Below are 57,339 nucleotides of genomic sequence, written 5' to 3' on the forward strand. Positions count from 1 at the left end.
CTGCGACCACGGGTGGACGGGTTGTGCCCGGTGCCACGCCGTCCGGTGGCCGAAGTGCGCCGGCCGGTGCCGCGACGGGCGGGCACCCGGTACCGGGAGGCACGCCCGCCGGCGCCACGACCGGGAGCCGGGGCGTGCCCGCCGGTGCGACGACCGGTGGACGCGCGGTCCCGGGTGCACCGGGGGAGCACGCCCAGGAGCCCGTACCGACGCCGACCGGTGAGTTCCGTGTCGTCGGTGCGGTGACCGCGACCGGTGGCATCGAGACTTCGCGCAGCCAGACCAGCGCGACCGGCGCGCAGCCGACACTGATCATCCGCCCGCCCGCGGCCGCGCCGGGGCAGCCCGAGACCACCGGGTTCCATCGCGTCCCGGTCGAGGGCTCCGGCGAGATCTCCATCCCCGCGGTGATCCAGCCGACCGGCCCCGCCGAGATCCGCCCGGCCGACACCCATTTCACCCCGCTCCCGACGGCGGACGAGCCCGCCGCTCCCGAGCCCCCACCCGCCTACACCCCGGACCAGGGCCTGCCCAAGATGCGCCCGTTCCCGGACGCGCATCTCTACGGCGATGCCCAGCCCGGCGGTACCTCCGGCCCGGTGCCTGCCCCGCCGTTCCCCCCACCCACCGGTTTCGTCCCGCCCGACGCCGACCGCCCGGCTCCGCCGCCGCGTCTCGACGCGCCCTCGGGGCCGGTCCCGCAACGCGCCGCCCCGACCCAGCGGTTCGTCGGCGATGCCCCCGCGACGGAACACCACGGCCCGTCGAACCCGAACCCCCGGTTCGCCCCGGCCCCGGACGATCGATTCGGCCCGTCGGCAGACCTTGTCGACGACAGCCACGCGAATCCCGGTGCCCGACCGGGTGGTCCCGCCCTGCCCGGTCCCGGCCGCGCGCCCGCCGGTTTCGTCGGCCCGGACGCTCGATTCGATACTCCGGCAGGACCTTTCGACGACAGGCGACCCACTTCGGCACCTCGGTCCGCGCCGACGCAGAAGTTCGACGGCGATCAGTTCGGCCCGGACGCCCGGTTCGGTGGTCCGGCCGACGACACCGATCCGCCCGCCCGCTTCGCTGCCCCGACCGAACAGTTCGGCGGCGCCCCGGACCGTTTCGGCCCGCCGACCGAGCAGTACGACCCGGCGAACCAGCCCTTCGGTGGTGCTCCGAACGACCGGTTCGGACCGCCGATCGAGCCCGCCGACCCGCAGCGGTCGGCGCCGACGCAGCACTTCGGCGGCGCTCCGGACGACCGGTTCGGTCCCGCCACCGAGCAGTACGATCCCCTGCGACCCCTTGCCGCCCCGTCGGGCCCGGACGATCACTTCGGCCCGGCCACCGAGCACTACGATCCGCAGCGGGCGCCCGCGGGCCGGCCTTTCAGTGGTGCGCCGGAGGATCCGTTCGGTCCGGCCACCGAGCAGTACGACCCGCTGCGGTCGGCCGCGACGCAGCACTTCGGCGGCGCCCCCGATGACCGGTTCGGCCCGGCCACCGAGCAGTACGATCCGCAGCGATCCGCCGCGACCCAGCACTTCGGCGGCGCCCCCGACGCCCGGTTCCCCGCGACCGAGCAGTTCGACCCCGCGGATATCGACGCGCAGCGGTCCGCGCCGACCCAGCACTACCAGGGCGGTGGCGAAGGATTCGGTGCGGCGAACGAGCCGGATCCGCAACGCGCACAGGCGACCAGGCAATATAGGGGTGGCGCGGCACCGTTCCCCGCGCACCAGGCGCCCGACGATCCGGCGCGCGCGGCCGCGACCCAGCACTACGCCGGGGCCGCGCCGGACGCCTACTCCCAGTACGACGATCCGCACGACGCCTATGGCGACCACGCCTACCGCGACCCGGCCGATCCGTACGGCCCCGACCCGGGCTACGCGCCGGATCCGGCCTGGCAGCAGCGCGATTCGCGCCCCCGGCGCTCCCTGCTGCTGCCGATCCTCGTCGGCGTGCTCGCCGTGGTGGTGCTCGCCATCGGCGGCGCGATCGGCTGGCGGCTGATGTCGTCGGCGGACTCGTCGGAGACGACCGGCGCGGCGCCGAGCTCGGCAGCGCCGGCCGGCACCGGCGGTGCTCCCGGGACCACCGCACCGCGGGCGACCACCGCCGCGCCGACCACCTCGGCCGGTCCGGTGACCTTGCCCGCGGGCGCCCAGCCCTGCGAATCCGATAGCGCCGGCGGTGCGTTCGGCAAGGCGGCGGTCGGAACCGCGGTCACCAGTTGCGGTTTCGCCGAAGCGGTGCGGGCGGCCTACGCCAGCGGTGGCACCGCACCGGGTCCGCGACCGGTGGTGGCGGCCAGTCCGGTGACCGGCCGCACCTACACGATGACGTGCACGCCCGAGGGCAAGCTCGTCACCTGCACCGGCGGCGAGAACGCCGTGGTCTACGTCTACTGACCCACGCCGCGGCCGCGGCCCGGACCACGGGCCGCGACCTCCGCCGGGTCAGCTCGCCGACGACGCGACGGCCACCACGGTGTCCCCGAGCCGGGTGACCGTGGCCGGATCACTCCACGACCCGGTGATCGACACACCGTCGGCGACCACCTCGGCGCCCGCCCGGCGCAACCGATCCGCCAGGTTCTGGTTGACCACCTCACCGGGGCCCGCCGTGATCACCGCGACGGGTTTGCCCTCGATCGCCGGCGCCGGGCCCGAACCCGGGTGCGCCAGCCAGGCGATCACGTTCTCGGCCTGCGCGGGCACCTCCGTGCCCTCGTCGGCGAACAGCAGCACGCCGTCGGCTTCCAGCGCCGAGCGCCGCAGCTGATTGGCGATCAGCGGCCGCGCGTCCTCGGTGTCGAGGTCGTGGGTGTAGCCGGGCAGGGTGTCGAGTTCGGCCAGCGTCACCACGTCGACATCGTTGCGGACCGCGACCCGCTGGGCCTCGGTCGCCAGTTGCGCCGCGAGGGAATCCGCACCGGGTGTGGCGACGAGCGCGAGCAGATAGGCCACCGTCGATCCCTCCTACCTGCCCTGCCGGGCGATCTGCTGCGCCGCGGCCTCGATCGCCGCGTCGTCGGCCGCGCTGAGATCGATGACGCCGATCCCGGTGATCCGGTCGGCCAGCGCGTGATTCTTCTCCTGCAGCCGCAGCGCGAAATCCTCGGCGACATCGGACTTCCCGGTGCCGTGCCCGAGCAGCACGAACGACTCGGTGCCGATCTCCGCGAGCAGCGCGACGGCGAGATCGTCGAAGTAGCGCAGGTACACCTGGTGATCGTCGTGCCCGGTGTGCCGCTCGACCGTGCGCAGATGCCGGGCGACGGTGTCGTGGTTGCGCACGTCGCGCTCGGTGTCGCTGACGCCGGTGGTGTCCAGGTCGAAGTGCAGGATCCGGGCGGTCTCGGCGTCCATCGCGACGGCGAACAGCGACCCGGTGCCCTTCACTTCGGGATGGTCGGCCAGCAGCTGCCGCGCGTGCTCGATGTCGCCGATGGCGACCCGGCCGTCGTGCGGCCGGTGGAAGACCTCGCGGTGCCCGTTCATCCGCACCGCGAGCCGATCACCGGATTCCTGCTCGACCTCGTCGGCGAGGTCCTCCCACAGCGAGACGAACCGGGTCCATTCCAGGTCGCGGGGCGCCGGATGTCCGGTGATCGCCGCCAGCGTCTTGCGGGTATGCGCGTTCACAGTGTTCTCCTCGGCCGGTCAACTCGACGGTGTGACAGTGACTTTCACGCTCTTCATCAGGGGTTGATCGCTCTCGGTGCTGAAATCGCCGATCGCGCACAGCACGTTCATCTCCGGCATGTACCCGGCCGCGCAGCCCGGCGGGATGTCGTAGGGGACCACCTTGTACCGGTGCAGCGAGCGGGTCGACCCGTCGCGGGCGGTGCTGGTGATGTCGACGTCGTCGAACTCCGTCAGCCCGCGCTCGCGCATGTCCTGCTCGTTCATGAAGATCAGCGTGCGCAGGTTCTTCACGCCGCGATAGCGGTCGTTGTCGGAGTAGATACTGGTGTTCCACTGGTCGTGGGAACGCTGGGTGGCCAGGGTGAGCACCCCGGGCGGATTGATGGTGTCGGGCAGTGTCACGGTGGCGAATTCGGCCTTGCCCGAGGGGGTCAGGAAGATCAGTTCGCGCGCGGGCTGGCGGATGCGGAAACCCAGCGGCAGGCGGACGCGGCGGTTGTAGTCCTCGAAGCCGGGCAGCACCTTCGACATCACGTCGCGGATGCGGTCGTAGTCCTCGATGTAGTACTCCCACGGCGTCTCGGTCCGCGGCAGCGCGGCTTTGGCGATGCCGGCCAGGATCGCGGGCTCCGACATCAGGTGCGGGGACGCGGGCTTCTTCATGCCCCGCGACATGTGCACCACCGCCATGCCGTTCTCCATCGAGGTGATCTGCGGCCCGCTGCGCTGGTGGTCGCGTTCCGTGCGGCCGATGCAGGGCAGGATCAGCGCGCGTTTGCCGTGGATGACATGGCTGCGATTGAGCTTGGTGCTGACATTGACGGTGAAGCCGCACTTCTGGAACGCCGCGAAGGTGTAGGCGGCATCCGGCGCGGCAGCGACGAAATTGCCGCCCATGCTGAGGAAGAACTCGAGCTTGCCCGCCTGCATCGCCTGGATCGTGGACACCACGTCGTAGCCGTTGGCGCGCGGCGGATCGATCTTGCACACCTGCGCCAGCCGGTCCAGGAACTCCGCGCTCGGATTGTTGTCGATGCCGCAGGTGCGGTTGCCCTGCACATTGCTGTGCCCGCGCACCGGCGACGGACCGGCGCCCTCCCGGCCCAGATTGCCGCGCATGAGCAGCACATTGACGATCTCGCGGATCGTGTCGACACCGTGCTCGTGCTGGGTGATGCCCAGACACCAGCTCATGACGGTGCGGTCGGCGTCGCAGTAGATGCCGGCGGCCTTGCGGATGTCGCTCTCGCTCAGACCCGATTGCCGCTGGATCTCGGCCCAGGTGGTGTCCTTCACCTCGCGCACGTAGTCGTCGAAGCCGACGGTGTAGCGCTCGATGAACTCGTGGTCGAGGGCCTTGGGGTCGGTCTCGGCTTCCTCCAGCACGTGTTTGGCGATGCCGCGCAGCAGCGCGAAGTCGCCGCCGATGCGGACCTGCAGATTCAGGGTGCTGGTCTTGGTGGGGTGGAAGGTGGCCATCGCGGCGAAGTCGTGCGGGATGATCGTGTTGCGCGCGCCCGCCTCGATCAGCGGGTTGACGTGCACGATCTGCGCGCCGCGCTTGTGTGCCTCGGCCAGCGCGGTCAGCATGCGCGGCGCGTTGGAGGCCGCGTTGATGCCCATCACGAACAGCGCGTCGGCCTTGTCCCAGTCCTCGATGTCGCAGGTGCCCTTGCCGGTGCCCAGGGCCGCGTTGAGCGCGCGGCCGCTGGCCTCGTGGCACATGTTGGAGCAGTCGGGCAGGTTGTTGGTGCCGAATTCGCGCACCATCAGCTGGTAGAGGAAGGTGGCCTCGTTGCCGAGCCTGCCCGAGGTGTAGAACGACGCCAGATTCGGGTCGGGCAGTTCGCGCAGCGTCTTGCCGACCATCTCGAACGCGTCCGGCCAGCTGATCGGGACGTAGTGGTCGGTCGCGGCGTCGTAGACCATCGGATGGGTGAGCCTGCCCTGGTCCTCGAGGTCGTAGTCGCTCCAGGTGGCGAGCTCGCTGACGGTGTGCGCGGCGAAGAACTCCGGGGTGCACCGCTTGTGCGTCATCTCCCAGGTGACGTGCTTGATGCCGTTCTCGCAGACGTCGAGCTTGAGGCCGTCGGTCGCGTCGGGCCAGGCACAGCCGGGGCAGTCGAAGCCGTGCGAGGCGTGGTTCATCTTGAGAATGGCCTTGGTACCGATCAGCGGTTCGTGCTCCTTGAGCACCATGAACTTGCCGACGGCCAGCGCGGCGCCCCACCCCGCGGCCGGATGGTGATAGGGCTTCACCGACGGAACGGCGTCGCGATCGGCGGGGCCGCTCGGTCCGTTGTCGGGGTCATACGCGGTGTACGGACCGTCAGCCATGACGTGTTCCCTTCGATCGAAAGTGTTCGAAGCCTGTCGGTACCCGGTTGGGATTCTCTACCGCCGAGATCACGGATGGGCGTAGGCCGGGTACCGGCCCACCGACATCGAGCGTGTCGCGCGCGGTTCGAGTGTGTGCCCGCCGGTCCGGTCGCGTCCAAGACAGACTTCCGAGCACCCGATAGGCGCCGCTTATCACTGCCGGTAGAGTCCCGAAAACCGCGTCTCACCTGCGTTTCGACGGTTTGACGCGCGCCGCGCGGGTCGGTGACGATGGTCCATCGGCCCAGGGGAGACCGCCCCGTGACCGACTTTCGGAGGAACCCCTTGCGCACCATCTCGACCCAGGCGCGCCCGGTGATTCGACGGTTCACCACCGACATCGATCATCTGCCCGCTGCCCGGGTGTTCGCCGGCCTGGCCGTGCCCGGCCTGCTGCTCGTCGCGGCGGGCCGCACCGACCTGCTCATCTACGCGGTGTTCGGGTCCTTCACCGGCATGTACGGCTTCGCGGAAGCGCCGCGGCAGCGGCTGGTCCATCAGTGCGAGGCGGCGGTGCTGCTGGTCGGCGCGGTCGGCGCGGGCATCCTGCTCGCCCGGCTGCACGCCCCGCCCGCCGTGCTGGTCGCGGCGGTGGCGGTGTTCGCCGCGGTCGCCTCGCCGATCACCGACCGGCTCGGCCTGCGGCCGGAGGGCCCGTTCTTCGGCATCTTCGCCTTCGGCGCCGTCGCGATGGTCGCGGGTGGCCGGCGTGATCCGCTGTCCGCGCTGGCGGTCTGCGCGCTCACCGCGGCGTTGTGCGTGGTGGTCGGCTATCTCGAGTCGACGCGGCGGGTGCGTCGCGACGACACCCGCGCTGTCCCGGTGACGATTCCGCCGCATCGCACCGGCCGGATCTCGCTGGTGCAGGCGGGCCGCTACGCGCTGGCGATCTCCATCGCGGGCGGCATCGGCCTGCTGCTCGGTGTCGGCCACGCCAACTGGGCGATGGCGGGCGCGGCGGTGCCGTTGGCGGCCGCCGACTCGCGCGGGCGGATCACCCGCGGGCTGCACCGCGTCGTCGGGACCTTCCTGGGTCTCGCGGTCACGGCCCCGCTGCTGATCCCCGGTCCCAGCCCGGCGATGCTGGGACTGGCGATCATCGCGCTGCTGTACCCGACCGAACTGTTCCTGGCCCGCCACTACGCGGTCGCGCTCGGGTTCTTCACCCCGCTGATCATGTCGATGACCGAACTGGCCGACCCCACCGATCCGCTGACCATGCTCACCGATCGCGCCGTCGACACGGTGATCGGTGTCGCGGTGGGCGTCGCGGTGGCCCTGCTGATCCGCGAACCGGCGCTCGGCACGGCCCCGACCTCCCCGCCGAAGGCATGCGAACCGATGCATACTGTCGACATGGCTGACGACAACCAGTGGTACTACTGCATCAAGCACCATCAGGCCGAACAGGGCAAGACCTGCTGGTACGGCGACCGGATGGGTCCCTACCCGGACCAGGCCACCGCCGAACGAGCACTCGAGATCGCCAAGGCCCGCAACAAGGCCGCCGACGCCGAGGACGACTGAGCTGCTGTTCCGCCAACTCGAGTACTTCGTCGCCCTCGCCCGCGAACGGCACTTCGCCCGCGCGGCCGCGGCCTGCTACGTCTCCCAGCCCGCCCTGTCCGAGGCGCTACGCAAACTCGAACACGAGCTGGGGGTTCCGCTGGTCCGGCGCGGGCGCACGTTCGAGGGACTGACCCCCGAGGGCGAACGACTCGTGTTGTGGGCCAGGCGGATCCTGGCCGACCGCGACGCGCTCGCGCACGAGGTGCACGCGTTGCGGACCGGCCTCACCGGTGACCTGCGGATCGGGGCGATCCCGGCCGCCTCGGGCACCGTCGCCCTGCTGACCGACCCGTTCTGCACCGCGCACCCGCTGGTGCGGATCCGGGTGGAGACCAGCCTGCGTTCGGGCGATATCGTCGAGCGGCTGCGGCGTTTCGAACTCGACGCGGGCATCGTCTACGGCGACGGCGTCGACACCGCGGGCCTCACCCGGACCCCGCTCTACGCCGAACGGCAGGTCCTGCTGGCGGGCACCGATCTGCTGGCGGGCCGGTCCGGGGCGATCAGCTGGGCCGAGGCGCTCGAGATGCCGATGTGCTTGCTGCACAAGGGCATGCGCGGCCGCGATCTGATCGACGACGCCCTGGTCCCCACCGGTCTGGTGCCGTCGCCGCAGGTGGAGACCGATTCGGTGGTGTCGCTGCTCGCGCATGTGAGCACCGGCCGCTGGGCCTGTGTGGTGCCGCAGCCGTGGCTGACGATCTTCCCGCCGCCCGCGGGCGTACGGACCCTGCGCCTGGACGACCCGGCCGTGACCGCCGGGATCGTGCTCGTCACCCCGGCCGTCGAGCCGGGGTCGGTGCTGGTCAAAGCGCTCATCGAGACCGCGCGCACGGCCGGTATCGACGACACCCTGCGGCGCTCGGCGCAGCGGCGCGAGAGCTGAGATCGACATCGGCTATGAGTGTGCGCACCTTCGGTACTGTCGATCGATATGAGGAACCACCTGGTGGTGCCCGCAGTCAATCGCCTGGTCGGTTCGATCCTGATCGGGGCGCTGATCGGGGTCCTCGTCGGCCTCGGACTCGGGCGGGGCGTAGCGCTGGGTGGCCTGATCGGCATCGCGGCGATGGCCACGGTCTTCGTCGTCGCGGGCTGGCTGGTGCTGTGGCCGATGGACGCCGCGCAGACCAAGGCGAATGTGCGGCGCGAGGACTTCCAGCCGTTCGTCCAGGAGATCTCGGTGGTGTCCTCGGCGGCGGGCGGGATCATCGGCATCGTGGCGATCCTGGTGTTCGGCCGATCGGAGGAGGGGCACGTCGCGGCGGCGACGGCGCTGGCCGGCGTCTTCGCGGCCTGGGCGGCGGTGCACCTGATGTACGCGGCGCGATATGCCTTCCACTACTACGAATCACCCACGGGCGGGATCGATTTCAACTCCGAGGAGCCGCCCTCGTACCGCGACTTCCTCTATTTCAGCTACAACCTCGGGATGACCTATCAGGTCTCCGACACCAATGTCACCAGTCCGGTGGTGCGGGCCATCGTGCTCCGGCACTGCCTGCTGTCCTACGCTTTCGGCACGGTCATCCTGGCGACGACGATCAATCTCGTCGTCGGCATCGCGACCGGCTGAGCGAACCCACCGCAACCCGACCGATGGGCACCTCCTGATGAGCAGAGTCACCGCACGGCGCAAGACGATCCGGCTGTCGCCGACCGGACGGATCCAGCGCCCGGACACCCTGGCGGTGGAGGAACCGCTCGAGATCCGCGTGGACGGGCAGTCGCTCACCGTCACCATGCGCACCCCGGGCAACGACATCGACCTGGTGCACGGTTTCCTCTTCGGCGAGGACATCATCGGCTCGGCGGACGACATCGTCACCGCCCGCTACTGCGCGGGCACCGACGAGCAGGGCCGCAACACCTACAACGTGCTCGACCTGCGCCTGCGCACCCCGGTGCCGCTGCACACCCGCAACTTCCTCACCACCGGCGCGTGTGGCCTCTGCGGCAAGTCCGCGCTCGACGAGGTGCGCACGCACACCCGCTACCCGATCCCGCGCGACACCGCGACGGTGTCGACCGAGGTCCTGTCCGGCCTGCCCAAGCAGCTGCGCGCCGGTCAGAAGCTCTTCGACGCCACCGGCGGCCTGCACGCGGCGGGCCTGTTCAGCACCGACGGCACGTTGCTGGCGGTCCGCGAGGACATCGGCAGGCACAACGCCGTCGACAAGGTGATCGGCTGGGCGTTGCGGGAGAACCGGATTCCCGCGCCGGATCTGATCCTGGTGGTGAGCAGCCGCGCGTCCTTCGAACTGGCGCAGAAGGCGGTGATGGCCGGCATCCCGATCCTGGCCGCGGTGTCGGCGCCGAGCTCACTGGCCGTGGACCTGGCGGCCGAGTCGGAGCTGACGCTGGTGGGCTTCCTGCGCGGCGAGACGATGAATATCTACACGGGTGAACATCGTCTGACCTGAGCGTTTCACGGTCGAAGTGGGCGTTCGGCCATACTGCCCAGTACGGTGTCGGGACTGCTACCCCGGCATCGAAGCCCGGGGGGAGTTTAGAAACGAAGATGTTTTACATGATGACGAAAGATCGGCGCCCCGTCCGGATGGTGCTCACCGCGCTGCTCGGGGCCGTCGTGGTGCTCACCGGCGGATGCGGCATCGGATCCGAGCCCGCGACCCCGCCGCGCACGACGACGAGTATCGCCGCCATCGATCCCGGCGCGGGCGGCGCCGGCAACGTCTCGATCGCGGTGCCCGGCAGTCTGGCCGCCGACTTCAACGCAGTACAGCAGGGTTTCCGCGGCAGCGTGGGACTGGCGATCATGCCGGTGGGCGGGGACAAGATGGTCACCTTCGGCACCTGGACCTCGGGCCCGGCCTGGTCGACGATCAAGGTGCCGCTGGCCATCGCGGCGCTGCGCAACAACGCCTCCTACGTCACCACCGCGACCTCGGCCATCACCGCCTCCGACAACGGCGCCGCCGACACCCTGTGGCAGTCGCTGGGTTCCGGCGCCGCCGCGGCCACGGCCGTGGAGAACGTGCTGCGCGAGGGCGGCGACACCACGACTACGGTGCCCACCACCCGCACCAGGGCCGACGCGTCGGTCTACGGCCAGGCCGAATGGACGCTGGCCGAGCAGGTGCGTTTCGCCGCGCACCTGCCCTGCATTCCGCAGAGCCAGCGCGTGGTCGGGCTCATGCAGCAGATCATCCCGAGTCATCGCTGGGGACTGGGCGCCTTCGGCAGCGCCGAGTTCAAGGGCGGCTGGGGCCCGGACCTGTCCGGCAAATACCTGGTCCGCCAGTTCGGGCTCATCGATTCGCCCTCGGGCCGGATCGCGATCGCCTTCGCCGCGCAACCGGATTCGGGCTCCTTCAACGACGGCATGACCATGCTGGACAAGATGGCGACGCTGATCTCGGGTCATCTCGGCGAGCTGGCCGGAGGTCACTGCCCCTGATCGCCGCCGGTGCGGCAAGATGAACGCCATGCGCATCGGAGTCTTGACCGGAGGCGGAGACTGTCCAGGGCTGAACGCGGTGATCCGGGCTGTCGTCCGCACCGCGAACGGCCGCTACGGCGACTCGATTGTCGGGTTCGAGGACGGCTGGCGCGGCCTCCTAGAGGACCGCAAGATCCGTATCCACAACGACGACCGCACCGACCGGCTGCTCACCAAGGGCGGCACCATGCTCGGCACCGCGCGCACCAATCCGGATGTGCTGCGCGCCGGGCTCGGCCGGATCAAGCAGACCCTCGACGACAACGGCATCGAAGCCCTGATCCCGATCGGCGGCGAGGGCACGCTCACCGCCGCGAGCTGGCTCTCCGACGAGGGGGTGCCGGTGGTCGGCGTCCCCAAGACCATCGACAACGACATCGATTGCACCGACGTCACGTTCGGCCACGACACCGCCCTCTCGATCGCCACCGAGGCCATCGACCGTCTGCACACCACCGCCGAATCCCATCAGCGGGTGATGCTGGTGGAGGTGATGGGCAGGCACGCGGGCTGGATCGCGCTCAACTCCGGCATCGCGGCCGGCGCGCATCTGACCCTGGTGCCCGAGGAGCCCTTCGACGTGGCGCAGGTGTGCGCGATGATCAAGAGCCGTTTCCAGCGCGGGGACAAGCACTTCATCTGCGTGGTCGCCGAAGGCGCGCACCCCGCACCGGATTCCGGCTTCGCGCTGCGCGAGGGCGGTATCGACGAGTTCGGTCACGAGCGGTTCACCGGCGTCGCCCAGCAGCTCGGCTCGGAGATCGAGCGCCGGATCGGCAAGGAGGTCCGCACCACCGTGCTCGGCCACGTCCAGCGCGGTGGCAGCCCGACCCCCTACGACCGCATCCTGGCGACCCGCTTCGGCGTGCACGCCGCCGAAGCGGTACACGCCGGACACTTCGGGCAGATGGTCGCCCTGCACGGCACCACCATCGGGTTGGTTCCGCTGTCGGAGGCCACCAAGCAGCTCAAGCGGGTTCCGCCGGAACGACTCGGCGAGGCGCGGGCCTTCTTCGGCTGACCCGCAGCGGTCCTCGACTTTTCGGTGCGCGTCGGTACCGTTGCCGTATGCGCACCGGTCGAGTGATCGTTTCGGTACTGTTCGTCGTCGCCGCGCTGGTGACGGGCTGTTCCTCGGACGAGGACGCCGGACCCGCCGTCCAGGGGCCGTGGCACGGTGACATCGAGGTGCCGGGTGCGCCGATCGCGATCGGCGTGACCTTCGCCGAGAACGGTTCGGCCACCATCGACATCCCGGCACAGGGCGTGCGCGCCGCGGCGCTGAAGGACGTGCGCACCGAGCCGGACCGGGTCGAGTTCACGGTTCCCGACGCACCGGGCGACCCGGGTTTCCGCGGCAAGCTCGACGGCGAGCAGATCACCGGCGACTGGGCGCAGTCCGGCCAGACGGTGCCGCTGGTGCTGCGCCGCGGCCCGGTCGAGAGCGTGGCCAGGCCGCAGGACCCGAAACCGCCGTACCCGTACCGCAGCGAGGACGTCACCTATCGCAGCGGTGACATCACCATCGCGGGCACGCTCACCGAACCCGAAGGCAGCGGCCCGTTCCCGGCGATGCTGCTGATCACCGGCAGCGGACCGCAGGACCGCAACGAGGACCTGATGGGTCACCGCCCGTTCCTGCTGCTGGCCGACACCTTCACCCGCGCCGGCTACGCCGTGCTGCGCACCGACGACCGCGGCGTCGGCGGCACCGGCGGCAACCTCGACGTCGCCACCTACCCCGACCTCGCCGCCGACGCGGCCGCGGGCGTCGCGTTCCTGCGCGCCCGGCCCGAGATCGATCCGGCGAAGGTCGGCCTGTTCGGGCACAGCGAGGGCGGCTACCTCGCCCCGCTCGTCGCCGCCCGGCCCGACAGCAACGTCGCGTTCGCGGTGCTCATGGCCGGCCCGGCGGTGGTCGGCGCGGACGTGCTGATCGAGCAGAACAAGGTGATCATGGCCGGCGCGGGCGCGCCGCAGAACGAGATCGACGCGCAGGTCGACTACGTCACCCGGTGGTCGGCCCTGCTGCGCGCGGGCGATACCGCCGGCGCCGCGGCCTACGCCCAGCAGCACAACGATTCGCTGCCGCCCGAGCAGCGCGCGCCCCAGGCGACCCTCGACTCGTTCAACACCCCGTACATGGCCTCGTTCATCACCTACGACCCGAAGCCCGCGCTGGAGGCCCTGCGGGTGCCGGTGCTGGCCTTCTTCGGCGACAAGGACCAGCAGGTGCTCGCCACGCAGAACGACCCGCCGATGCGGGCGAACCTGGCGGGCGACCCCGACGCCACCGTGCACACCTTTCCCGGCCTCAACCACCTGATGCAGCCCACCGACACGGGCAAACCCAGCGAATATTCCACCATCGAGACCACCATCGACCCGGCGGTGCTCACCTACGTCACCGACTGGCTCACCCAGCGCGTCCCGCCCCGCTAGAGCTTCCTAAGATAGACAGTTATGAGCGCACCCACGGTCGAGTTGATGGACTACGCCGATGTCATCTCCCGGTACGAGCCGGTGCTCGGCATGGAGGTCCACGTCGAGTTGTCCACGGCGACCAAGATGTTCTGCGGTTGCCCCACCGAGTTCGGCGCCGAACCCAATACCCAGGTGTGCCCGGTCTGCCTCGGCCTGCCCGGCTCGCTGCCGGTGGTCAACGAGAAGGCCGTCGAGTCGGCCATCCGGATCGGTCTCGCGCTGAACTGTTCGATCACCCCGTGGGGCCGGTTCGCGCGCAAGAACTACTTCTACCCGGATCAGCCGAAGAACTACCAGATCAGCCAGTACGACGAGCCGATCGCCACCGACGGCTTCCTCGATGTCGTGCTCGACGACGGGTCCACCTTCCGGGTCGACATCGAGCGCGCCCACATGGAGGAGGACACCGGCAAGTCGCTGCACGTGGGCGGCGCGACCGGTCGAATCCACGGCGCCAGTCACTCGCTGCTCGACTTCAACCGCGCGGGCGTGCCGCTGATCGAGATCGTCACCAAGCCGATCACCGGTGCCGGTGAGCGCGCGCCCGAGGTCGCCCGCGCCTACGTCACCGCGCTGCGCGAGGTGCTGCGCTCGCTGAACGTCTCCGACGTGAAGATGGAGCAGGGCTCGCTGCGCTGCGACGCCAACGTGTCGCTGATGCCGGTGGGCGCGAAGGAATTCGGCACCCGCACCGAGACCAAGAACGTGAACTCGCTCAAGAGCGTCGAGGTTGCGGTGCGCTACGAGATGCGCCGGCAGGCGGCCGTGCTCACCGACGGCGGCGAGATCGTCCAGGAGACCCGGCACTTCAACGAGGCCGACGGCTCCACGTCCGCGGGTCGCCGCAAGGAGACCGCCGAGGACTACCGCTACTTCCCGGAGCCGGACCTCGAGCCCGTCGCCCCGGCCGCCGAGTGGGTCGAACAACTGCGCGCCACCATTCCGGAGTACCCGTGGCTGGTACGCGCCCGGATCCAGGCCGACTGGGGCCTGTCCGACGAGGTCATGCGCGACCTCGTCAACGCGGGCGCGCTCGACCTGATCATCGCCACCGTCGAGGCGGGCGCCCCCGCGAACGAGGCGCGCTCGTGGTGGGTCGCCTATCTGACCGAGAAGGCCAAGGAGCGCGAGGTCGCCCTGGCCGACCTGCCGATCACCCCGGCGCAGGTGGCGGCGGTGATCGCGCTGGTCGAGGCCAAGACCGTCAACAACAAGGTCGCCAAGCAGGTCGTCGACTTCGTCCTCGCGGGCGAGGGCGAGCCCGCCGCGATCGTCGAGGCCAAGGGCCTGGGCATGGTCAGCGACGACTCCGCCCTGCAGGTCGAGGTCGAGAAGGCGCTGGCCGCCAACCCTGATATCGCCGAGAAGATCCGCGCCGGCAAGGTCCAGGCGGCGGGCAAGATCGTCGGCGACGTGATGAAGGCCACCCGCGGCCAGGCCGACGCGGCCAAGGTCCGCGAGCTGGTCCTCGCCGCCTGCGCGTAGACGCTCGACAACCACCGCCCCCCACCGGATTCCGGTGGGGGCGGTGGTGTTCTAGTCGGGGCCGCCTGCCCCGCCCTGCGGCGGCGGGATGCGCACGACGCGATCGTCGAACTCGCCCGGCGTGCCGTCGGCCTTGTTGGTCGTGGTCACCCAGACGCTGCCGTCGGGCGAGGCCGTCGCGCCGAGGAGCTTGCCGTACTTGTCCTGGGCGATCAGGGCGGGCGCGGTGGTGACGGCGAAGGTATTGGGGTCGGCGGCCACGGCGGCCAGCGCCTTGCCCTCGCCCAGGGCCACGGCGACACCGTCACCGGTGGCCGTGCAACCACCGACGCCGGGTCGATCGGGCCAGGTCCACGAGACGGTCAGGGCGCCGTCGGTGCCCAGATGCTGGAGCCGGTCCTCGGCGGCGGTGCGGTCGGTGACCCACATGCCGTCCTTGCCGTCGCGGCAGATGTCGCCCGCCGTGCCGATGCCCGAGGCCACCACCTGCGGCGTGTTCACCCCCGAGGACGGCGACTCCAGGCGCAGCACTTTCCCGCCGAGCGAGCCGGGATCGGCCGCCGAGCCGGGGTTGCCCGCGTCGCCGGTGAGGACGAGCAGCTGGGTGGGCGTCGCCCATTCGATGGCGCCGCGATTCCCGCTGGCGCCCTTCGGGATTCCGGTCAGGATCTCCTTGGGCGCCCCGCCGTTGCGGGACAGCCGGACCACCCGGTTGTCGCTGCCGGTGGTGATGTAGGCGTACATCAGCCCGTCCTCGCCGAAGGTGGGCGAGAGCACGATGTCGGAGATGCCGCCGTCGCCGGAACCGTCGACCGGCACGCGCGCGACCTCGACCGCCGGCTCCTGCGGCGTGCTCGCGTCGACCGGGGTCACCTGCAGGATGCGGCCGGTCCGCCGCTCCGCCACCAGCGCACCGTCGCCGACCGGGATCAGCCCGGCGGCCGAATCCAGGCAGGTGGCGATGACATTCGGGTCGGGATCGATGCACGGGCCGGTTGGCCGCGGTACCTGGGAGGGCGACTCCTGCGGCTTCTTCGGCTCGACATTGGACCCACCCAGCGACGGCTCGGTGGTGAACGGGCTCGACGCCGACTCGTCGAATCGGGCGCACCCGGCGACCAAGACGGTGCCCAGTGCCAACCCGATCGCCACGCGGCCCGCGAATACCGAACTCATGGCACAGACGTTACCGGCAGCCGAGTGGGGCTGACACGCCTGTTCCGGGGAAGACCGGCACACCGACTCGGCACGTCATAGGGTGAGGCGGTGACCGACAAGTCGAATGACACGCCGAACGCCGATGGGCCGGCGCCGACCGGACCGCCCGCGTCGTCGTCGGGTCGCCCGGTGACCAGCCCGTACGATTCGCCCACCACGCAGATGCCGAAACCGGATCTGCACAAGGACATTCCGCGCACCGACGAGGACCTCGGCCTCGACCCCGGTGACGAGGTGCCCAGCGCCGGTGCCGCACAGGCCGCCGGTGGGGGCGACGACGGGTACGGCTACGCGTCGATCCCGCCCGCGGCGGCTGCCTCGGCGGGCGCGGTCCGGCTGCAGCGCCGCAATCGCGAGCCTCGCCGCGGCACCCTGGACCTGGGTCTGTTCGTGCTGCGCCTGGTGGTCGGCTACACCTTCATCTACCACGGGCTGCAGAAGCTCACCGGCTGGTTCCACGGCCCCGGCCTCGACGGCACCAAGGCGATGATGGAGGGCGGCGGCTGGGATTATCCGTCGCTGTCGACGGCCCTGGTGATCGCCGGCGAACTCGGTGGCGGCATCCTGCTCGTCCTCGGTCTGGCCACCCCGCTCGCCGGTGGTGCCGTGCTGGCGACGATCCTCACCGCGTGGATGTGGAAGCAGGGCATGATCCCTGGCTTCCAGTACAACGCGGGGACCCCCACCGGCGTCGAACTCGACAGCGTGCTGGCCGGCGCGGCGCTGGCGATCATCCTCACCGGCCCCGGCCGCTGGTCCTTCGACCGTGCCCGCGGCTGGGCGACCCGCCCGGCCTACGGCTCCTTCACCGTCGTCGTGCTCGCCATCGCCGCCGCGATCGCCACCTACGTGTTCCTCCACGGCGGCAATCCGTTGAAGGGCATCGGCCCGTTCAACTGAGTCCGGACGGCTGCGGCGGTGTGGGTTCGGCCAGGTGGGCGGTCATGGTGATCCGCACATCGGCCAGGAATTCCTCGAACCGCCGCAGCTCGGTGGGGGAGTATCGCCCCATGACCGTCTCCTCCACCTTCACCCCGAGGGGTCCGAAGAAGTCGTCGGCCAGGTCGTGGATGCGCGGGGTGCTGCGCAGGGTGACGATGCGCCGGTCGTCGTGCTCGCGGCTGCGGACGATGTGCCCGGCCTTCTCGAGCCGGTTCAGCAGCGCGGTGGTCGCGCTGTTGGACAACGAGATCCGCTCGCTGAGCCGCGCGGGTGACAGGGTCGCGCCGCGTTCCTCCGCGGTGAGGATCTCGATCAGCGCCTCGGCATCGGTGGAGTGCAGCCCGAGCCAGGCCGCGAATCGATGGGTGAATTCGCGGTAGTTCGCGCCGTAGGCGCGCATGCCCTCGTGGATCCGTTGATACTGCGCGCCAGCGTCCGACCGGGTCATAGGTTCCTTTCGCATCGGTTGACATCCTATTGCCCGCAATCTACTTTGACCATGGAAATATTCCACCATGGAAATAGGAGATGCGATGAGTCAAGAGTCGTCCATCCGCCGATGGCTCGGCTTGATCGCCATCGCCCTCGGTGTCGCGCTGATCGTGGTCGACACCACGATCGTCAACGTGATCATCCCGTCGATCATCGAGGATCTGGCGACGGGTTCGACCGAGGCGCAATGGATTCAGGAGTCCTACGCGATCGTGTTCGCGGCGCTGCTGCTGGTGGTCGGCCGGATCGCCGACATCGTCGGGGCGCGCAGAGTGTTCGTCGCCGGTGTCGTCGTCTTCGGCGCGACCAGCGTCCTGGCCGGGCTCGCCCCCGGCGGCGGACTGCTGATCGTCGCCCGGTTCCTGCAGGGCGCCGGCGCCGCGATGATCCTGCCGACCTCGCTGGCGCTGCTCAACGCCACCTTCACCGGGAAAGCGCGTGGTCAGGCGTTCGCGGTGTGGGGTTCGACGATCGGCGCCGCCGCGGCGCTCGGCCCGCTGCTCGGCGGCTGGCTGGCCGAACACGTGTCGTGGCGCTGGGCGTTCGGGATCAACGTGCCACTGGCGGTGCTGATCGTGATCGGTGTGCTGGCGTGCATCGCGCCCTCGCCGAAGGTCGCGGGACGACTCGATGTGCTCGGCGCGATCCTGTCGGTGCTCGGTCTCGGGCTGCTCGCCTTCGGGCTGGTCGAAGGCCGCACCTACGGCTGGATCAGCACGGTGCATCCGCTGGGGATCGGCGGTCTCACCTGGGGCAGTGGGCCGTCGCCGGTGCTGGTCGCCCTGGTGCTGAGCGCGCTCGCGCTGGCCGGTTTCGTGGTGCGCCAGGTGCTGCTGCGCCGCGGTCCCGACGCCGACAAGGCGCTGATGGATCTGAGCCTGTTCCGGCTGGCCTCGTTCCGCAACGGCAATATCGCCACGCTGATCATCGGGCTCGGCGAGTTCGGCATCGTCGCGGTCCTGCCGCTGTGGCTGCAGTTCACCCTCGGCTACAGCGCCGTGCAGTCCGGGCTGGCGCTGGTGCCGATCGCCATCGGCAGCTTCATCGCCAGCGGTGCCAGCTTCGGGATGGCGGGCAAGGCGTCACCGCTGAACATGGTCCGGCTCGGTCTCGCCCTCGAAGTCGTCGGCCTGGCGGCGCTGGCCTTCTTCGCCGCCACCGACAGTTCCTGGTGGGCGCTGTCGCTGATCCTGTGCGTGTACGGCATCGGTGTCGGATTCGCCACGGCCCAGGTCACCAATGTGGTGCTGGCCGAGATCCCCGAGAACGACAACGGCCAGGCCTCCGGCATCCAGAGCGCCTTCCGTCAGCTCGGTTCCGCGCTCGGCATCGCGGTGCTCACCACGGTCTTCTTCACCACGCTGAGCTCGCAGGTCGACGACGACCTCACCGCCGCCGGCCTGCCCCCGGCCCAGGCGCAGCAGTACGCGCACGCCGTCACCAGCAGCGCGGGCGCGGCGATCGAAGGCTTCGCCGCCCAGCCGGAGACCCGTGAGGTCGCCGAGACCGGCCGCACGGCGATGACCGACGGCATCACCCTGGGCGGCTACCTCGCCGCGGGCTTCGTCCTGCTCGGGTTGATCGCCACCGCGCTCATCCCGTCCCACACGGACGACGAGTCGGCCACGCCGACAACACAACCCGCGCTCGTGTAAGCGCGGAACCGCTGATTCGGTGAGGGCCCGGGTAACTCACCGAGTCGAGCTGACCGAGCAGTGCGCCGCCGGTCGCGAAACGCGACCGGCGGCGCACTGCTCGCTCTGGCGGGTAAGGCGATTACGGCACCTTGCGGACGGCACCCTTGTCGGCCGAGGTGGCCAGCGCCGCGTAGGCGCGCAGGGCCGTGGTCACCGGGCGGACGCGGTCCACCGGCTGCCACGGCCGCTCCGAGGCCTCCATCTTGGCGCGGCGCTCGGCCAGCACCTCGTCGGAGACCAGGACCTCGAGCGCGCGGGTGTGCACGTCGACCCGGATGCGGTCACCGTTCTCGATCAGGCCGATCACGCCACCCTGGGCGGCCTCGGGGGAGATGTGGCCGATCGACAGGCCCGAGGTGCCGCCGGAGAAGCGGCCGTCGGTGATCAGCGCGCACACCTTGCCCAGGCCCGCGCCCTTCAGGAAGGCGGTGGGGTGCAGCATCTCCTGCATGCCGGGGCCGCCGGAGGGGCCCTCGTAGCGGACGACGATCACGTCGCCGGGCTGGATCTTCTTGCCCAGGATCATCGAGACCGCTTCCTCCTGGGACTCGACCACCACGGCCGGTCCCTCGAAGGTGAACAGTTCCTCGTCGATGCCCGCGGTCTTGAGGATCGCGCCGTCCGGGGCGATGTTGCCGCGCAGCACGCACAGCCCGCCCTCGACGGTGTAGGCGTGCTCGATGTCACGGATGCAGCCGCCCGCGGCGTCGGTGTCCAGCGAGGACCAGCGGTTGCTGGTGGAGAACGGCTCGACGGTGCGCACGCCACCGGGCGCGGCGTGGAACAGCTCGATCGCTTCCTCGGAAGCCTTGCCCGAGCGGATGTCCCAGGTGTCGAGGAATTCCTCGTAGTCGGCGGTGTGCACGGTGGTCACGTCGGTCTCGAGCAGCCCACCGCGACGCAGTTCGCCGAGGATGGCGGGGATGCCGCCGGCGCGGTGCACGTCCTCCATGTGGTAGTCCGAGTTCGGCGAGACCTTCGACAGGCACGGCACCCGGCGGCTGATCTCGTCGATGGTGCTCAGATCGAAGTCGATCTCGCCCTCCTGCGCGGCGGCGAGGGTGTGCAGCACGGTGTTGGTGGAACCGCCCATGGCGACGTCGAGGGCCATCGCGTTGCGGAAGGCCTTGGCGTTGGCGATATTGCGGGGCAGGACCGAGGCGTCGTCGTCCTGGTACCAGCGCTTGGCGATGTCGACGATGACGGTGCCCGCCCGCTCGAACAGCGCGCGGCGCGCCGAGTGCGTGGCCAGCGTGGAGCCGTTGCCCGGCAGGGCCAGGCCCAGCGCCTCGGTGAGGCAGTTCATCGAGTTGGCGGTGAACATGCCCGAACACGAACCGCAGGTCGGGCAGGCCGAGCGCTCGACCTCGTCGAGGCCCTCCTCGGAGACGGCCTGGCTGGCGCTCGCCGAGATGGCGCTGACCAGGTCCAGCGGCGCGTGCGCGACACCGTCGACGACCACCGCCTTGCCCGCCTCCATCGGGCCGCCGGAGACGAACACGGCCGGGATGTTGAGCCGCATGGCGGCGTTGAGCATGCCGGGAGTGATCTTGTCGCAGTTGGAGATACACACGAGCGCGTCGGCGGTGTGCGCGTTGGCCATGTACTCGACCGAGTCGGCGATGATCTCGCGCGAGGGCAGCGAGTACAGCATGCCGCCGTGGCCCATGGCGATGCCGTCGTCGACGGCGATGGTGTGGAACTCGCGCGGCACGCCGCCCGCGGCGCGCACGGCCTCGGCGACGATGTCGCCCATGTTCTTGAGGTGCACATGGCCGGGAACGAATTGGGTGTAGGAGTTCGCGATCGCGATGATCGGCTTACCGAAATCGGAGTCGGTCATGCCGGTGGCGCGCCAGAGCGAGCGGGCGCCCGCGGCATTGCGGCCGATGGTGGTGGTGCGTGAGCGAAGCGGTGGCATGGGGGAGTCCTCGTAGTGTCGCTGGGTGCGTCCAAGCGTGCGCGCAGGGGGCTGACCTGCGCCGCACAAGGCGAGTGCGCGGTGCGTCCGGCAAGCCTGCACGTTACTCCGGCGCGCGGTGGTCGCGTCGCGCCGGTGGTGGGTGCGGGTGGGTGCCGGAACCGGGCTCGAGGCGGGAGTGTCGCTCCGGAAGGTGTCGCCGCGGTGGTGCCGTCGGCGCGGGGTGCCCGGGTGCCGTCAGCGTACCCCTGCAACCGCAGGCGGCGCCGTGCCGATTCCCACAGTGACGGAGCCGACCCTCACTCCGCGGTGCCGGGCTCCTCGGCTTCGGACTGCTCGGCCTTCTTCGCCTCGGCCGCCCGCTCGGCGGCGACGCGCTCGGCCTCGGCCTGCTCGGCGGCGGCGAACACATCGGGCAGGCGGCCACCGGAGGCGTCGATCAGTTCACGCAACCGGTCGTAGCCCACCGCGGGCAGCCGGACCTCGGAGTCGTCGGCCAGCCGTGCCTTCACCGCGCCACGCTTGGGAATGCTGATGCCCTTGACCTGTGCCCAGTCGAGGTGTTTCGTGCCGACCATCGTGCTCAGGTCCAGGCCCGCGTCGGAGATCGTGGTGTGCGTCCGCACGACCCACCAGATCGCCACGAGCGGGAGCAGCAGCAGCCACCACAGTCCCGCCGGCCAGCCGACGAACGGGAAGAACACGCAGAACGCGAGCACCAGCACGCCGATGTAGGCCAGGCGCGGCACCCCGATGACGTGCACGCCCGGCGTGGGCGTGGTCGACCTGCGCGGCACCAGCAGCCAGACGACGACCGCGGTGGGCACGATCAGCCCGATCCGCAGGCCCAGCGACCAGTCCTGCACGGTGCCGACGACGACGAAGATCAGGTACGCGAGCACCACCGCGGCGATGGCCGCGAGCCTGCCCGGGCTCGCCGAGCGCAGGCCGCCGGGTCGCGAGGAGCGACCCGTATCGGTTCCCTCGGCGGCGGTGTGGGACGATTTAGCCGGTGGCACGGACTGATGCGGTGATGACACCCTCCTATCCTCGCATCCTGGTACACGGACCCACGCAACCACTCACGTCCCACATAATGGGACGCAGAGAGTAGTCTGTTTGACTCTTCGGCTCACGCGCGCCTAACGTCGTGCTCGTGAATCGAACCGAGTTGCTCGTAATCGGCCGGCGCGTCCAGCGTTGAGCCTGACTGCCTGAGTCGAATACGTCAGCTCGCGTTGCGACGCGCCACCCTCGAACAGCCATGGCTGGTCGGGGGCTTTTTTGTGTTCGGGCATTACCCGACGCGGCGGGTCGCAAGGCACCGCGTGTCAGGCACACCAAGTGTTGTCCGGGGTCAGAACGACAAAGTTAGGAACGAAGACGGTGAGTGCACCAACCGCACGGCCCGGGCCATCGGCCCGCAGGTCAGCGCCTTCAGCGGGACAGTCGAACCAGACTGGTAGCCCGGCGACCAACCCCACCCGCCGCCAGGTCGCGCCCGAGCGCGTCACCGGCGCGCAGTCGGTGGTCCGGTCCCTCGAAGAGCTCGACGTCGACACCGTATTCGGCATTCCCGGCGGCGCGGTCCTGCCCGTCTACGACCCGCTGTTCGATTCCACCAAGGTCCGCCACGTCCTGGTGCGTCACGAGCAGGGCGCCGGTCACGCGGCGACCGGCTACGCGCAGTCCTCGGGCAAGGTCGGTGTGTGTATGGCCACATCGGGCCCCGGCGCCACCAACCTGGTGACCCCGCTGGCCGATGCCCAGATGGACTCGGTCCCGATCGTGGCGATCACCGGTCAGGTGCCGTCGAGCCTGGTCGGCACCGACGCGTTCCAGGAAGCCGACATCTCCGGCATCACCATGCCGATCACCAAGCACAACTTCCTGGTCAAGGACCCGATCGACATCCCGCGCATCCTGGCCGAGGCGTTCTACCTCGCCGCCTCGGGCCGTCCCGGCGCCGTCCTGGTCGACATCACCAAGGACGCTCTGCAGGCCCAGACCACGTTCTCGTGGCCGCCGGAGATGCGGCTGCCCGGCTACCGTCCGGTCACCAAGCCGCACGGCAAGCAGGTGCGCGAGGCCGCCAGGATGATCCTGGAGTCCAAGTCGCCGGTGCTCTATGTCGGTGGCGGTGTCATCAAGTCCGACGCCTCGGCCGAGCTGCTGGAGCTGGCCGAACTGACCGGCATCCCGGTGGTCACCACCCTGATGGCGCGGGGCGCGTTCCCCGACAGCCACACCCTGAACATGGGCATGCCCGGCATGCACGGCACCGTCGGCGCCGTGGCCGCGCTGCAGAAGTCGGACCTGCTGATCACCCTCGGCGCCCGCTTCGACGACCGCGTCACCGGTCAGCTGGACTCCTTCGCCCCCGACGCGAAGGTCATCCACGCCGACATCGACCCGGCCGAGATCGGCAAGAACCGCCACGCCGACGTCCCGATCGTGGGCGACGCGCGTGAGGTCATCGTCGAGCTGATCGAGACCCTCAAGGCCGATCCGCAGTCCGGCGCCGCCCCGCTGCTGAACCTGACCGAGTGGTGGGCCTACCTCAGCGGGATCCGCGACAACTACCCGCTGGGCTGGAAGACGCCCAGCGACGGTTCGCTCTCGCCGGAGTTCGTCATCGAGACGCTGGGCCGGCTGGCCGGTCCCGACGCCGTGTACTGCGCGGGCGTCGGTCAGCACCAGATGTGGGCCGCGCAGTTCATCAAGTACGAGAAGCCGCGCACCTGGCTGAACTCCGGTGGCCTCGGCACCATGGGTTACGCGGTTCCCGCGGCCATGGGCGCCAAGATGGGCACCCCGGAGAAGGAGGTCTGGGCGGTCGACGGTGACGGCTGCTTCCAGATGACCAACCAGGAGCTGGCCACCTGTGCCGTCGAGGGCGTGCCGATCAAGGTCGCGCTGATCAACAACGGCAACCTCGGCATGGTCCGCCAGTGGCAGACCCTGTTCTACGAGCAGCGCTACTCCAACACCGATCTCGGCACGCACACCCTGCGCATCCCCGACTTCGTGAAGCTGGCCGAGGCCCTGGGCTGCGTTGGCATCCGGGTGGAGAAGGAAGAGGATGTCGAGGCCGCGATCCGGCAGGCGCAGGCGATCAACGACCGCCCGGTCGTGATCGATTTCATCGTCGGCAAGGACGCCCAGGTGTGGCCGATGGTCGCCGCGGGCACCAGCAACGACGAGATCATGTTCGCCCGCGGCATCCGCCCGCTCTTCGACGAGGACGAGCAGGTCTCCGAGCCCGCCGTCATCCACGAGGCGATGGAGCGCGAGCAGGCGGCCTTCGAGAAGGGTTCCCAGGAATGAGCACCACCCACACCCTGAGCGTTCTCGTCGAGGACAAGCCGGGCGTGCTGGCGCGTGTCGCGAGCCTGTTCTCGCGCCGCGGCTTCAATATCGAGTCGCTGGCGGTCGGCGGCACCGAGATCCCCGAGATCTCGCGCATGACGATCGTCGTGACCGTCGACGATCTGCCGCTCGAGCAGGTCACCAAGCAGCTCAACAAGCTGATCAACGTCATCAAGATCGTGGAGCAGGACGCCGACGCCTCGGTGGCCCGCGAACTGATCCTGGTGAAGGTGCGGGCCGACGCGTCGGTGCGCACCCAGGTGATCGAAGCCGTGCAGTTGTTCCGCGCCAAGGTGATCGACGTCTCGCCCGACGCGCTGACCATCGAGGCCACCGGCACCCGGTCCAAGCTGGATGCCCTGCTGCGCATGGTCGAGCCCTACGGCATTCGCGAGATCGTGCAGTCGGGCGTGGTCGCAGTCGGACGCGGTCCGAAGTCGATCACGGCCACCCGCTAACTTTTACCCACCAGAAATTATCCAGAAGGGACTCCACAGTGGCAGTCGAGATGTTCTACGACGACGACGCTGACCTGTCGATCATCCAGGGCCGCAAGGTCGCCGTGATCGGCTACGGCAGCCAGGGCCACGCGCACTCGCTGAGCCTGCGCGACTCCGGTGTCGACGTCCGCGTCGGCCTCGCTGAGGGTTCGAAGTCGCGGCCGAAGGCCGAAGAGGCCGGTCTGACCGTCGGCACCCCCGCCGAGGTCTCCGAGTGGGCCGACGTGATCATGGTGCTGGCGCCCGACACCGCCCAGGCGTCGATCTTCACCAACGACATCGAGCCGAACCTGAAGGACGGCGACGCGCTGTTCTTCGGCCACGGCCTCAACATCCACTTCGGTCTGATCAAGGCTCCGGCCAACGTCACCGTCGCGATGGTCGCCCCGAAGGGCCCCGGCCACCTGGTGCGCCGTCAGTTCGCCGACGGCAAGGGCGTTCCGGCCCTGATCGCAGTGGACCAGGACCCGACCGGCGAGGGCCAGGCGCTGGCGCTGTCCTACGCCAAGGGCATCGGCGGCACCCGCGCCGGCGTCATCAAGACCACCTTCAAGGAAGAGACCGAGACCGACCTGTTCGGTGAGCAGGCCGTCCTCTGTGGTGGCACCGAGGAGCTGGTCAAGACCGGTTTCGAGGTCATGGTCGAGGCGGGCTACGCCCCCGAGATGGCCTACTTCGAGGTCCTGCACGAGCTGAAGCTGATCGTCGACCTGATGTACGAGGGCGGCATCGCGCGCATGAACTACTCGGTGTCCGACACCGCGGAGTTCGGTGGCTACCTGTCCGGTCCGCGCGTCATCGACGCCGACACCAAGGAGCGCATGAAGGCGATCCTGAAGGACATCCAGGACGGCACCTTCGTCAAGCGCCTCGTCGCCAACGTCGAGGGCGGCAACAAGGAGCTCGAGGGTCTGCGCAAGGAGAACGCCGAGCACCCGATCGAGGTCACCGGCGCCAAGCTGCGCGGCCTGATGAGCTGGGTCGATCGCCCGATCACCGAGACCGCGTAAGTTCTCGCTGTTCGCTGTCGAAGGGCCCGTTCGCCGTGCGCGAGCGGGCCCTTCGCCATCGATTTGCCGATCGGCCGCTGAGGTCGGGTTCGGCGCGCGTCCTTGCTGTTGATCACCGATAGCGCGAGACTTGCTCGATGACGAATCAGACGGTGGAGGACTTCGCGGACGAAGCGGTCGCACAGGGCAAGGCGGCGCGCAAACGGATCTCGCGCTCGGAACTGGGGGAGTGGGGCGCGGGGCCGGACCGGGAGGATCCGGTCACCATTCTGGAGCGTCAGGCCATGACCAGGGTGCCGGAGCTGGTGCCCATCCGGTATGCCCGGATGAGTCTGTCCCCGTTCACCTTCCTGCGCGGCGCGCCCGCGATCATGGCGGCGGATCTGGCCAAGAGCGCCAACACCGGCCTGACGGTGCAGCTCTGCGGTGACGCCCACCTGTCGAACTTCGGGCTCTACGCCTCGCCGGAGCGCAACCTGGTCTTCGACGTCAACGATTTCGACGAGACCCTGCCCGGTCCGTTCGAGTGGGACGTCAAACGCCTCGCGGCCAGTGTAGCCGTGGCCGCTCGCGACAACGGGTGCGAGGACGATCGGGCCGCCACCGCCGTCGAAGCCGCCGCCCGCGGCTACCGCGAGGCCATGCACATGCTCGCCGAGGCCGACAGCATGTCGGTCTGGTACGAGCGGGTCGACGCCGAGCAGGTCTACGACCTGATTCAGAAGCCGAAGGTGCGCAAGAAGCTCGACCGTGCCATCAGCACCGCCCGCGGTAAGACGAGTCTGCAGGCGCTGAACAAGCTCACCGAGCCCGACGCGAACGGTATTCCACGCATCAAGAACCAGCCGCCGCTGCTGATGCCGATCGAGGTGCCGGACGAGAAGATCATCAAGGAGGTCTTCGCCGACTTCCGCCGTAGCCTGCCCGACGAGCGCCGGATCCTGCTCGACCGGCACCGCCTGGTGGATCAGGCGATGAAGGTGGTCGGTGTCGGCAGCGTCGGCACCCGGTGCTTCATCGCGTTGATGATGGACAAGGAGACGGGCAGCCCGCTGTTCTTGCAGCTCAAGGAGGCCGAGACCTCGGTGCTGGCGCCGCACCTGAATCCGAGCAAGTATCACCACCAGGGGCATCGGGTGGTGGTCGGGCAGCGATTGATGCAGTCGGCCAGCGATGTCTTCCTGGCCTGGGCGACCGGGCCGGCCGGCCGGTTCTTCTACATGCGGCAGCTGCGCGACATGAAGGGCTCCGCCGACGTCGCCAATCAGACCCACAGCGAGCTGGCCCAGTACGCGGAGCTGTGCGGCTCGGTGCTGGCCCGTGCGCACGCGCGCTCCGGCGATCGCGTCGCCATCGCCGCCTACCTCGGCAAGGGCGACGTTTTCGATCGCGCGATGGGCGAGTTCGGCCTCGCCTACGGCGACCAGACCCTCGCCGACCGCCACTCTCTGCTCGCCGCCATCGACTCCGGCCGCATCACCGCGGCCCCGCACGCCTACTGAGGTCCTCGCCGCCTACACTGGTTACCGATGAGTAAGTTCTTTGCCTCGGTGGACCAGGTGCAGGACCGGCTGACCGCGGCCGGCTACCTGCCGTCCCTCGACATCGCGACCGCGGTCTTCCTGGCCGATCACCTCGGCAAGCCCCTGCTGATCGAGGGGCCCGCGGGCGTCGGCAAGACCGAGCTCGCCAAGGCCGTCGCCGCGGCGGTCTCGGCCCAGCTCATCCGCCTGCAGTGCTACGAGGGCATCGACGAGGCCCGCGCGCTCTACGAGTGGAACCACGCCAAACAGCTGCTGCGGATCACCGCGACCTCGGGGGAGACCTGGGAGGGCACCCGCGACCACGTCTTCACCGAGGAGTTCCTGCTCACCCGTCCGCTGCTGGCCGCCATCCGCAACCCCGATCCGACGGTGCTGCTGATCGACGAGCTCGACAAGGCCGACGTGGAGCTGGAGGGCCTGCTGCTGGAGGTGCTCGGCGATTTCCAGGTGAGCATTCCCGAGCTCGGCACGGTCACCGCCGTGCGCAAGCCCTTCGTGATCCTCACCTCCAACGCCAACCGCGACCTGTCCGAAGCGCTGAAGCGGCGCTGCCTGTACCTGCACATCGACTATCCGGCGGCCGAACTGGAGAAGGCGATCGTCCGGCTCAAGGTGCCCGAACTGGACGCGGACCTGGCCGAGCCGGTCGTGGCGACCGTGAGCGCGTTGCGGCAGCTGTCGCTGCGCAAGGCACCCTCGATCGCCGAGACCGTGGACTGGGCCAAGACCATGGTCGCGCTGGGTAGCCGCACGCTCAGCGCGGGCGTTGTCCGCGCCACCCTGGGCGTGCTGCTGAAGTACCAGTCCGATCATCGGGTGGCGATCGAACGGCTCGGTCTCGACGATCGGACCGACGGCAGCGTGGCCCGATGATCGGCGCCGTGGCGTGGTGACCATCGTGGCGGCGCACGGCGGTGTCGAAGCACCGATGTCGGATCGCCTGGTCGGCTTCGTCGGGCTGTTGCGCGAACACGGCATCCACGCGGGCCCCAGCGAGACCGTCGACGCCGCGGCGACGATCGTCGCCCTCGGCACCGCAGACTCCCGGGTGCTGCGCTCGGGCCTGGCCGCCTGCCTGCTGCGCCGCAACGGCCAGCGCGCGGTGTTCGATCAGCTCTTCGATCTCTACTTCCTCGACGGCGCCCGGCCGGTCGCCGTGGCGGACGAGGATGCCGATCCGCTGCGCGAGCGGGTCATCGCGGCGCTGATTCAAGGCGCCGACACCGCCGAACTCGCCAGGGAGGCGCTCAATACCTTCGGTGCCTACGGCGGCGCGGGGGAGAGCGCGGGCCGGGTCACCTCGGCGTCGGGCGCGGGCTGGTCGTCGTATCTGACGATGAAATCGCTGCGCCCGGAAGAGATCTCCGAACAGGTCGCGCAGACCATGGGCGGGACAGGCCAGTTCGACGCGGCAGTGCACACGATCGAGGCACGTCGCCGGGTGGAGCAGTTCCGTGCGCAGGTGCAGGCCGAGGCCCGGTTGCGCTCGGCGCAGCTGCGCGGCACCGACTACATCGCGCGCCGCGGCGTCGAATCCGGCGCGGACAGTACCGATTTCCTCGGTGCTCGCGAGCAGGACCTGGCCGAGATGCGGCGTCTGGTGCATCCGCTGGCCCGCAAGCTCGCCACCCGCCTTGCGGTGCGCCGCAAGAAGGCCGTGCGCGGGCAGATCGACCTGCGCCGCACCCTGCGCCGTTCGATGGCCACCGGTGGTGTCCCCATCGATCCGGTGCTGCGGGCCCGCCGCCACGGCCGCCCCGATCTCGTCGTGCTGGCCGATGTCTCGGGTTCGGTGACCGGTTTCGCCGAGTTCACCCTGCAACTGGTGCAGGCCCTGCAGGACCAGTTCAGCCGGGTCCGCAGTTTCGGCTTCGTCGACGTGTGCGCCGAGATCACCGACTACTTCACCCCCGGTGAACCACCCCCGGCCGGCTTCGCGCGCGAGATCGTCCGCGACGCCGGCGTGGCCCGCTTCGGCTCCAGCAACTACGGCGAGGCCTTCCAGGGTTTCGTCGACCACTACCTCGACGCCCTGGGCCCACGTACCTGCGTGCTCATCCTCGGCGATGCCCGCACCAACCGCACCGACCCGAATCTGGCCGCGCTGCAAGCGATGACCGAACGGGCCAAGGCGGTGTACTGGCTCAATCCGGAGCCGTCGCGCTCGTGGTCGACCGGTGACTCGGCCGCCCACGTCTACACCGACATCGTCACCATGCACGAATGCCGCACGGTGCGGCAGCTGGCCGAGGTGATCGGCCGGCTGCTGCCCGCGTGAGTTCGCGTCCGGTCAGCGCGGGCTGAGCCGCACCACCGCGTACTCGTGCTCGCTCTTGGCCTGGTACTTGCCGTACCGGGGCTGCGCGGCGGTGATGGACTCCCAGGCCGTGGCCCGCGCCGCGCCGGTCAGCACGCGCGGGGTGACCGGCAGCGGTGCCTCGCCGGGCAGCTCGATGGTGGCCTGGTCCGGGTGTGCCATCAGGTTGAGGTGCCAGTCGGGGTGGCCGTTCTTGCCGCCCGAGGCCACCAGCAGCCAGGAGTCGCCGTCGGCGAACCAGGAGATCGGCGTCTGTCGCGGTTCGCCGCTGCGGCGGCCGATGGTGTGCAGGATCAGCACGTCCATGCCCATGAAGGTGCCGTGGCCCGAGCGGACCTTGCGGTTCATCCTGGCGTTCATCCGGTGCTGCATCCACCGGGAGAAACCCCCGTGCGAGCTCTTCTTGTGGGACTGGTTGGTGGTCATCTCGAAGGTTCCTTTCGGTGGATCAGGGGGTGGGGGTCGGACGGGGCTCAGCCCCAGGCGCCGGCGATCTGGCGGGTGGTGGCGTTGAGCCGGTTGAACATGTTGGTGACGCCGATCATCAGCACGATCGAGGCGAGCTGGCGCTCGTCGAAGTAGCTGGCGGCCGCGTCCCAGATCTCGTCGGTGACGGCGTTGGGACGGTCGGCCAGGCGGGTCGCCGCCTCGGCCAGCTCGAGGGCGGCGCGCTCCTCGTCGGTGAAGTACGGGGTCTCCCGCCAGGCGACGACGGTGGCGAGGCGATCCTCGCTGACGCCGGCTTTGCGGGCGGTCTTGGTGCCGCCGTCGACACAGGCGCTGCAGCCGTTGATCTGGCTGACCCGCAGGTGCACCAGCTCCAGGATCTCGCCGTCGACGCCGCCGGTCTGCACGGCCTTGAGGACCTGCTGGATCGGGCCCATCGCGTCGGTGAGGACCATGGCCGGGTTCTGCATCCGAGACTGCATGTCGTTCTCCTTGTTTCCCGTTGTTCTCCGCTGCTTGCGGTGTGACCCAATAACAGCCCGTCGTGCGCCGGAAAACGATGGCTGTGGGACACTGTGGGACAGTGGAAAACGGCCCTGACCTCCCGATTGTCCTCGGGAAACTTCCTGATCCGGGCCGGGACAGCGACAGTGGGAAACGGTGGTTGTGCAACAGCAGACGGCGAAGGCCTACCCGCAGGACGAACTCGCGGCGCGCCTGCGCCTGATCCAGGAGCTGTCGGGCCGCGGCGTGCGTGCGCTGGCTCGCGACACCGGGCTGAGCTCGTCGTCGTTGTCGCGCTACCTCAGCGGGCAGACGGTGCCGCCGTGGCCCGCCGTGCTGGAACTGTGCCGCCTGGTCAAACGCGATCCGCGTCCGCTGCGCCCGCTCTGGGAGCGCGCCAACAACCCGCTGCCCGCGCCGCCGAAGACCAGTCGACAGGTCGCGCCGCCGAGCCCGCCCGCCGACGCCCCACCGCCGCCGCGTAACGACCTGCCCCGCGACGTCCCCGACTTCACCGGCCGGGAACAGGCGCTGGCCGATGTCCTGGCCGCCGTCCGGGCCGACCGCGTGGTCGCCATCGACGGCATGGCCGGCGTCGGCAAGACCTCCCTCGCCGTGCACGCCGCGCACCAGCTGACGGCCGACTACCCCGACGCCCAGCTCTATCTCGACCTGCACGGTTTCACCGACGGCCGTCAGCCGCTGGACCCCGACGCCGCCCTGCGTGCCCTGCTGGCCGCCCTGCAGGTGCCCTCGGAGAAGGTGCCGCAGGACGGTGGCGTCGAGTTGCGGGCGGCGTGCTGGCGCTCGGAGCTGGCCCGGCTGCGCGCGGTGGTCGTGCTCGACAACGTCGCCGACGCGGCGCAGGTCAGCCAGCTGCTGCCGGGCGCGGGCGAGTCGGTCGCCATCATCACCAGCCGCAATCGGCTGCTCGAGCTCGACGAGGTGCCGCCGGTGACCCTCGACGTGCTCACCGCCGAGGAGAGCGCCGAACTGCTGGTCCGGGCCAGTGGTGACGCGCGCGGACCCGACGGCAGGCTCGCGCGGGAGCCGGAGCAGGCCGCGGAGGTGCTGCGGCTGTGCGGCAATCTGCCGCTGGCGTTGCGGCTGGCCGCGGCCCGGTTGCGGCACCGTCCGGGCTGGTCGGTCGGCATCCTCGTCGAGCGAATGGCCGAGGGCGCCACCGAATTCGACACCGCGTTCGGCATGTCGGTGCGTCAGCTCAACCGGGATCAGCGCCGCCTGTTCCGGCTGCTCGGCCTGATCCCCGGCTCCACCTTCACCGACTATGTCGCCGCCGCGGTCGCCGATGTGCCGCTGCGCACCGCGCGCACCATGCTCGAGGATCTCCTCGACGCCCACCTGGTCCAGCAGCCGGCCGAGGGCCGCTACCGCCTGCACGATCTCGTCCGGCAGCACGCCCGCCACGCCACCTTCGAACACGATTCCGACGCCGACCGCGAGCGCGCGCTGGGCCGGGTCCTGGACTACTACGTGCATACCGCGGCCGCCGCCGACGCCGCGATGCCGTTCCTGTCGCCCACCCGCCCCGTCTCGGCGGGCTCGCCCCCGGCCGACCTACCGACCTTCCCCGGCCGCGACGCCGCGTTCTTCTGGTTCGTCTCCGAGTACACCAACCTGATGGCGGTGTTCTACGCGGCCGTCGAGGTGGGCGCGAACGTCCACGTGTGCGAGCTGCCGCGCTTCATGCGCGCGTTCTTCGCCCGGCGGTGCGGCACCACCCACCTCAATGCCCTGTTCGAGCAATCCCTGACCGCCGCACAGCATCTCGGTGACCCCCGCCAGCTCGCCGAAGCGCACAGCGACCTGGGTTTCGCCCGCTACAACGCGGGCCGGATGACCGAGGCGGCCGCCGCCTACGCCGCCGCCGCCCCGCTGGTCGCGGCCGCGGGCGACCCGCTGCCGCGCGCCGAGCTGACCATGCGCTGCGCCCAATTACGCTGGGACGAAGGCGATACCGAGGAACCACTCGAACTGTTCCGCCAGGCCCGCGACCTCTACGCGAGCAGCGGTTGCCCGATGAGCGCCGCCGACGCCATGGCCAGCGAGGCGTGGGCCATGCTGCAGCTGGGCCATCGCGAGCAGGCCGCCGAGCTGGCCCGCGAGGCGCTGGCGGTCCCCGCCGACAATCCGACCTGGCCGCCGTCGCTGCAGGCCCAGATCACCCTCGGTGTCGCGATCGCCGCCGACGCGCCGGAGGAGGCGCTCGCGCACCTGAGCAGCGCGCTGGCCTCGGCTCGCGCCGACGGCCACAAGCACAACGAGGCCTGGTGCCTGAACTGCCAGGGCGTCGCGCTGCGCCGGATGGGCCGCTACGAACAGGCCCTCGCCAGCCATCGGGAGGCGTTCGCCCTGCTCGACGACCTGTTCGAGGAGCACTGGAAGATCCACTTCCTCAACGGCTACGCCGAAACCTGCCGGCTGGCCGGTCTTCCCGACGAGGCGTTGCGCCTGTACCGGCAGACCCTGGAGCTGGCACCGAAACTCGGCTACCGCCTCGCCGAGGCGCTCGCGCACCAGGGCATCGCCGACGTGCTCGAACCCACCGACCCGGACGCCGCCGCCGAGCATCGCGCGGCGGCCCAGGCCATCCAGTCCGAGCTCAGCCCATCGACTTCGCTCCATCCAGCGATTCCCGAATGATGTCGGCGTGGCCGGAGTGCTGCGCCGTCTCGGTCATGATGTGCATGAACACCCGGCGCGCGCTCCAGCGTCCGCCGGGCTCGAACCACGGCGCCTCCGGCAGCGGCTGAGCCACGTTCAGGTCCGGCAGCGTGCGCACCAGCTCGTCGGTGCGCGCGGCCACCTGCTCGTACTCGGCCAGCACGCCCGCGAGGGTCTCGTCCGGCAGCAGCACGAACTTGTTGCTCCACTCGGCGATCTCCGCCTCGCTCATCGAGGAGAAATCGGGTCCGGCCGCGGGCCCCTCGACGATGAACTTCGCCCAGTTCGCCTCGACCGCCGCCACGTGCTTGATCAGCCCACCCAGGGTGAGTTCGCTGGCGGTGGTCCGCATCCGGGCCTGCTCGTCGGTCAGCTCGCGGGTGGTGAAACGCAGGAAGTGGCGGTGCTTGGCCAGCATCTCCAGCAGGTCGGTGCGCTCGGTGTCGAGGAGGGGGGAAGCGGTGGTGGTCATGAGCTGGTTTCCCTTCGTTGTCGGTATGAAAGCCAAGGTAGAACCCATTGCGGTCACTTTCTGTCCGCAATGTGCGGGAGAATGGAAAACATGGCCGACACGAGCGCTCGCACCCTCCGTCTGCTGTCTCTGCTGCAGACCCATCGCTACTGGCCGGGCACGGAACTGTCCGAGCGGCTCGGTGTTTCGCCACGGACGCTGCGCCGCGACATCGATCGTTTGCGTGAGCTCGGCTATCCGGTGGACGCCCGGCCCGGCGTCGACGGCGGCTACCAGCTCGCCGCGGGCGCCGCGCTCCCGCCGCTGGTCCTCGACGACGACGAGGCCGTCGCCATCACCGTCTGCCTGCAAGCCGGCTCCCAGGGCGCGGGCGACGGCCTGGCCGAACCGTCGGTCCGCGCCCTGGCCAAACTCGTCACTGTCCTGCCCACCCGCCTGCGGCGCCGGGTCGACGCGCTGCGCGCCATGACCGTCTCCGCCGGCTGGAACGCCGTCCCGCTCTCCGACGTCGACCCGGCCGTGCTCACCGACCTCGCGCTGACCTGCCGCGGCGAGGAACGTCTCACTTTCACCTACACCGCCGCCGACGGCCGCACCAGCGCGCGCGAGGTGGAACCGCACCGCCTGGTCTCGCTGGGCCGCCGCTGGTATCTCGTGGCCTACGACCTGACCCGCCACGACTGGCGCAACTTCCGCGTCGACCGTCTCACCGACTCCCGCGCCACCGGCATCCGGTTCCGCCCCCGCGACCTGCCCGCTCCGGACGCCGTCACCTTCGTCCGCGACGGAATAGGTTCGCGCCGAACGGGGTACACCGTCACCGCCGAGATCGAAGCCCCCGCCCTCGATGTCCACGCCCGCGTCGGCCGCTGGTGCGTCGTCACCGCGCTGCCCGCCGACCGCTCCCACATCGAGATGACCGTCGACAACCTCGACTGGCCGATCCTGTTGCTGGGCAAGGTGGAAGCCGAGTTCCGCGTCCTCGGCCCGCCGGAACTCGTCACACGACTGACGGAGTGGGGATCGCGGTTCAGTTCCGTGTCCTGAGATTCACTCCGACATCACGTCCACGGCATTGCCGATCCGATCGAGACTCGTGGCGTACCGCTCGTCGACGGCCGTTCTGGCCGAGACGATCTCGACGATCTTCTGACCGATACTCTCCAGCTCGGTGAGGCTCGCGAGGATATCCCGCTTGCGCAGATAGGCGAGGTCGACCAGCGCCGGACCGGTTGTCCAACCGTCGTTGGCCGCGGCCGCGGGATCGATCTCGTCGAATTGTGTCTCGACCCGGTTCCGGGATTCGCTGCTGTTGGTCGAGATCGCGGTCCCCGCCGCGGTAGCGGCCGCCGGATCGATGCAAATATCGCCCATGCGTTGTCCTCTCAGATTCGCGGCGCGCAGGGATGGTAGTGCGCGGAACTCGGCTCGGTGGAATCCGGTGACACCGTCGCGAAGGTCACCACTGCCGCGTACAGGGCCACCACGCCGAGCGCGAGCCCCGCGACAGCGATCAACGGCGCCTTCCACCGCGAACCGCCACGCGCCAGCACGACGATCAGCGCGCCGAGCAATATCGCGGCGCCGATCAGGAGCCCCGCGCCGAGCGAGTTCAGCAGCACTGCCGCGCCGGGAACGTCGATCGTCTTCGCGCAGCGCGTCGCGAGCAGTTCGCTCTTCCGATCCGCCAATAGGCCGTCCGCCGCGACAAGGGCGACGATCGCGCCGCCGAACGCCGCCACGGCGGCACCGGCGAATACCCACGGTCCGCGTGCCACTACCAGGTCTCCTTGGGTCGGATGATGCGCACGTTCTGAGTGCCGCCGTCCTGATTCGAGAATCCGATCCGATCGGTCAGACTGAAGTCTTTTCCGTTGGTCGTGTGCTGCGAATAGAGGACATCGCCGTTCGGCAGGACGCCGGTGACGATGGCGGTGTGGTGTGCCTGGCCCGCGGTGTAATCGCCGACGTTCTGGGTGTGCTCCCAATAGACGACATCACCCGGTTTCGCGCCGCCGACCCCGACTTCCTGTGCGCCGTTGTTCAGGAAGAACTTCTTCTGTTCTTCGGCGTTGTACCAGGTATCGGTGTAGCTGAGGCCCTGGAGTGATCCCGGGCCCGGCCAGTCGAAGTCCAAACCGGCCGTGCGGCTGCGACTCCAGCCGTCGTCGTCGGTGGTGAGGTTGCCCTTCGAATCCAGCCCCGCCGCCGACATCGTGGTGGAGACGAAGTTCGCGCAGTTGTTCTCGAAGACGTCGATCGAGGTGTCGTTCGCGTGCTCGCGGGCGAACTGGACCGCCTTCACGGCGTTGTAGCCGTTGGAGCCCTCGAGCTCCTTCTTGACGGTGTCCGGTATCCCGCCGAGATCATGCAGTTCGACGGGTACCGCGAGCATCAGGTCCTGGCGACGCTCCACCGATAGCGAATTCCACCACTGCGCGACGACATCGGGTGATTGGCCCTGCGGCAGCGTCTCGCGGATGGCGTCGAGCGCGTCTGTCACCGCGGCGGACTGCTGTTTGACGGCTTCCTCGAGTGAGCTGCTGTCGACGCTGATCGCGAGCTTGCGCAGCGCGCCTGCCACTTCCGCATCGGCGCGGGTCGCCGCGTCGACCGCATCCTTGATCAGGGCATTACAGCGGACGCGGTCGTCCTCGGCGCTCTCGGCATCATGGTGATCGGCGGGAACGACGAACACGTCACCGTCCAACCGCAGTCCTGCGACCGTCCCCGCGGAGATAGCCGAGCTCGCCTGGGACTGTGCGATACGTGCCGCGTCCTCCAACGTGTCGAGCGCCGTGACAGCTCCGCGGAGCAGGACGGCGATCTCCTCGAGCTTGCCCGTCACGCCGACGATCCTGCCGCGCACGATGTCGCCGAGGTAGTCGGGCCACGATTCTTCCAACCGCTGAGTGCCATTGGCATGAATCTCCGCCACGGCCTCCTCGCAGTCTTTCGCGGCCGCCAACAGATCTTCCGCGGCCGCTTGCCATTTCCCCGGGTCCGCGTAGCGCAGTTGGTGCAGGTTCATCGGTTCCATTCATAGCAGACAGATGCCGAGCATCATTCTCGGTGAGCGTCGGGACCTGCCGTACCCAGCCACCGTGTGCGTCGCTGATGGGTGCCGGCGCGGCCGGTACTGCGGTTGCCGACCTCGTCGCACGACTGGCGCGTGGAGTACCCGGTTCACGACTTCGGTCGCACCGCCGTCCGTGAGCAGCTCACGCTCGCGGCTACGCGGTACGTGGTCCGCGACGAGCAGCGACGCGACCCGCCACAGCAGACCGCCACCGCGGCATCGACGAAGACCAACGGTCCGCGTGTCACCAGAACTTCTCGCATCGAGATGATGCGAGAAGTTCTGGATATCCTCCACCGTCGAAGGCAATTCCGCGGTCGACGGGGTCTGCCCCCGGATCGGCGGGCAGGCCCCGATCGATCAGTCGCAGCTACCGAAAGCGCCGTGCGGCAGCAGCTGATGCAGCCACTTGCGCAGCGGGTTGTGTCCGAGGTGCAGCCCGTTGTCGTGGTCGTGCCAGCCGCGGTCGACGAACTCGGCCGCAGCGGGCGGCTGCGCCGCGTGCGCGCCGGCCGGACCGGCGATACCGACGAGCGGGAGGGCGAGGAACGCGCCGGTCAGCGCGAGTCGGAGCAGGCGACGGTGGGATTGTTTCGAGCTCACAGGTGAATCCTTTCGAACCAGATCGTGCAGGCCTACACCCTGCCCCAGATTCCCGCCGCTGTCGTCCCCTGATCTGTCAGGCCCGGTATCCGTCCTGCGGACGATGATCCTGCGGTGGTCCAGTGGGGCGCTGATATCCCTGTGGTGCCCCCTGATTCGGTGCCGGGCTGTCGGGCCGCTGCGCGTCGGGCCGCAGCGGTGCGCTGGGGTAGGGCGTGGGCTGGGCTCCCGAGTGCAGCGCACCGAGCGCCGGTTGGGCGCCCGCATGCGGGGCGCCGGGAGCTTGCTGCCGTCCTGCATCAAGTGCGTCGGGAACGGGCGGCATGCCGGGATATGGTGCACCGCCGGTGAACTGGGCCCCCGGAGGCTGGGCGTGGAGCGCTTGATGCGGTGCGCCCGGCCATGGTCGGCCCGGCACACCGGCCATCGACGGTATGCCGGGATGCCTGCCCAGCTCCCGCGTCCCCCTACCGCCGGGTGGTCGGGCCGCCTTGCACCACCGCCGGGTCGACGGCAGCACCGCGAGCACGAACGTCACCACCGGAAACACCAACAGCAGCACCGACACCATCCACGGCACACTGCGCTCCACCGAGAACAGCCCGTTGAACACCGACTGCCCCAGCACCGCGTCCAGGTGACGCCCGATCGGCAGGTCGTACTGGAGCAGCTGGACCGCGGTCGACATCGCCGTCACCACATACGCGCCCAACGTCCCGACGCTTCCCAGCGCCACCAGTGTCGGCCCCGCCCCACGTCGCCGGAACAGCAGAATCGCCCCCACCGACAGCGACACCGCGGACAGCACATCGACCAGCAAGGTCGCCCCGGACACCACCGACACCCACCCCGGCGCGATCCCCCACCCGAACACCCCGGTCTCGCTCCGCACCATCCTGAACAGCCCGAACAGCACCCCCACGGCCCCGGCGATTCCCCCGAGCAGCGCGAGCGCCGCCGCCACCACGGCCGTCCCGCCACTGGCAGGCCGCTGATCGGCAACCCTGTACATCCGCTCCTCCTCGCTGTTTCCGGTCGACCCCACCCTCTCCCGGATTCGCCCCGCTGTCTCGTCCACCGACACGCATCCAGCCCACGAGTGAGCCCGCCGTCCTACCCAGTTACCCGGACTGGCGGTCGAATACACGAAGCCCCGGATCCCGTAGCCACGATGGTGTGGCGGTGCACTCGCTCTGTTTCGCGTGCCCTGCGGGAGCGAAGTCCGTCGAATGCGACCACCTCCGTTCGCCGATAGACCTCGGTGAGGGGCTTCGTGTACTCGCGAAGGCGAGTTCGGAGAAGTCGCTGATGTGGGCGATCGTCCTGTTGGTGGGTTCTCCGGAGGCCGTCGCGGCGGCCTCCGGTGGAACGAGGCGGCGGGCGAGGCACCTCCGTCATCAGCCGTTGCGGTACCGCTGCATCCGTCGCCGCCGGAAGAACAACTGATCGACCGCGACCGGATCGACCGCGGCCGTGATGTCCGCCAACCGAGTGTCGTAGTGATGCTCGTGGATGCACCGATGCAGATGTGCCCGCCGCTCCGGCACCAGATCCGACCACACCGCGCCGAAACGCCCCTGCGCCTCCGGCCCCGACACCGCGACCAGATCGAGAAGCGCAGGCCAGGAACTGGTCTCGGTGGCGTGCGCCGGCAATTCCGCGACCGTCGCGTCCGACAGTGCCGCCAGCGCGTACCCGACCACACCCCGGATGGTGTCGTCCATCCGCGACATCAACGTGAACAGCCCCCGCCAGCTCCCCACATCACTGCGATCGTCGAGCGGCGCGACCAACCCGACGCCCACCCCCGGATCGGTGAACACCGAATTCCCCACCAGCGTCCACAACCCGAGCGGCGTGAGATGCCCGACTACCGTGAGGAACTCGGGCACCGCACCTACCTCGATCGCGTTGCGCACCAGATTCGCGACCTCCCGCTGCGGCGCGCTACCGAACAGCAGGTCGCCGACCTGGCTGATCACATCCGGCGCACACCGCGAGAACACCGACAGCGCGGCGTGTTGCAGCGCGGGCCGCCCCGCCATCACCGCCTGCGCCATCCGCGGAATCCGCCGATGCGGCCCATCGAGCAACTGCCGGATCACCGAGCTCAGGATCTCGGAATCGTAGGAGTACGCGGCGGAGTGGATCAGCCCCGCGTCGTCGTGCACGTCCGCCTCGACCGCGGCGATCAGCTCCGGTGTGGCGCACGCCAGGAATGGCCCCGCCGTCACGTAGTCACACCGCCGCAGCAGCTCGTTGACGATCTCGACCACCGGCCCCGGCGGCGCCACATCCGCCAGCTGCGCGATCGCCCGCGGATCCAGGTAGGGCGCGCAATCCGCCGCGTACCCCGGATCGAGCATCATCAACGTCTCCGCGGCCTTGACCGGATGTTCCACCCCCACCGACCCCGCCGCCCGCCCGGTCGTCATCGGCGGAACCAGCCGCTGCACCAACGGAATCGAGATCGACAGCGGAATGAACGGCACCAGTGCGCTGATCCGCCGAAACGTCTCGGTGTGCTGATCGAACAGCACCCCCGCGATCTGCTGCTGCAACTCGTGCAACCGATCGGCCCCCAGATACCGCAGATGCTGCACCCGCTGAGGATGAACATGCAGCGTGCGAGCCAGCAGAATCAACTGCGCCCGCGTAGTCAGATCCGTCATCTGCCGCCGAACATGATCTTCTTCGTCACCGCGCGAAACGGCCGGGGCAACGCCCCCAACATCGAGTCGATCGACTTGTCCAACGCCTTCGCCTCGAACGTCACCGCCGCCCGCATCAACTCGAACAAGTCCCTGGCCTCATCAGCAGGCAAACTCTGTAGCGAGGGCAGCGCCACGGGCACGCCACCCTCACGGTCACTTCGATTCGTCATGTGACTCCTGGGTAACGCGAACTCACCCCCGAGGATGCCGCCTCCACCCGCCCCCGACCCCCAACTTCACGAAGATCTGTGCACAACAACGAAAACAACGACACGAATACATGTGAACCGACGTCCCACCGACGAAGTTTCACAGCATGTGTCCCTTGACACGCAGGACCTTCGATGCCGATGGGTGATGCCATGTGGGGAACATCCATCCAGACCGTATGCTCGCCGTGAAATTCGGCATCGAGAGACAGGCCGTCGGGCATGGCATCGCGTATTCCGTTCCCGAAACAGCTGTCGCGGGCCACCTCGGATCACGACGTCCTCATGCGAAACGACGGGGGATTCTCTCACCGCGATCGGTGCTCTGCGGGACCACTGGACAGTGAAACAGTAGCCCCACGGCACACGGGGTCAGAATACCTTCACACAAGACGCGCTCGATCCCGTCCCGCTGGTCGGCCTGCACTTCACCATCATGGGGATGGGCAGCACGTCGACTGTCGCTGACGCGCAGATCGACCGCGCGATCTCGCTTGTTCGAGACCGGCTCTCCGCGACGAAGCCGTTCGACCTCACCATCGGCTCGCCGCCGAGCTCATTGAAGCCGTGCCCTGCCTGCGAGCCGCCGATCCAGTGACAGTGCGGGTGCACCAGGTCGAACTGGTGGTGGTCCGGCCGAAGGCCGGACCTACCGGTGGGACACGTGCGCGGCGCTTCCGTTCAGCGGGTAGTGCGTGCGGCAGGCCAGTAGTCGCAGCTCGGCCGGGGCGCATGCTTCTGTGCCTGAATGCCGATTAAGATCGTCGGATGCCGCCTGCAGTCCCCGAAGCCCCACGATTCGAGATGGTCGACCTGTTCGCCGGCCCTGGGGGCCTCGATGTTGCGGCGAAATGGCTCGGGATCGAAACCGTCGGCATCGAATTCGATCCCAACGCGTGTGCGACACGGACTGTCGCGGGGCTCGACACGGTTGCCTCGGACGTCACAGATTGCTCACCGTCGGACTATCGAGCCAAGATCTTGGCAGGTGGGCCACCCTGTCAGACCTATTCGGTTGCTGGAGCCGGCGCAGGGCGCAATCGGCTGGCCCATGTGTTGGACCTTGTGGAGCGGATGGGCGATTCCCCTGATCCCAACGTCCGACCTGAGCTGGACGGACTAGACGACGTCCGGACAGGCCTCGTCCTCGAACCTCTCAAGTGGGCGCTTCAAGCGAAGCGGCAAGGCCGGCCCTACGACACGATCATCCTCGAGCAGGTCCCGACCGTACTTCCGGTGTGGGATGCGTACGCGAAGGTTCTTCGTAAGAACGGTTACTTCGCCGATGCCAAGGTGCTGTGCGCCGAAGAGTACGGCGTGCCGCAGACCCGCCGCCGAGCAATCCTGATCGCCCGGCGAGAGGGCGAGGTGGTCTGGCCGGAGAAAACGCATCAGAAGTTTGTTCGGGGTGGGAATACTCGGCACGGTGCTGATAAGCGCGAGCCCTGGGTATCGATGCAGCACGCGCTGGGGCGCGAGGATGAGTTCGTCGTCATTTCCAACTACGGCACAGGTGGCGATCCGGCCGCTCGTGGCGAACGTCGATTCGACGAGCCGGCGTACACCGTGACCGGCAAAGTCTCGCGGAATCGAATTGTCGATTCACGCGGGAAGTATGTGGCCAACGTCAGCTCCGAGGATGCGGGCAGGCTTCAAACCTTTCCCTACGACTACCCGTGGTCGGGCTTGGACGTGTCGCAGCAAATCGGCAATGCCATCCCACCCAGGCTGGCTGCTCACGTGCTGTGCGCGGCGGTCTTCGGTCGACAGGTGTCGTCGGAAGCGCTCGACGTGGCCGTGGCCAGTTCATGGAAGGTGTCCCAATTGGGCGTACCAGGTCTTCGGCCCGTCGGGCCACCACCTGCCCAGACTTTCAACCAGCCGGCGGTCGAGGATCGTCAGCTGGAACTCATCGCGCAATCGGTGCTGGCCGGCTGAGTCGTCCGGTCTGGTGGGACACGTGTAGCGAACCGCTGTTGCCCGCCGATAGCCCACATCGACCGGGTAACAACTATCCCGCTTGACCGGAACTAGTCGGATCGAGCCGATATTGTTACCCCCAACGTGGGGGAGTCAAACCTCCCAGCGTCGACTAAGGGGATTTGCGCAGGTGGGAGTAGCCGATGAGTGATCTGATCGATGGCCAGTACGACGTGTTCAAAACCTTCCTGGACAAGGACACTCCGGCTGAAGCCATCAAGAAGCTCAGGCTGTTCGCCTCGGAAGACGTGATCAAGCGGATCATGGACCGCTACGACCAGGACATGGTGCGGATCAAGGAGATGCGCGAACCGCACTCCGTGGTGATCGACAATTACGAAACCTGGTATGCGGGACCGCATCCCGACGACCGACTGTGGCCCGCGATCCAGGACGACCTCATCAGGCAGGGCTGGCCGCAAGACCCGGCCATCGACAGCCTCGACGATTCGTCCACCCGGATCGTGTCGTTGCTGCAACACCCGCGAAAGAACGCGTTCTCCACACGGGGACTCGTGGTCGGGTACGTACAGTCGGGCAAGACCACGAACTTCACCGCGGTGATGGCGAAGGCCGCCGACCGGGGCTACAAGCTGTTCATCGTGTTGGCCGGTATCCACAACGGCCTTCGTCGGCAGACTCAGGCGCGCCTCATCCAGCAGCTGGTCGAACCCAACCCGACGCTGTGGACCCAGATCACCGACCTCGATCGTGACTTCAGCCCCACCGCCAATCCCGCGAGCTTCTTCGGCAAGTCGAACAAGACCCACGTTCTCTGCGTCGTGAAGAAGAACGCCACGGTGTTGCGGAAGCTGGTGAAGTGGTTGGGCGATGCTTCCGACTACCTGGCTGACTGCCCAGCCCTCATCATCGACGACGAGGCCGATCAGGCGACGGTGGCGACGAAGTCGATCAACCCTCTGATCCGGCAGATTCTCAACACCTTGCCGAAATCGGCTTACGTGGGCTACACCGCGTCACCGTTCGCGAACTTGCTCATCGACCCCTCCGCGGATGACCTGTACCCCGAGCACTTCATCGTGAATCTGCCCAAACCCGATGGCCATTTCGGCACCGAGGTGCTGTTCGGTCGGTATGCCCTCGACGGTGAGGATCCTGCCGAGGTCGACGACGGCTACGACATGATCCGCAATGTTCCCGACGACGATGTCGAGCTGGTCCGCCCCAAGACGCGAGCGGACGCCGAGGACTTCTACCCGTCGATCACCGCCACGCTGCGGCGCGCGGTGATGTACTTCTGGATGACGACGGCCGCGCGTCGGGTGCGTGGCAGCGGAAACCCACACTCCACCATGCTGATTCACACCAGCGTGCGGACCGCGGTACACAACAGCTTCCGCGACCCGCTGCTGGCGTTGCGCGCGGCGACCGGACGCAATCTGTCGGACGCGGCTCTACTGCGTGAGATGCGTGCGTTGTGGGACGAGGAGACCTCGCGGGTGCCCGCTGTCGCGTTCGACGAGAAGCCGGTTTCCTTCGACGAATTGGCCGCCGAGCTGCCCGGGGTGCTCCGTGACTGCCGTGTCGTGATGGACAACTCGGAAAGCACCGACCGCCTCGACTACGAGAACGGCCCCGTGGTGGCGATCGCCGTGGGTGGTAACACGTTGTCGCGAGGTCTGACGTTGGAGGGGTTGTCCGTCAGCTACTTCGTCCGGGCCGTGTCGACCTACGACACCCTGCTCCAGATGGGCCGGTGGTTCGGCTATCGCACGGGCTACGCCGATCTCCCTCGTATCTGGATGACCGCCGAACTCGAAGACTGGTTCCGCCACCTCGCCACCGTCGAGACCGAGATGCGCCGCGACATCGACGTCTACATGACCGAGGGCAAGACGCCGATGACCTTCGCGGTGCGGCTGCGTACCCATCCCTCGCTGCGAGTCACCGCCGCCGCGAAGATGAAGGACGCGGTGTCGGCGTTCTCGTCCTATGGCGGCCAGCGTGTCCAGACCCGGTACTTCCGCAAGGAATCGGACTGGTTGCTCCGGAACCAATCCGCGGCCCGCGCGCTCGTGACTGCTGCCGGTCGATTCGGCCAGGTCGAGGGAAACGGCGCGGACGGCCGCTACCTCATCCGTGACGTTCCCAGTGAGACGGTCATGAACTTCCTGCGCGAGTATCAGTTCCACGAGAAGTCACAGGAGTGCGATGCCGATCTGATGATCGGCTACATCGAGAAGCGGATCCGCAACGCGGGCACGTTGCGGCGGTGGAACATCGCCGTGGTCGGTAAGCCCGCGATCGACGACGCGGACCTGTTCGACTTCGCCCCGGGGATCGGCGTCGGCAGGATCATCCGATCGCAGTTCGCCGCGACGTCGGACCATACGGATATCAAGACGTTGATGAGCCGTCGGGACGCCGGGATCGACCTCGACGGCATCACCTCGAGCACGACCGAGGAAGACATCGCCAAGGCGCGGAAGGCGCAGCACCCCGATGCCGGATTACTGGTGCTGTATCCGATCGACAAGACCTCCGAGCCGGAGCCGTCGAAGACTCGGCGACAGGCATTGAACGCGCCGGAGCACGTCATCGGCGTCGGTCTGGTGTTCCCGACGCCGACCGACGACGACAGCACCGTCGCGTGGGAAGCCGACTATATCTCTGCGGACCTGTCCGGGGTAGAGATCGAGGAGGAGGATTTCAGCGCCCTCGAATCCGAGGAGCTCTGATGTCGAACCGGGTGAAGGAGGTTCTCGACGAGCAGTGGCGCGGATTGCTCCGACGGCCACGGACCGAGGACTCCGTCGTCACTCTCGCCGAATTGCCGGTAGTGACCGTCGCCGGATCCTTGGCGGTGGCTGTGGACAACGCCGGTCACCGGCACCTGCTCGTCCCGATCGGTGCGTATCAGAATGTGCGCCGTGGCCTCAACGGTCCCGTCTTGCGTCTGAGCAAGCGAATACTGGAGAACGACGGCAGCTTTCACGACTACGCCGATCTGGCCTGTCTGCGTCCCGATCTGAACGACATCTTCACCACGCTGTGCGCCGAGATCCTCGTCGCGACCGAACAGGCGCCGGAGAATCCCGTGAAGGTGCTCCACCGCACGCTCGACCGATGGCGCGCATTGTTTCTCAATCCCGGACCACCCCTCGGCCCACAGCAGATCGCGGGGCTCTTCGGTGAGCTGATCGTCTTGGAACGGTTGCTCGAGCGGGATGGCGGCGCAAGTCGGCTGTGGACGGGTCCATCGGGTTACCGCCACGATTTCGCCACCGACTTGGGCGCTGTCGAGGTCAAGGTGTCCACGGGGCACGATGGCCGCGAAGTCAGAATTCACGGTCTGGATCAGTTGGAGCCGCCGGTGGATGGTGCGCTCGGTCTCGTGTGGTTCCGGCTGGAATCGAGTGCGCATGACGGCATCGGAATCGTGGAACTGGTCAAGCGGGTGCTCGATCTCGCCGATGACGAAAGCGAGGTGCTCTCTCTCCTCGCCACCGTCGGCTACCGCGCCGCGGACAACGATCACTATGCGCACGTGCGGTTCTCGATCGATGAGCAACGTTGGTACAACGTCGATATCGCGTTCCCGCGGCTGACGACTGTCGACCTGGCAGCCGCGGCGGTCTCGACCAATGTCCGCAATGTCGACTACACGATAGATCTGTCGGGAGAGGTGCCCGCGCCGATGGACGCCGATGATGTGGAGCGGCACATCACGTTGATGCTCGAGGAATCCCGATGACAGCGCCCGCGTGGGTATCTCAGCCGTTCCCGCCCGAAGGGGCCAGCGCGGCCGAGGGAATTCGAAATCAGCTCGGAAAACCCGAGCTGGACCATCTGACGATCCTGGTCCGGGAGTCGGCCCAGAACAGTTGGGATGCTCGTCGAGGCGATGGCATCCCGGTGGACTACCGCATCGACCTGCAGACGATCAGTGCCGCGGACGCTCCGGCCTGGCGGGAGAATCTACTGCGCCGGGCGCCGGCGAAACAGCGCCTGCCGCTGCGGGAGTCGCTGCAACAGCCGACTATTCGGGTCCTGTCCATCTCCGACCGCGGGACCCGTGGGCTCGGCGGACCGACTCGAGCAGACGCCGTCACCGACCGAGGGCGTGATTTCGTCGCCTTCCTGCGCAATATCGGTGAGCCGCGCGATCAGGCACTGGGCGGCGGCACCTACGGATTCGGCAAAGGCATCCTCTACCTGGTATCGAACGCTGGCACGATTCTGGTCCATACCCGGTGTGAATACGAGGGCCGCTACGAGACTCGATTGATGGGTGCGGCGCTGTGGAAGAGCTATGACGCGGTGGAAGACGGTCGCGAACGTCGCTACACCGGGCGACACTGGTGGGGCGACGGATCGGGCGAGGTGATCGAGCCGCTCGTCGGCGCGGAAGCCGACACCATGGCGCGCAAACTGGGTCTTCGACCCTTCGGCGACACCGAGACCGGAACGACCATCTCGATTCTCGATCCGAATCTCGACAACAGCGAACCGTCGGATGTCGCTCGATACCTCGCCGAAACAATCGTCTACCAGCTGTGGCCGAAGATGATTCCCGATGCCGACGGCACACCGCCGATGCGGTTCACGGTGACCTGTGACGGCATCGACTATCCCGTCCCCGACCCGGCCAGGATGAAGACACTCAAACTCTTCGTCGCGGCCTATCGAAAGATGCTCAGCCGCGAGGCCACGGAGTTGCATTGCCGTCGGCCGAAGAAGCTCCTCGGCCGGTTCGGGATGCATCAGACGATCGCCCAGCGCTTCGAACCGAGCAACGCCGAGAACATGGCGGGATTCGATACCGGGATGGTCCACCACGTGTGCCTGATGCGTCCGGCAGAGTTGGTGGTCACCTACTGGGCTGGGCCGAAGCCGGGCAGTGAGTACTCGGCGTACGCGGGAGTCTTCCGCGCGGACCGAGAACTCGACGACGCCTACGCAGCGGCAGAGCCGCCGACACACGACAACTGGAACTATCAGTCGCTCGACCACCCGGAGCACTCGTTCGTGAAGATGACGTTCGTGCGGATGAAGGAGGAGATCGACGCGGTCATCGGGCCTCGTGGCAGCAGCGGCGTCGAGGTCGCCCAGGTGTCGTTGGGTGCCGCGAGCGACCGGCTGTCCCCCCTCGTCGGTGGAGCGTGGGGTGTGGGATCGGCGACCGACTACGGCAGACCAGGCGAGACCGCGCCACCGCCACGCGCCGCGCCTGCTCGACGACCCAGTGGTCGACGACCTGAGCCGGTCGACTCCGGCAACGGGGATGCCCCGGGTTCACCATCGGTACCGAATGGTTTGGGTGCCGACGGGCAGCCCTCTTTCGGCAGCGACTTCAGCGAGGCCGGGGGACGATCGGCTCAGCCGGCGCCGCGCCGACGGCGTCCCAAGATCGAGTACGTCGGTGAGCCGGAACCGGCAGAGCTCTGGGGGCACGGGGTGGTCGTGCAACGGTTCACATTGCCCGTGGCCGTTCCGCAGCGGGTGAGCGCGGACGTGGCAGTCGCCCTCAACAGCGACGGAGGCCTGGAGATGGACCCGCCGGCCGGTGCGGAGATGCCCGGCCTCGTCGGTTGGGAAGACCCTCAGGGCGAGGTACATCAAACCCCAACCTACGTCATCGAGGGTGGCGACGGCAGTGTGTGGAAGGCGGTCGTCAAGCCCGCGGCGGACACGATGACCGACATCGTGCTGTACACCGAGGCGGTCGCCTGATGGCGAATCGCGTCCTGCCGTACAAGAAGCCGTCGTCGAACGTGGTTCGTGCCGGCGCGTGGTTGCTGTCCATCGACGGTGACGAGATGTCGCTTCCCGACCACCTGCCGCATTGGGACTATCAGACGAATCTGTCGTTGCGGAGAGTCATCCACGTCGATATCGATCGGGCTCTGGCCGAGGCGACCTTGGCTCCCGGCACCGAGTTGGCTTTGGCCGCGGTGTGGACATCGACAGGGTCGAAACTTCGCGGCGTGGTTTCGCGTGTCGTCGTTCCCGCGCACGGCGAGATCGAGCTGCGAGCCGAACTCGTCGGAGCGGATCTCGGTGGGGTACTGACACTGGATACCTCCCTGGTTCTGGCGCACCGCAGGCGCGGCACCGACCGGCCGGTTGCTCCGCGGCGGGGTGGGTCAGTCCTGTGGAGTGATCGCAGTCAGATTCGTCTGCAGGGAGATGCGCCTCAGTTCCCCATCGCGATCGTGGATTTCGCGCGCACCAACTATCCGGGGGATGCCGCGTGGCACCTCGAGATCGGTTCGAATCTCGACGTGGCCACGATGGGGTCCCTGCTCCTGCTGGTCAACGAGAAGAAGACGCTGATCGCCGAAGCTCTGCAGCGGGCGGGGAATCCGCGTCTCCAAGATAAGATGGCGCTGTCGATGCTGTACGCGGATGTGGCCCGGACGATGGTCGACCATGCTCTTCGGATCAGCGATTTCGATGATGACGCAACGTATCTCGATGAAACGCTGGGCGCTACGCTACAAGAACTCTTCGGGCGCTTGTTCCCCGGACGATCGATCACCGATGTCCGGCTGGCCGCCCAGGAATCGCCGAATCTGTTCGCATCCCAGCTTCAGGCGGCGGTCAAGATCTTCGAGGGGGTCGTATGACGCTGCTGTATCCGAGGTTGTTGCGGCACCGGGCCAAACTCCTCGCCGCGGAATACAAGGAACGCAGTGCCCTCGACCTGAACAGTGCGTGGGCGCTCACCGACGAGACGGCGGTGTTCGTCGCCACCGGGGGTACTCGGGTGGAACCCGAGAAGCTGCAGATACTCCGGGACATGGTCGTCGACCTGGCAAAGGAATCCGGATTTCCGGAGCTTCCGGATGCCAAACAGAAGACCGCCTTCGACCTGCGGTTGGCGGTCGCACTGCACCGGGAAATGCGCATTTCCCCCGCGGAGGCGGCGTCGGGCGACGTCTGGGCCTTCCTGGCCCTGATCGTCCTTCCCGACGTCGCGCACTGGCGCTACCCCAAGCCGCCGGGCGATCGCGTGCTCGCCTCGGACCTCACCCGTCACGTCTTCGGGCGTATGTGGTGGCGTGCGCAGTTGGTCTACGCCCCGACCGACGCCGACCCCTACGCTGCCCTCCACGTTCTCGGTGAAGCGGCCTTCGATCAGATCTACGCGCGCCGCGCTGCTCTCGGCGGCAGCCCGCACCTGATCAAATCGATTCTGCGGGTGTGGAAACAGATGAATCTCGCAGGCTTGGCCGAGCGTGACATCCTTCGAGACTTCCTGAAGCGCCTGCTCAGGCTGGCGCCGTTCGTCGTGTTCGAAGCGCTCGATGACTACGCGCTGGACGAGGAACTGCTCGAGATCGCCAGGGAAACCGTCGTCGGGTATCTGACCGCACGAGGGTCACTCTCGGCGAGTGACGCCGATGCCCGGGCCGCACTGGTTTTCGCGACACCGGCGACCACCGGTCGGTGACAATTCGGTGAGAGGCATCGGGAGGGCCGCCGACTCGCGGAGGCTCCCACGGTCTGACTCACCTCTGTTCTCCACGTTGTGATGGAACGGCGCAGTCCGACCGCGCCTCTTGTGAAAGGTGTTGTGCACGATGGGCTCCGGTGGCCAGAAGCGAGACCTGAATCAATCCTTGACTTCGGCGTTCGACGGGGGCACAAGGTTCTTGCCCTACATCGAAGAGATTCGATTTCCGATGTACAAAGCCCTTGCCGCCGATCTCACCTTGAACTTCCCATGGCCCATCACGGCATTGATCGGCCCGAACGGGACCAACAAGAGCTCCATCCTGCAGGCCCTGTCGTCGGCGCCGGAGGGTAGAAGTCTCGCGGAGTTCTGGTTCTCGACCGAGGTGGACGACATCGATGCTGGTGGCAGGGGCCGGGCATCGCACCGATTCATCTACAAGTACGTGTTCGACAACAGCGGGACGCGGGCGGAGTGCCGCAAGTATCGAGGAAACAAGCCGTATCGGTCGAAGGTCCCCGCGAAGCTCACGGGGAAGCGGGATCCCGACTACTGGGAGCCCACCAAACGTGTCGACGTCGACAACATGGCGGATGTACCCGCGGTCGGTTTCGACACGATGGTGTCGGCCAACCGTGACCGTTGGAATCTGATCCGAAAGAACGTGGTGTACCTCGACTTTCGGTCGGAGATCAGCGCCTTCGACAAGTACATTCACCACAGTCCGCTCGACCGGTGGGTTTCGGAACCGTCGCAGCGGCGGTTCCGGGTGATCCTGAACTCGGCTCTGGTCGCGCGTGCGCTGCGCGGTGATTCCGTCCCGACCACGCACCAGAAGAAGCTGGTGGCGAGGGTTCGTGAACTGGACGAGCCATCGGTTCAGGCAGCCGCCCGCATCCTGGGAAAGCCGCTACGGCGTGTCGATATGCTCGAGCACAAGTTCTTCGGGCCGCAGGGCTTCACTGTCCGACTGCACGTCGGTGACGCCACCACGGGTATGTCCAACGCTGGTCGATCGGTGTATTCCGAGGCACACGCGGGCAGTGGCGAGTACGCCGTCGTCAGGTTGGTGGATGCGATCAAGCGCGCACCGGAAGGGTCACTGATCCTGCTCGACGAGCCGGAGGTTTCGCTGCATCCGGGGGCTCAGGCAGCGCTGATGGAGTTCATCAAATCGGAGACCTTGGCGAAGGGACATCAGGTCGTTATTGCCACTCACTCGCCGATTCTGGTCGCCGATCTGCCGCCCGCGGCGATCAAGGTGCTGGCGTTCGACTCGAAGTCGAACCGGGTGGTGAAGATTGCCGACGCCTGCTCGCCGACCGAAGCGTTCGCGCATCTGGGACAGACCGTGTTCAACTCACGTCGGAAGATTCTGGTCGAAGACGACCTGGCTGCTGAATTGGTACGGGCCGCACTGCGCGTACACGCGCCGACGAAGCTGGACACGCTGGAGATCGTGCCCTTCCCCGGTGGTTCGGGCGGCATCGTCAAGACCGCGCTGGCGAGCTTCGCAATGTCCGACATGTCGGAGATCGGCATTCTGTTGGATGGGGACCAACGGGTTCCGGGACGAGGTTCGGCGCTCGACGTCGCCAGGGCTGTCGGTGCGGCGGGAGACAACTTCGATGCCCTGAAAGCGATCTGGAAGTCGACCTTCCACGAGGCCGTGCCCGATCTGCCGATCGATCACGGTTCTGACAATGATCGGAACAACCGCAACAAGTGCAAAGCGGTGCGTACGTGCATCTTTTGGGCGAACGACCATTTGGACTTCTTGCCTGGTACCACTCCCGAATCGTTGCTCAGCGAAGCATTGGGCTATGTACCTTCGGGTACCGACGGCAAGGCTGCGAAACAGGATTGGTTCGAGCGATACCGCGACGAGATGCGGTTGACCCAGTCCGAGCAGGTGTCGTCGGCAGACGTTCTGGGCTATCAGAAGGTCAAACTGGCCGGACTTCCTCAGGATTCTCCGCATCTCAAGGACGTGTTCGGGGCCGTGGAGCGGATTGTGAGTTGGTGATCGCCGGTCGCGGAATCAATTCGTCGCGCGGACCTTGATGGCGTCGTGGGAGATGAGGACGTCGTATTCGCCGGGGGTGGCGATGACGGCGTTGCCGTAGGCGGATTTGACGAAGGGGGAGGTGTACCAGGTGCCGGTGTTCATGTCTTCGAAGAAGTCTCGGTCGCTGCCGTTGAGCATGATGTGGTCCTGGTGGGTGGCTTTGCCGTCGAGGCGCTGGCCGTAGAGGCGGGTGATCTTGTAGCCGGAGTGGAAGCCGAGGGCGTTGACCCAGGGGTGGAGTTCGACGATGTTGGCTTGCAGGGCCCAGAGGTTGCCTTCGACGCGGTGGGTGGCGCGGGTGTCGACGGCGCCGTCGTCGTCGAAGAGGGTCAGTTCGATGTCGAGTTGGTCGGACTGTCCGGCAACGGGTTTCGCGGTGACGTGGGCGGCGGTGATCTCGCCGGTCAGGCCCAGGTAGGTCTGGAGGAGGGTGGCGATCCAGAGCAGGAGGGTGGCGACGAGGAGCAGGGCCAGGCCGGGGGCGCCACGGCCCAGGATGGTCTTGAGGCCGCCGCGGCGGCGGGCCGCGAGGGCGGCGGAGACGAGCAGGGCTACGGCGAGTGCGAGCAGGGCGAGCAGGCCGATCTGGGCGAACCCGAAGGTCACCGGGAAACTCATGTACCGGTTGTACCCCGAATTCGACTGTAACAGGGGTGGTCTCGGCATCTCGGTAGGGTGAATTCGTGGACAAGTATCGGGTACTCGTCGGCGTTCATCTGGTGCTGCTCGACGGTGACGGGCGGGTGTTGTTGGGGCGCAGGCTCGCTACCGGCTTCGGGGACGGGTTGTTCCATGTGCCCGCGGGACATCTCGAGGCGGGGGAGTCGGCGGTGGCGGGGTTGATCCGGGAGGCGCGCGAAGAGGTGGGCGTCGAGATCGACGCCGGGGATGTGGCATTCGCGCATGTGCTGCACAGCGACGAGCGGGTGCAGAAGTTCTTCGTCGTGCGGCGCTGGCGTGGGGAGGTTGTCAATCGGGAACCGGAGAAGTGTTCGGAGCTGCGGTGGTTCGATCCGGCACAGTTCCCGGCGGAGATCGTCGAATACTGCGAGGTCGGGGTGCGGGCGGCGCTGGCCGGGCGGGTGTTCTCCGAGTTGGGCTGGGACTAGACGGCTGGTCGGCGGCGCTGGATCAGCGCGATCGCGGCGGTGCAGGCGAGCGCGATGCCGATCGAGGCCGTCGCGGGGATCGGACCGCGGTCGACGTCGGCGGTGCGGTACCACGACGAGGAGTAGGCGAGGTGGCCGAATTCGTCGTCGCTCAACGCGACTCCGAGTGAGGGCACGAACAGGATCGACAGGCCGACGACGGCGGAGGTGGGACTCCCGGGGACCGCCGAGCCGACGCAGTATCCGCACACCGCGCCCAGCGCCAGACAGCCGACGGCGGCGTTGAGGGCCGCCGGCGGGTCGAGCAGGTCGGTGGCCAGCACGAACACCGACAGCGCGACCACGGTGGCCGCGGCGAGGATCGCGCGCGGTGCGCGCAGACCGACCAGCAGCCCGGCGCCGAGAGCGATCATGGTGCCCACGTCGACCAGGCCCGAGCGGGGCAGGGTGATGACGAGGCTGCCCGCCACGGCGAATGTGGTCATCAACAGCAGCAGGACGCCGTCGCGGTCGGGCAGGATCAGCGCGGCCGTCGTCGCGGCCGCCACGACGACGATCGCGCCGACGAGCACGTACGGGACGGTGATCTCGCGCACGGCCACCGCCAGTGACGCCGCCAGGATTGCCGAGAAGGCGATGACGGCGGCGAACACGGGCGCCAACGGGATCGCGGTGTCGAGGACCGGGCGCGGCGAGGTGGTGGTCGTCGCCGCGAAGTAGCCGAGGGCCAGGACGGTGGCCGCGATGAACCACAGCGGCAGGGTGCCGGCGAGGACGCCGTCGAAACCGGCCGAGGTCTCGTCGGTGGGCGCCTCGGTGAGGTCACCGAGCACGGTCGCGGCGGGCACGGCGAACAGGTACACCCCGCGCAACAGCGGGGCGGGCCAGACCGCGACGGCCAAGGCGCCCACCGCCATTCCGGCCAGGAGGGCGTCGACGAAGTTCAGGGTCGGCAGGGACAGGCCGGTGAAATGCGTGCTGTCGGCATTGCGGGCCAGGACCAGATGACTGAGCAGGATTCCCGCGAGCGCGACCAGTGCCGTCCACCGGGCCGTGCGCACGCTGCCGACGGCGACGGTGACCGCGGCGGTGATGACCGCGACGAACGCGCCGCCGGTCATCGCGCGCGGGATGTTGAACACCAGCAGGTCGACGTGGCGCGATTCGGCCAGAGCGGCGAAGCTGATCGGCAGCATGATGGCGAGGACGGCGACCGCGGCGGCCACGAACACCGTGACCGCTTCGGCAGCGGTCCGCAGCTCGGTGGCGTTGGGCCGCCGGGTCATCGGGCGGCCCGCACGGGTGGTCGCGGGCTCTTCGGGCGTCGCGCGATGGGGGCGTGCACCGAATCTCCGTTCTCGCGACCGGCTGGGTCCGGGCGGACCTGCGAGGGAGTCTATCCAGGGCCGATGCGCGCGCGGGCGCACGTGAGGTCCGCCGCCGCCGTGTCGCGGACCGGTCACCTGCCCGGTGGTGCCGCCGGTCGCCGCCGCCCTGCTGCCGGTGCCGGACCCAGGCATGCGACGATGAACGAATCTGCATGTCAGGTAAATGATTCGGAAGGTCGGTCGATGCCGAACGGCGTTGTGAGCTGGTTCGACAGCGGTAAGGGATTCGGGTTCATCACCCCCGACGCGGGCGGGCCCGAGGTGTTCGTGGAATACACCGAGCTGGTCGGTGCGGGGTTCCGCACGCTACGGGCGGGTCAGCGGGTGGAATTCGGGGTCAGGGAGACCCGGCGCGGACCGGAAGCACAGCACGTGCGGGTCGTCTAGTGACCCCGACGGCATAGATCGCCGTGTGGTCGCGGCCGGCGAGACGACCGCGCTGACGATCAGCAGCCGGGCGCTGAGCCGGAGTGTCTCCCCGGGGTACGACAGATTCGGCCTAGTTCTGGCCGCTCGGCCAGAACCGGCTCGCGCGCTGACCGTGCACCGGCCGGGCCAGGTTGGGGTCCTCGGCCTCGGTGATGCCGACCTGCATGAGCAGGATCATGGTGACCATGCTGATGCCGATGATCAGCGGGGTGAGCAGCTGGGTCGCGGTGGCGCCGGTGGCGTGGGCGACGTGGGCGCTGGTGTGCGCGCTCATCGAGAACATGCCGGTGTAGTGCATGCCGCAGACGGCGACGCCCATCAGCAGGGCGGCGCCGATGGTGGCGACGATGCCGTGGACGTGCAGCGCGAACCAGAGCGCGGCGGTGGCGGCGACGACGGCGATGACCATCGACACGGCCACCACGAACGGGTCGTAGACGATCTCGATGTCGGTCTTCATCGCGTACATGCCGGAATAGTGCATCGCGCCGACCCCGAGTCCGGTGATCGTCCCGCCCACCGGGAGAGCCGCGCTGTCCCAGCTGCGCCGCACCACGATGGACAGTCCGAGCCACACCACTCCCATCGCGACGGCGGCGCTGAACAAGGTGATCGGGACGTTGTAGCGGATGGTCGCGCCGTGGACGGAAAACCCGAGCATCGCGATGAAATGCATGACCCAGATTCCGGTCCCACCGAGGGCGATCGCGGCCGCGGTGAGCCAGCCGCCGTGAGTACCGGAAGCGCGCGAGCGAACCATGCAACGCAGTGCCAGCATCGACCCGAGGACCGACATGAGATACGCCAGCAGCGGGGTTACCCAGCCGTAGGTGAAATGGTTGATGTCCAGCACTGTCTACTCCTTGCGTGATTTCTCCGCGAGGTGTGCGATCCCTCACGATCTCGGAAAATACGCTGGTAGAAAATTTGCCGTACTGGGTTTCTCGAAAATGTCTAGGGTTGCTGACGGTGATACGTCGCCGTGCCGTAGAGATGTCGATGGTGAACCGTGCCAGTCGGTTTGCTCGGTGCTGCCCAGCTAATCCGGCATCCGTGCCGCAACTGCCTCGGCATACGCCGAGCATCCGCTTCGTTGCCCGCCGCGCCCACTGTGTGACAGCACCAGGTGGCAGCATCGGGGGGTTGGGTTCCTCACAGTCCGCGAGCTCGAGTGTGGAGGAATTCGTCGGATCATGGCATTGTTGAAGCCGAGACCGGGACCGGACTATTAGGACCTGGCTCGTCTACAGAAGGTTTTGAAATGGCTCAGGGCATTGTGAAGTGGTTCAACAGCGAGAAGGGCTTCGGCTTCATCGCACAGGACGGCGGCGGACCCGACGTCTTCGTGCACTACTCGGCTGTTAGCGGCTCGGGCTTCCGCTCCCTCGACGAGGGTCAGCGTGTGGAGTTCGAGATCGGTCAGGGTCAGAAGGGCCCGCAGGCTCAGGACGTCCGCGTCCTCTGATTCTGCGCTTGACCAGCGTACGAACGTGAAGCTCCGCACCAGTAGGTGCGGAGTTTCTGCTATCTGGGGGCCAACGCCTCCGCCCGGAAGAACTCGTCGGTCACGGCGCGCGCCGCCGTCAGGTCCCGCGGCCCGCGCGCGACGAACTCCGCGGTCGCCACGCCGAACTCGGCGGTGATGAAATCGGTGATCAGGCGCGGCGGCTCGCCCGACCCCATCTCCCTGGTCCTGGACTTGAGCGCGGTCAGCTCGCCGATCGCGGCGACCAGGTCGGCGGGCAGCTCGCACTCGGCCAGCAGCGTCGGCAGGTGCATCGGCGCCACCGCCGCGCCGGGGTGCTCACGCAGCCAGCGCAGCGCCATCGCCGGGCGCAGCGAGTAGAACACCTTCTTCAAGCCGCCGTTGCGCTCGAACAGCGCCCACTGGCGCGCGCCCAGGTGCAGATAGTGCCGGGCGATCCGGTCGCGATCGGCCACCTGGTGGGCCACCTCGCGCAGCCGGGCGCGAAACGCCTCGTCGCCGCGATAGACGATGGGTGACATCAGCCACTCCACCAGCACCGCGTTGCCCCGCACCAGCAGGCGCAGGGCTTTGGCCAGGTCCCAGCCGTTCACGTCCAGCAGTCCCACCAGCGGGGTCTCGATGACATCGCGGGTCGTCCACGGCGACAGATAGGTCTCGAGGCTCGCCACGTAGACGAAACGGCAGTCGTAGTCGGAGTCCGGTGAGGGGA

51 protein-coding genes (1 of these 51 only partly in view) are annotated in these 57,339 nt (G+C 68.4%); 31 read left to right on the forward strand and 20 right to left on the reverse strand.

Features of this window, described 5'->3' with window-relative positions; all coding sequences use genetic code 11:
* The first annotated feature begins 134 nt into the window (after window positions 1-134).
* Window positions 135-2,405 carry a hypothetical protein gene (locus ATM97_RS17960; RefSeq protein WP_218719191.1) on the forward strand — a complete coding sequence of 757 codons (2,271 nt, stop codon included), beginning with the start codon at window positions 135-137 and terminating at the stop codon, window positions 2,403-2,405.
* Window positions 2,406-2,453: 48 nt separating this feature from the next.
* On the opposite strand, the gene ATM97_RS17965 is transcribed toward ATM97_RS17960, so the two are convergent.
* From ATM97_RS17965 to ATM97_RS17975, 3 genes are read right to left on the reverse strand one after another with little or no spacing between them, the layout of a single operon-like run.
* Window positions 2,454-2,963 (reverse strand): NAD(P)H-dependent oxidoreductase, encoded by a 510-nt coding sequence (locus ATM97_RS17965; RefSeq protein ID WP_218719192.1) that lies wholly within the window; start codon window positions 2,961-2,963, stop codon window positions 2,454-2,456.
* Window positions 2,964-2,975: 12 nt separating this feature from the next.
* A complete protein-coding gene (locus tag ATM97_RS17970) occupies window positions 2,976-3,641 on the reverse strand; it encodes a hypothetical protein (RefSeq protein ID WP_218719193.1) in 666 nt (221 codons plus the stop codon).
* An 18-nt stretch (window positions 3,642-3,659) separates the two neighbouring features.
* Window positions 3,660-5,981: an FdhF/YdeP family oxidoreductase gene (locus tag ATM97_RS17975; RefSeq protein WP_255587981.1), complete on the reverse strand. Its 2,322-nt coding sequence runs from the start codon at window positions 5,979-5,981 to the stop codon at window positions 3,660-3,662.
* Between the two features lie 327 nt (window positions 5,982-6,308).
* Here ATM97_RS17975 and ATM97_RS34900 point away from each other — a divergent pair, with 327 nt between their 5' ends.
* The 8 genes from ATM97_RS34900 (at window position 6,309) to gatB (ending at window position 15,024) form a co-directional block, all read left to right on the forward strand.
* The gene (locus ATM97_RS34900; RefSeq protein WP_308248536.1) at window positions 6,309-7,550 is read left to right on the forward strand and encodes an FUSC family protein; all 1,242 of its coding nucleotides are present in this window, start codon (window positions 6,309-6,311) and stop codon (window positions 7,548-7,550) included.
* A gap of 1 nt (window position 7,551) precedes the next feature.
* Entirely contained in the window at window positions 7,552-8,478 is a 927-nt protein-coding gene (locus tag ATM97_RS17985; RefSeq protein ID WP_218719279.1) for a LysR family transcriptional regulator, read from the forward strand.
* Window positions 8,479-8,526: 48 nt separating this feature from the next.
* Window positions 8,527-9,168, forward strand: coding sequence for a DUF1345 domain-containing protein (locus ATM97_RS17990; RefSeq protein ID WP_218719195.1), 642 nt, complete (start codon window positions 8,527-8,529; stop codon window positions 9,166-9,168).
* A 37-nt stretch (window positions 9,169-9,205) separates the two neighbouring features.
* The gene (gene fdhD, locus ATM97_RS17995) at window positions 9,206-10,015 is read left to right on the forward strand and encodes a formate dehydrogenase accessory sulfurtransferase FdhD (RefSeq protein WP_218719196.1); all 810 of its coding nucleotides are present in this window, start codon (window positions 9,206-9,208) and stop codon (window positions 10,013-10,015) included.
* 107 nt (window positions 10,016-10,122) lie between these two features.
* The gene (locus tag ATM97_RS18000) at window positions 10,123-11,013 is read left to right on the forward strand and encodes a hypothetical protein (RefSeq protein ID WP_218719197.1); all 891 of its coding nucleotides are present in this window, start codon (window positions 10,123-10,125) and stop codon (window positions 11,011-11,013) included.
* Between the two features lie 28 nt (window positions 11,014-11,041).
* The gene (locus tag ATM97_RS18005) at window positions 11,042-12,076 is read left to right on the forward strand and encodes an ATP-dependent 6-phosphofructokinase (RefSeq protein WP_218719198.1); all 1,035 of its coding nucleotides are present in this window, start codon (window positions 11,042-11,044) and stop codon (window positions 12,074-12,076) included.
* A 47-nt stretch (window positions 12,077-12,123) separates the two neighbouring features.
* Complete coding sequence (locus ATM97_RS18010; protein WP_218719199.1) at window positions 12,124-13,497, forward strand: S9 family peptidase; 1,374 nt, start codon at window positions 12,124-12,126, stop codon at window positions 13,495-13,497.
* 21 nt (window positions 13,498-13,518) lie between these two features.
* Window positions 13,519-15,024, forward strand: coding sequence for an Asp-tRNA(Asn)/Glu-tRNA(Gln) amidotransferase subunit GatB (gene gatB / locus ATM97_RS18015; RefSeq protein WP_218719200.1), 1,506 nt, complete (start codon window positions 13,519-13,521; stop codon window positions 15,022-15,024).
* 51 nt (window positions 15,025-15,075) lie between these two features.
* On the opposite strand, the gene ATM97_RS18020 is transcribed toward gatB, so the two are convergent.
* Window positions 15,076-16,200, reverse strand: a complete 1,125-nt coding sequence (locus ATM97_RS18020) for a PQQ-dependent sugar dehydrogenase (protein WP_218719201.1) — start codon at window positions 16,198-16,200, stop codon at window positions 15,076-15,078.
* 171 nt (window positions 16,201-16,371) lie between these two features.
* Here ATM97_RS18020 and ATM97_RS18025 point away from each other — a divergent pair, with 171 nt between their 5' ends.
* On the forward strand, window positions 16,372-17,142 hold the full coding sequence (locus tag ATM97_RS18025; protein ID WP_308248537.1) for a DoxX family protein: 771 nt from the start codon (window positions 16,372-16,374) through the stop codon (window positions 17,140-17,142).
* Here the strand turns inward: ATM97_RS18025 and ATM97_RS18030 are convergent.
* Window positions 17,135-17,632, reverse strand: coding sequence for a MarR family winged helix-turn-helix transcriptional regulator (locus tag ATM97_RS18030; RefSeq protein ID WP_218719203.1), 498 nt, complete (start codon window positions 17,630-17,632; stop codon window positions 17,135-17,137). The genes ATM97_RS18025 and ATM97_RS18030 overlap by 8 nt on opposite strands.
* Window positions 17,633-17,717: 85 nt before the next feature.
* On the opposite strand from ATM97_RS18030, the gene ATM97_RS18035 reads away from it, so the two are divergent.
* The gene (locus ATM97_RS18035) at window positions 17,718-19,331 is read left to right on the forward strand and encodes a DHA2 family efflux MFS transporter permease subunit (protein ID WP_218719204.1); all 1,614 of its coding nucleotides are present in this window, start codon (window positions 17,718-17,720) and stop codon (window positions 19,329-19,331) included.
* 121 nt (window positions 19,332-19,452) lie between these two features.
* Here the strand turns inward: ATM97_RS18035 and ilvD are convergent, their stop codons facing one another.
* Window positions 19,453-21,294 (reverse strand): dihydroxy-acid dehydratase, encoded by a 1,842-nt coding sequence (gene ilvD / locus ATM97_RS18040; protein WP_218719205.1) that lies wholly within the window; start codon window positions 21,292-21,294, stop codon window positions 19,453-19,455.
* Between the two features lie 299 nt (window positions 21,295-21,593).
* Window positions 21,594-22,334 (reverse strand): PH domain-containing protein, encoded by a 741-nt coding sequence (locus ATM97_RS18045; RefSeq protein WP_308248538.1) that lies wholly within the window; start codon window positions 22,332-22,334, stop codon window positions 21,594-21,596.
* A 346-nt stretch (window positions 22,335-22,680) separates the two neighbouring features.
* On the opposite strand from ATM97_RS18045, the gene ATM97_RS18050 reads away from it, so the two are divergent.
* The 6 genes from ATM97_RS18050 (at window position 22,681) to ATM97_RS18075 (ending at window position 29,995) form a co-directional block, all read left to right on the forward strand.
* Window positions 22,681-24,621 carry an acetolactate synthase large subunit gene (locus ATM97_RS18050; RefSeq protein WP_218719206.1) on the forward strand — a complete coding sequence of 647 codons (1,941 nt, stop codon included), beginning with the start codon at window positions 22,681-22,683 and terminating at the stop codon, window positions 24,619-24,621.
* On the forward strand, window positions 24,618-25,121 hold the full coding sequence (gene ilvN, locus ATM97_RS18055) for an acetolactate synthase small subunit (RefSeq protein ID WP_019048314.1): 504 nt from the start codon (window positions 24,618-24,620) through the stop codon (window positions 25,119-25,121). Before ATM97_RS18050 ends, ilvN begins: the two co-directional genes overlap by 4 nt.
* Window positions 25,122-25,171: 50 nt before the next feature.
* Entirely contained in the window at window positions 25,172-26,173 is a 1,002-nt protein-coding gene (gene ilvC / locus ATM97_RS18060; protein WP_186817432.1) for a ketol-acid reductoisomerase, read from the forward strand.
* A gap of 137 nt (window positions 26,174-26,310) precedes the next feature.
* Window positions 26,311-27,675: a DUF2252 domain-containing protein gene (locus tag ATM97_RS18065; RefSeq protein ID WP_218719207.1), complete on the forward strand. Its 1,365-nt coding sequence runs from the start codon at window positions 26,311-26,313 to the stop codon at window positions 27,673-27,675.
* A 27-nt stretch (window positions 27,676-27,702) separates the two neighbouring features.
* Window positions 27,703-28,590: a MoxR family ATPase gene (locus ATM97_RS18070; protein WP_218719208.1), complete on the forward strand. Its 888-nt coding sequence runs from the start codon at window positions 27,703-27,705 to the stop codon at window positions 28,588-28,590.
* A 16-nt stretch (window positions 28,591-28,606) separates the two neighbouring features.
* Complete coding sequence (locus ATM97_RS18075; RefSeq protein ID WP_308248539.1) at window positions 28,607-29,995, forward strand: VWA domain-containing protein; 1,389 nt, start codon at window positions 28,607-28,609, stop codon at window positions 29,993-29,995.
* 12 nt (window positions 29,996-30,007) lie between these two features.
* Here the strand turns inward: ATM97_RS18075 and ATM97_RS18080 are convergent, their stop codons facing one another.
* Window positions 30,008-30,460, reverse strand: a complete 453-nt coding sequence (locus tag ATM97_RS18080) for a nitroreductase family deazaflavin-dependent oxidoreductase (RefSeq protein ID WP_218719209.1) — start codon at window positions 30,458-30,460, stop codon at window positions 30,008-30,010.
* Window positions 30,461-30,507: 47 nt separating this feature from the next.
* Window positions 30,508-30,963, reverse strand: a complete 456-nt coding sequence (locus ATM97_RS18085) for a carboxymuconolactone decarboxylase family protein (RefSeq protein ID WP_218719210.1) — start codon at window positions 30,961-30,963, stop codon at window positions 30,508-30,510.
* A 178-nt stretch (window positions 30,964-31,141) separates the two neighbouring features.
* Here ATM97_RS18085 and ATM97_RS34905 point away from each other — a divergent pair, with 178 nt between their 5' ends.
* Window positions 31,142-33,649 carry a tetratricopeptide repeat protein gene (locus tag ATM97_RS34905; RefSeq protein WP_218719211.1) on the forward strand — a complete coding sequence of 836 codons (2,508 nt, stop codon included), beginning with the start codon at window positions 31,142-31,144 and terminating at the stop codon, window positions 33,647-33,649.
* On the opposite strand, the gene ATM97_RS18095 is transcribed toward ATM97_RS34905, so the two are convergent.
* On the reverse strand, window positions 33,609-34,142 hold the full coding sequence (locus ATM97_RS18095) for a DinB family protein (RefSeq protein ID WP_218719212.1): 534 nt from the start codon (window positions 34,140-34,142) through the stop codon (window positions 33,609-33,611). The genes ATM97_RS34905 and ATM97_RS18095 overlap by 41 nt on opposite strands.
* A gap of 90 nt (window positions 34,143-34,232) precedes the next feature.
* Here ATM97_RS18095 and ATM97_RS18100 point away from each other — a divergent pair, with 90 nt between their 5' ends.
* A complete protein-coding gene (locus ATM97_RS18100; protein WP_218719213.1) occupies window positions 34,233-35,189 on the forward strand; it encodes a YafY family protein in 957 nt (318 codons plus the stop codon).
* Window positions 35,190-35,192: 3 nt separating this feature from the next.
* On the opposite strand, the gene ATM97_RS18105 is transcribed toward ATM97_RS18100, so the two are convergent.
* The 6 genes from ATM97_RS18105 to ATM97_RS18130 all read right to left on the reverse strand — a co-directional run bounded on the left by ATM97_RS18105 (window position 35,193) and on the right by ATM97_RS18130 (window position 40,427).
* Complete coding sequence (locus tag ATM97_RS18105) at window positions 35,193-35,516, reverse strand: hypothetical protein (RefSeq protein WP_218719214.1); 324 nt, start codon at window positions 35,514-35,516, stop codon at window positions 35,193-35,195.
* 11 nt (window positions 35,517-35,527) lie between these two features.
* Entirely contained in the window at window positions 35,528-35,884 is a 357-nt protein-coding gene (locus ATM97_RS18110; RefSeq protein ID WP_218719215.1) for a hypothetical protein, read from the reverse strand.
* Between the two features lie 35 nt (window positions 35,885-35,919).
* Window positions 35,920-37,173, reverse strand: coding sequence for an amidase domain-containing protein (locus tag ATM97_RS18115; protein WP_218719216.1), 1,254 nt, complete (start codon window positions 37,171-37,173; stop codon window positions 35,920-35,922).
* A gap of 408 nt (window positions 37,174-37,581) precedes the next feature.
* Window positions 37,582-37,824 (reverse strand): hypothetical protein, encoded by a 243-nt coding sequence (locus ATM97_RS18120; protein WP_218719217.1) that lies wholly within the window; start codon window positions 37,822-37,824, stop codon window positions 37,582-37,584.
* Between the two features lie 76 nt (window positions 37,825-37,900).
* Complete coding sequence (locus tag ATM97_RS18125) at window positions 37,901-38,836, reverse strand: hypothetical protein (protein ID WP_218719218.1); 936 nt, start codon at window positions 38,834-38,836, stop codon at window positions 37,901-37,903.
* A 385-nt stretch (window positions 38,837-39,221) separates the two neighbouring features.
* Window positions 39,222-40,427 (reverse strand): hypothetical protein, encoded by a 1,206-nt coding sequence (locus ATM97_RS18130; RefSeq protein WP_308248540.1) that lies wholly within the window; start codon window positions 40,425-40,427, stop codon window positions 39,222-39,224.
* Window positions 40,428-40,436: 9 nt separating this feature from the next.
* Here ATM97_RS18130 and ATM97_RS18135 point away from each other — a divergent pair, with 9 nt between their 5' ends.
* The 9 genes from ATM97_RS18135 to ATM97_RS18175 all read left to right on the forward strand — a co-directional run bounded on the left by ATM97_RS18135 (window position 40,437) and on the right by ATM97_RS18175 (window position 52,173).
* Complete coding sequence (locus tag ATM97_RS18135) at window positions 40,437-40,712, forward strand: hypothetical protein (RefSeq protein ID WP_218719291.1); 276 nt, start codon at window positions 40,437-40,439, stop codon at window positions 40,710-40,712.
* A gap of 477 nt (window positions 40,713-41,189) precedes the next feature.
* Entirely contained in the window at window positions 41,190-41,345 is a 156-nt protein-coding gene (locus ATM97_RS18140) for a hypothetical protein (protein ID WP_218719219.1), read from the forward strand.
* 206 nt (window positions 41,346-41,551) lie between these two features.
* Window positions 41,552-42,685, forward strand: a complete 1,134-nt coding sequence (locus ATM97_RS18145; protein ID WP_255587984.1) for a DNA cytosine methyltransferase — start codon at window positions 41,552-41,554, stop codon at window positions 42,683-42,685.
* A 185-nt stretch (window positions 42,686-42,870) separates the two neighbouring features.
* Complete coding sequence (locus ATM97_RS18150; RefSeq protein WP_218719221.1) at window positions 42,871-45,426, forward strand: Z1 domain-containing protein; 2,556 nt, start codon at window positions 42,871-42,873, stop codon at window positions 45,424-45,426.
* Entirely contained in the window at window positions 45,426-46,442 is a 1,017-nt protein-coding gene (locus ATM97_RS18155) for a PD-(D/E)XK motif protein (protein ID WP_218719222.1), read from the forward strand. The genes ATM97_RS18150 and ATM97_RS18155 overlap by 1 nt, the downstream gene beginning before the upstream one ends.
* On the forward strand, window positions 46,439-48,421 hold the full coding sequence (locus ATM97_RS18160) for a hypothetical protein (protein WP_218719223.1): 1,983 nt from the start codon (window positions 46,439-46,441) through the stop codon (window positions 48,419-48,421). Before ATM97_RS18155 ends, ATM97_RS18160 begins: the two co-directional genes overlap by 4 nt.
* Window positions 48,421-49,317 (forward strand): hypothetical protein, encoded by an 897-nt coding sequence (locus ATM97_RS18165; protein ID WP_218719224.1) that lies wholly within the window; start codon window positions 48,421-48,423, stop codon window positions 49,315-49,317. Before ATM97_RS18160 ends, ATM97_RS18165 begins: the two co-directional genes overlap by 1 nt.
* 20 nt (window positions 49,318-49,337) lie before the next feature.
* A complete protein-coding gene (locus ATM97_RS18170; RefSeq protein ID WP_218719225.1) occupies window positions 49,338-50,144 on the forward strand; it encodes a DUF6339 family protein in 807 nt (268 codons plus the stop codon).
* Between the two features lie 130 nt (window positions 50,145-50,274).
* Entirely contained in the window at window positions 50,275-52,173 is a 1,899-nt protein-coding gene (locus ATM97_RS18175) for an ATP-binding protein (RefSeq protein ID WP_218719226.1), read from the forward strand.
* Window positions 52,174-52,188: 15 nt separating this feature from the next.
* Here ATM97_RS18175 and ATM97_RS18180 read toward each other — a convergent pair whose 3' ends face one another.
* Window positions 52,189-52,833 carry a hypothetical protein gene (locus ATM97_RS18180; protein ID WP_218719227.1) on the reverse strand — a complete coding sequence of 215 codons (645 nt, stop codon included), beginning with the start codon at window positions 52,831-52,833 and terminating at the stop codon, window positions 52,189-52,191.
* A 65-nt stretch (window positions 52,834-52,898) separates the two neighbouring features.
* Here ATM97_RS18180 and ATM97_RS18185 point away from each other — a divergent pair, with 65 nt between their 5' ends.
* Window positions 52,899-53,324 (forward strand): NUDIX domain-containing protein, encoded by a 426-nt coding sequence (locus tag ATM97_RS18185; protein WP_218719228.1) that lies wholly within the window; start codon window positions 52,899-52,901, stop codon window positions 53,322-53,324.
* Here ATM97_RS18185 and ATM97_RS18190 read toward each other — a convergent pair.
* Window positions 53,321-54,610 carry a hypothetical protein gene (locus tag ATM97_RS18190; protein WP_218719229.1) on the reverse strand — a complete coding sequence of 430 codons (1,290 nt, stop codon included), beginning with the start codon at window positions 54,608-54,610 and terminating at the stop codon, window positions 53,321-53,323. The genes ATM97_RS18185 and ATM97_RS18190 overlap by 4 nt on opposite strands.
* Window positions 54,611-54,895: 285 nt before the next feature.
* On the opposite strand from ATM97_RS18190, the gene ATM97_RS18195 reads away from it, so the two are divergent.
* Window positions 54,896-55,099: a cold-shock protein gene (locus ATM97_RS18195; protein ID WP_218719230.1), complete on the forward strand. Its 204-nt coding sequence runs from the start codon at window positions 54,896-54,898 to the stop codon at window positions 55,097-55,099.
* A gap of 112 nt (window positions 55,100-55,211) precedes the next feature.
* Here the strand turns inward: ATM97_RS18195 and ATM97_RS18200 are convergent, their stop codons facing one another.
* Entirely contained in the window at window positions 55,212-55,994 is a 783-nt protein-coding gene (locus ATM97_RS18200) for an MHYT domain-containing protein (RefSeq protein ID WP_218719231.1), read from the reverse strand.
* Between the two features lie 408 nt (window positions 55,995-56,402).
* Between ATM97_RS18200 and ATM97_RS18205 the strand changes: the two genes are divergently transcribed.
* Window positions 56,403-56,606, forward strand: a complete 204-nt coding sequence (locus ATM97_RS18205) for a cold-shock protein (RefSeq protein WP_014987157.1) — start codon at window positions 56,403-56,405, stop codon at window positions 56,604-56,606.
* A gap of 59 nt (window positions 56,607-56,665) precedes the next feature.
* On the opposite strand, the gene ATM97_RS18210 is transcribed toward ATM97_RS18205, so the two are convergent.
* On the reverse strand, window positions 56,666-57,339 hold the 3' portion of the coding sequence (locus tag ATM97_RS18210; RefSeq protein WP_218719232.1) for a nucleotidyltransferase domain-containing protein. 136 nt of this gene lie beyond the right edge of the window; 674 of the gene's 810 nt are visible here — the last part of the coding sequence; its start codon lies beyond the right edge, outside the window; its stop codon occupies window positions 56,666-56,668.

Origin of the sequence: Nocardia sp. MH4, assembly GCF_019266065.1 — a bacterium.
Classification (GTDB): domain Bacteria; phylum Actinomycetota; class Actinomycetes; order Mycobacteriales; family Mycobacteriaceae; genus Nocardia; species Nocardia canadensis.

What these genes read in the sequence shown, in the direction of transcription:
- ATM97_RS18030 (WP_218719203.1), bottom strand. Translation starts at nt 17,632, where the DNA reads ATGACCCGGTCGGACGCTGGCGCGCAGTATCAACGGATCCACGAGGGC.
- ATM97_RS18105 (WP_218719214.1), bottom strand. Translation starts at nt 35,516, where the DNA reads ATGGGCGATATTTGCATCGATCCGGCGGCCGCTACCGCGGCGGGGACC.
- ilvC (WP_186817432.1), top strand. Translation starts at nt 25,172, where the DNA reads ATGTTCTACGACGACGACGCTGACCTGTCGATCATCCAGGGCCGCAAG.
- ATM97_RS18085 (WP_218719210.1), bottom strand. Translation starts at nt 30,963, where the DNA reads ATGCAGTCTCGGATGCAGAACCCGGCCATGGTCCTCACCGACGCGATG.
- ATM97_RS17975 (WP_255587981.1), bottom strand. Translation starts at nt 5,981, where the DNA reads ATGGCTGACGGTCCGTACACCGCGTATGACCCCGACAACGGACCGAGC.
- ATM97_RS18035 (WP_218719204.1), top strand. Translation starts at nt 17,718, where the DNA reads ATGAGTCAAGAGTCGTCCATCCGCCGATGGCTCGGCTTGATCGCCATC.
- ATM97_RS18070 (WP_218719208.1), top strand. Translation starts at nt 27,703, where the DNA reads ATGAGTAAGTTCTTTGCCTCGGTGGACCAGGTGCAGGACCGGCTGACC.
- ilvN (WP_019048314.1), top strand. Translation starts at nt 24,618, where the DNA reads ATGAGCACCACCCACACCCTGAGCGTTCTCGTCGAGGACAAGCCGGGC.
- gatB (WP_218719200.1), top strand. Translation starts at nt 13,519, where the DNA reads ATGAGCGCACCCACGGTCGAGTTGATGGACTACGCCGATGTCATCTCC.
- ATM97_RS18065 (WP_218719207.1), top strand. Translation starts at nt 26,311, where the DNA reads ATGACGAATCAGACGGTGGAGGACTTCGCGGACGAAGCGGTCGCACAG.
- ATM97_RS18115 (WP_218719216.1), bottom strand. Translation starts at nt 37,173, where the DNA reads ATGAACCTGCACCAACTGCGCTACGCGGACCCGGGGAAATGGCAAGCG.
- ATM97_RS18205 (WP_014987157.1), top strand. Translation starts at nt 56,403, where the DNA reads ATGGCTCAGGGCATTGTGAAGTGGTTCAACAGCGAGAAGGGCTTCGGC.
- ATM97_RS18010 (WP_218719199.1), top strand. Translation starts at nt 12,124, where the DNA reads ATGCGCACCGGTCGAGTGATCGTTTCGGTACTGTTCGTCGTCGCCGCG.
- ATM97_RS18165 (WP_218719224.1), top strand. Translation starts at nt 48,421, where the DNA reads ATGGCGAATCGCGTCCTGCCGTACAAGAAGCCGTCGTCGAACGTGGTT.
- ATM97_RS18080 (WP_218719209.1), bottom strand. Translation starts at nt 30,460, where the DNA reads ATGACCACCAACCAGTCCCACAAGAAGAGCTCGCACGGGGGTTTCTCC.
- ATM97_RS18195 (WP_218719230.1), top strand. Translation starts at nt 54,896, where the DNA reads ATGCCGAACGGCGTTGTGAGCTGGTTCGACAGCGGTAAGGGATTCGGG.
- ATM97_RS18020 (WP_218719201.1), bottom strand. Translation starts at nt 16,200, where the DNA reads ATGAGTTCGGTATTCGCGGGCCGCGTGGCGATCGGGTTGGCACTGGGC.
- ATM97_RS18175 (WP_218719226.1), top strand. Translation starts at nt 50,275, where the DNA reads ATGGGCTCCGGTGGCCAGAAGCGAGACCTGAATCAATCCTTGACTTCG.
- ATM97_RS18150 (WP_218719221.1), top strand. Translation starts at nt 42,871, where the DNA reads ATGAGTGATCTGATCGATGGCCAGTACGACGTGTTCAAAACCTTCCTG.
- ATM97_RS18100 (WP_218719213.1), top strand. Translation starts at nt 34,233, where the DNA reads ATGGCCGACACGAGCGCTCGCACCCTCCGTCTGCTGTCTCTGCTGCAG.
- ATM97_RS18005 (WP_218719198.1), top strand. Translation starts at nt 11,042, where the DNA reads ATGCGCATCGGAGTCTTGACCGGAGGCGGAGACTGTCCAGGGCTGAAC.
- ATM97_RS18140 (WP_218719219.1), top strand. Translation starts at nt 41,190, where the DNA reads ATGGGCAGCACGTCGACTGTCGCTGACGCGCAGATCGACCGCGCGATC.
- ATM97_RS18180 (WP_218719227.1), bottom strand. Translation starts at nt 52,833, where the DNA reads ATGAGTTTCCCGGTGACCTTCGGGTTCGCCCAGATCGGCCTGCTCGCC.
- ATM97_RS18125 (WP_218719218.1), bottom strand. Translation starts at nt 38,836, where the DNA reads ATGTACAGGGTTGCCGATCAGCGGCCTGCCAGTGGCGGGACGGCCGTG.
- ATM97_RS18155 (WP_218719222.1), top strand. Translation starts at nt 45,426, where the DNA reads ATGTCGAACCGGGTGAAGGAGGTTCTCGACGAGCAGTGGCGCGGATTG.
- ATM97_RS18190 (WP_218719229.1), bottom strand. Translation starts at nt 54,610, where the DNA reads ATGACCCGGCGGCCCAACGCCACCGAGCTGCGGACCGCTGCCGAAGCG.
- ATM97_RS18135 (WP_218719291.1), top strand. Translation starts at nt 40,437, where the DNA reads ATGAACATGCAGCGTGCGAGCCAGCAGAATCAACTGCGCCCGCGTAGT.
- ATM97_RS17990 (WP_218719195.1), top strand. Translation starts at nt 8,527, where the DNA reads ATGAGGAACCACCTGGTGGTGCCCGCAGTCAATCGCCTGGTCGGTTCG.
- ATM97_RS18095 (WP_218719212.1), bottom strand. Translation starts at nt 34,142, where the DNA reads ATGACCACCACCGCTTCCCCCCTCCTCGACACCGAGCGCACCGACCTG.
- ilvD (WP_218719205.1), bottom strand. Translation starts at nt 21,294, where the DNA reads ATGCCACCGCTTCGCTCACGCACCACCACCATCGGCCGCAATGCCGCG.
- ATM97_RS18145 (WP_255587984.1), top strand. Translation starts at nt 41,552, where the DNA reads ATGGTCGACCTGTTCGCCGGCCCTGGGGGCCTCGATGTTGCGGCGAAA.
- fdhD (WP_218719196.1), top strand. Translation starts at nt 9,206, where the DNA reads ATGAGCAGAGTCACCGCACGGCGCAAGACGATCCGGCTGTCGCCGACC.
- ATM97_RS18160 (WP_218719223.1), top strand. Translation starts at nt 46,439, where the DNA reads ATGACAGCGCCCGCGTGGGTATCTCAGCCGTTCCCGCCCGAAGGGGCC.
- ATM97_RS18000 (WP_218719197.1), top strand. Translation starts at nt 10,123, where the DNA reads ATGATGACGAAAGATCGGCGCCCCGTCCGGATGGTGCTCACCGCGCTG.